At 55.5% G+C, this 46,080-nt stretch carries 48 protein-coding genes and 2 pseudogenes; 30 read left to right on the top strand and 20 right to left on the bottom strand.

Annotated features, from left to right (window positions below):
- The coding region (locus Q0802_RS22675) for a hypothetical protein (RefSeq protein ID WP_298922195.1) at window positions 1-220 on the top strand (220 nt) is incomplete at its 5' end.
- Window positions 221-329: 109 nt separating this feature from the next.
- On the opposite strand, the gene Q0802_RS22670 is transcribed toward Q0802_RS22675, so the two are convergent.
- The 3 genes from Q0802_RS22670 to Q0802_RS22660 all read right to left on the bottom strand — a co-directional run bounded on the left by Q0802_RS22670 (window position 330) and on the right by Q0802_RS22660 (window position 2,266).
- Window positions 330-1,310, bottom strand: a complete 981-nt coding sequence (locus Q0802_RS22670; RefSeq protein WP_298922194.1) for an NADPH:quinone reductase — start codon at window positions 1,308-1,310, stop codon at window positions 330-332.
- Window positions 1,311-1,414: 104 nt separating this feature from the next.
- Window positions 1,415-1,816, bottom strand: a complete 402-nt coding sequence (locus Q0802_RS22665; protein WP_298922193.1) for a nuclear transport factor 2 family protein — start codon at window positions 1,814-1,816, stop codon at window positions 1,415-1,417.
- 30 nt (window positions 1,817-1,846) lie between these two features.
- Window positions 1,847-2,266 (bottom strand): nuclear transport factor 2 family protein, encoded by a 420-nt coding sequence (locus Q0802_RS22660; protein WP_298922192.1) that lies wholly within the window; start codon window positions 2,264-2,266, stop codon window positions 1,847-1,849.
- 162 nt (window positions 2,267-2,428) lie between these two features.
- On the opposite strand from Q0802_RS22660, the gene Q0802_RS22655 reads away from it, so the two are divergent.
- The 10 genes from Q0802_RS22655 (at window position 2,429) to Q0802_RS22610 (ending at window position 9,732) form a co-directional block, all read left to right on the top strand.
- A complete protein-coding gene (locus tag Q0802_RS22655; RefSeq protein ID WP_298922191.1) occupies window positions 2,429-2,761 on the top strand; it encodes a helix-turn-helix domain-containing protein in 333 nt (110 codons plus the stop codon).
- Between the two features lie 214 nt (window positions 2,762-2,975).
- Entirely contained in the window at window positions 2,976-4,061 is a 1,086-nt protein-coding gene (locus Q0802_RS22650) for a trifunctional transcriptional activator/DNA repair protein Ada/methylated-DNA--[protein]-cysteine S-methyltransferase (protein ID WP_298922190.1), read from the top strand.
- Window positions 4,048-4,806 (top strand): isocitrate lyase/phosphoenolpyruvate mutase family protein, encoded by a 759-nt coding sequence (locus Q0802_RS22645; protein WP_298922189.1) that lies wholly within the window; start codon window positions 4,048-4,050, stop codon window positions 4,804-4,806. The genes Q0802_RS22650 and Q0802_RS22645 overlap by 14 nt, the downstream gene beginning before the upstream one ends.
- Before the next feature lie 302 nt (window positions 4,807-5,108).
- Window positions 5,109-5,462 carry a hypothetical protein gene (locus tag Q0802_RS22640; protein WP_298922187.1) on the top strand — a complete coding sequence of 118 codons (354 nt, stop codon included), beginning with the start codon at window positions 5,109-5,111 and terminating at the stop codon, window positions 5,460-5,462.
- A 594-nt stretch (window positions 5,463-6,056) separates the two neighbouring features.
- A complete protein-coding gene (locus Q0802_RS22635) occupies window positions 6,057-6,254 on the top strand; it encodes a hypothetical protein (RefSeq protein ID WP_298922186.1) in 198 nt (65 codons plus the stop codon).
- Window positions 6,255-6,282: 28 nt separating this feature from the next.
- Window positions 6,283-7,251, top strand: coding sequence for a ferric reductase-like transmembrane domain-containing protein (locus Q0802_RS22630; RefSeq protein WP_298922185.1), 969 nt, complete (start codon window positions 6,283-6,285; stop codon window positions 7,249-7,251).
- Complete coding sequence (locus Q0802_RS22625) at window positions 7,235-7,543, top strand: hypothetical protein (RefSeq protein WP_298922184.1); 309 nt, start codon at window positions 7,235-7,237, stop codon at window positions 7,541-7,543. The genes Q0802_RS22630 and Q0802_RS22625 overlap by 17 nt, the downstream gene beginning before the upstream one ends.
- A gap of 148 nt (window positions 7,544-7,691) precedes the next feature.
- Window positions 7,692-7,976, top strand: a complete 285-nt coding sequence (locus Q0802_RS24770; RefSeq protein ID WP_366523352.1) for a hypothetical protein — start codon at window positions 7,692-7,694, stop codon at window positions 7,974-7,976.
- Window positions 7,948-8,436, top strand: a complete 489-nt coding sequence (locus Q0802_RS22615) for a hypothetical protein (RefSeq protein ID WP_298922182.1) — start codon at window positions 7,948-7,950, stop codon at window positions 8,434-8,436. The genes Q0802_RS24770 and Q0802_RS22615 overlap by 29 nt, the downstream gene beginning before the upstream one ends.
- Before the next feature lie 297 nt (window positions 8,437-8,733).
- Window positions 8,734-9,732, top strand: a complete 999-nt coding sequence (locus tag Q0802_RS22610; RefSeq protein ID WP_298922181.1) for a hypothetical protein — start codon at window positions 8,734-8,736, stop codon at window positions 9,730-9,732.
- A gap of 349 nt (window positions 9,733-10,081) precedes the next feature.
- Here Q0802_RS22610 and Q0802_RS22605 read toward each other — a convergent pair whose 3' ends face one another.
- The gene (locus Q0802_RS22605; RefSeq protein ID WP_298922180.1) at window positions 10,082-11,002 is read right to left on the bottom strand and encodes a LysR family transcriptional regulator; all 921 of its coding nucleotides are present in this window, start codon (window positions 11,000-11,002) and stop codon (window positions 10,082-10,084) included.
- A gap of 103 nt (window positions 11,003-11,105) precedes the next feature.
- Here Q0802_RS22605 and Q0802_RS22600 point away from each other — a divergent pair, with 103 nt between their 5' ends.
- The 12 genes and pseudogenes from Q0802_RS22600 to Q0802_RS22545 all read left to right on the top strand — a co-directional run bounded on the left by Q0802_RS22600 (window position 11,106) and on the right by Q0802_RS22545 (window position 21,010).
- Window positions 11,106-12,065: a tripartite tricarboxylate transporter substrate binding protein gene (locus Q0802_RS22600; protein WP_298922179.1), complete on the top strand. Its 960-nt coding sequence runs from the start codon at window positions 11,106-11,108 to the stop codon at window positions 12,063-12,065.
- A gap of 77 nt (window positions 12,066-12,142) precedes the next feature.
- Complete coding sequence (locus tag Q0802_RS22595; RefSeq protein ID WP_298922178.1) at window positions 12,143-12,613, top strand: tripartite tricarboxylate transporter TctB family protein; 471 nt, start codon at window positions 12,143-12,145, stop codon at window positions 12,611-12,613.
- Window positions 12,614-12,618: 5 nt separating this feature from the next.
- Window positions 12,619-14,133 (top strand): tripartite tricarboxylate transporter permease, encoded by a 1,515-nt coding sequence (locus Q0802_RS22590; RefSeq protein WP_298922177.1) that lies wholly within the window; start codon window positions 12,619-12,621, stop codon window positions 14,131-14,133.
- The gene (locus Q0802_RS22585) at window positions 14,126-15,253 is read left to right on the top strand and encodes a lyase family protein (protein ID WP_298922176.1); all 1,128 of its coding nucleotides are present in this window, start codon (window positions 14,126-14,128) and stop codon (window positions 15,251-15,253) included. Before Q0802_RS22590 ends, Q0802_RS22585 begins: the two co-directional genes overlap by 8 nt.
- Before the next feature lie 100 nt (window positions 15,254-15,353).
- Window positions 15,354-15,947: a TetR/AcrR family transcriptional regulator gene (locus Q0802_RS22580; protein WP_298922175.1), complete on the top strand. Its 594-nt coding sequence runs from the start codon at window positions 15,354-15,356 to the stop codon at window positions 15,945-15,947.
- The gene (locus tag Q0802_RS22575; RefSeq protein ID WP_298922174.1) at window positions 15,944-16,195 is read left to right on the top strand and encodes a hypothetical protein; all 252 of its coding nucleotides are present in this window, start codon (window positions 15,944-15,946) and stop codon (window positions 16,193-16,195) included. The genes Q0802_RS22580 and Q0802_RS22575 overlap by 4 nt, the downstream gene beginning before the upstream one ends.
- 3 nt (window positions 16,196-16,198) lie before the next feature.
- Window positions 16,199-17,353 (top strand): aromatic ring-hydroxylating dioxygenase subunit alpha, encoded by a 1,155-nt coding sequence (locus Q0802_RS22570; protein WP_298922173.1) that lies wholly within the window; start codon window positions 16,199-16,201, stop codon window positions 17,351-17,353.
- Entirely contained in the window at window positions 17,350-18,423 is a 1,074-nt protein-coding gene (locus tag Q0802_RS22565) for a ferredoxin--NADP reductase (RefSeq protein ID WP_298922171.1), read from the top strand. Before Q0802_RS22570 ends, Q0802_RS22565 begins: the two co-directional genes overlap by 4 nt.
- Entirely contained in the window at window positions 18,407-18,598 is a 192-nt protein-coding gene (locus Q0802_RS22560) for a hypothetical protein (RefSeq protein WP_298922170.1), read from the top strand. The genes Q0802_RS22565 and Q0802_RS22560 overlap by 17 nt, the downstream gene beginning before the upstream one ends.
- 159 nt (window positions 18,599-18,757) lie before the next feature.
- Complete coding sequence (locus tag Q0802_RS22555) at window positions 18,758-19,168, top strand: hypothetical protein (RefSeq protein ID WP_298922198.1); 411 nt, start codon at window positions 18,758-18,760, stop codon at window positions 19,166-19,168.
- Between the two features lie 612 nt (window positions 19,169-19,780).
- Window positions 19,781-19,864: pseudogene (locus Q0802_RS24765) on the top strand (hypothetical protein); the annotation flags it as partial.
- 135 nt (window positions 19,865-19,999) lie between these two features.
- On the top strand, window positions 20,000-21,010 hold the full coding sequence (locus tag Q0802_RS22545) for a calcium-binding protein (protein WP_298922168.1): 1,011 nt from the start codon (window positions 20,000-20,002) through the stop codon (window positions 21,008-21,010).
- Between the two features lie 798 nt (window positions 21,011-21,808).
- Here Q0802_RS22545 and Q0802_RS22540 read toward each other — a convergent pair.
- From Q0802_RS22540 to tcuA, 5 genes are all read right to left on the bottom strand, one after another.
- Entirely contained in the window at window positions 21,809-23,086 is a 1,278-nt protein-coding gene (locus Q0802_RS22540) for a multicopper oxidase family protein (protein WP_366523351.1), read from the bottom strand.
- A gap of 36 nt (window positions 23,087-23,122) precedes the next feature.
- Complete coding sequence (locus tag Q0802_RS22535; protein ID WP_298922167.1) at window positions 23,123-23,566, bottom strand: cytochrome c; 444 nt, start codon at window positions 23,564-23,566, stop codon at window positions 23,123-23,125.
- A gap of 18 nt (window positions 23,567-23,584) precedes the next feature.
- Window positions 23,585-23,995, bottom strand: coding sequence for a cytochrome c (locus Q0802_RS22530; RefSeq protein ID WP_298922166.1), 411 nt, complete (start codon window positions 23,993-23,995; stop codon window positions 23,585-23,587).
- A gap of 983 nt (window positions 23,996-24,978) precedes the next feature.
- Window positions 24,979-25,164, bottom strand: a complete 186-nt coding sequence (locus tag Q0802_RS22525; protein ID WP_298922165.1) for a hypothetical protein — start codon at window positions 25,162-25,164, stop codon at window positions 24,979-24,981.
- 504 nt (window positions 25,165-25,668) lie between these two features.
- A complete protein-coding gene (gene tcuA / locus Q0802_RS22520) occupies window positions 25,669-27,147 on the bottom strand; it encodes an FAD-dependent tricarballylate dehydrogenase TcuA (protein ID WP_298922164.1) in 1,479 nt (492 codons plus the stop codon).
- A 77-nt stretch (window positions 27,148-27,224) separates the two neighbouring features.
- Here tcuA and Q0802_RS22515 point away from each other — a divergent pair, with 77 nt between their 5' ends.
- Both Q0802_RS22515 and Q0802_RS22510 read left to right on the top strand, forming a co-directional pair.
- Window positions 27,225-27,860 (top strand): GntR family transcriptional regulator, encoded by a 636-nt coding sequence (locus Q0802_RS22515; protein WP_298922163.1) that lies wholly within the window; start codon window positions 27,225-27,227, stop codon window positions 27,858-27,860.
- Window positions 27,857-28,885 carry an AbrB family transcriptional regulator gene (locus Q0802_RS22510; RefSeq protein ID WP_298922162.1) on the top strand — a complete coding sequence of 343 codons (1,029 nt, stop codon included), beginning with the start codon at window positions 27,857-27,859 and terminating at the stop codon, window positions 28,883-28,885. Before Q0802_RS22515 ends, Q0802_RS22510 begins: the two co-directional genes overlap by 4 nt.
- On the opposite strand, the gene Q0802_RS22505 is transcribed toward Q0802_RS22510, so the two are convergent.
- The 5 genes from Q0802_RS22505 to Q0802_RS22485 all read right to left on the bottom strand — a co-directional run bounded on the left by Q0802_RS22505 (window position 28,854) and on the right by Q0802_RS22485 (window position 34,400).
- Window positions 28,854-29,831 carry a D-2-hydroxyacid dehydrogenase family protein gene (locus tag Q0802_RS22505; protein ID WP_298922161.1) on the bottom strand — a complete coding sequence of 326 codons (978 nt, stop codon included), beginning with the start codon at window positions 29,829-29,831 and terminating at the stop codon, window positions 28,854-28,856. The two genes, Q0802_RS22510 and Q0802_RS22505, sit on opposite strands and share 32 nt — an antisense overlap.
- Window positions 29,828-30,061 carry a hypothetical protein gene (locus tag Q0802_RS22500; protein WP_298922160.1) on the bottom strand — a complete coding sequence of 78 codons (234 nt, stop codon included), beginning with the start codon at window positions 30,059-30,061 and terminating at the stop codon, window positions 29,828-29,830. Before Q0802_RS22500 ends, Q0802_RS22505 begins: the two co-directional genes overlap by 4 nt.
- 52 nt (window positions 30,062-30,113) lie before the next feature.
- A complete protein-coding gene (locus Q0802_RS22495) occupies window positions 30,114-31,205 on the bottom strand; it encodes a 4-oxalomesaconate tautomerase (protein ID WP_298922158.1) in 1,092 nt (363 codons plus the stop codon).
- The gene (locus Q0802_RS22490; protein WP_298922157.1) at window positions 31,202-33,229 is read right to left on the bottom strand and encodes a tripartite tricarboxylate transporter permease; all 2,028 of its coding nucleotides are present in this window, start codon (window positions 33,227-33,229) and stop codon (window positions 31,202-31,204) included. The genes Q0802_RS22495 and Q0802_RS22490 overlap by 4 nt, the downstream gene beginning before the upstream one ends.
- Before the next feature lie 64 nt (window positions 33,230-33,293).
- Window positions 33,294-34,400 (bottom strand): tricarboxylate transporter, encoded by a 1,107-nt coding sequence (locus Q0802_RS22485; protein ID WP_298922156.1) that lies wholly within the window; start codon window positions 34,398-34,400, stop codon window positions 33,294-33,296.
- A 129-nt stretch (window positions 34,401-34,529) separates the two neighbouring features.
- Here Q0802_RS22485 and Q0802_RS22480 point away from each other — a divergent pair, with 129 nt between their 5' ends.
- The 4 genes from Q0802_RS22480 (at window position 34,530) to Q0802_RS22465 (ending at window position 38,391) form a co-directional block, all read left to right on the top strand.
- On the top strand, window positions 34,530-35,198 hold the full coding sequence (locus Q0802_RS22480) for a response regulator transcription factor (RefSeq protein ID WP_298922155.1): 669 nt from the start codon (window positions 34,530-34,532) through the stop codon (window positions 35,196-35,198).
- Complete coding sequence (locus tag Q0802_RS22475) at window positions 35,198-36,565, top strand: sensor histidine kinase (protein WP_298922154.1); 1,368 nt, start codon at window positions 35,198-35,200, stop codon at window positions 36,563-36,565. The genes Q0802_RS22480 and Q0802_RS22475 overlap by 1 nt, the downstream gene beginning before the upstream one ends.
- Before the next feature lie 574 nt (window positions 36,566-37,139).
- The gene (locus Q0802_RS22470) at window positions 37,140-37,706 is read left to right on the top strand and encodes an ABC transporter permease subunit (protein ID WP_298922153.1); all 567 of its coding nucleotides are present in this window, start codon (window positions 37,140-37,142) and stop codon (window positions 37,704-37,706) included.
- A gap of 295 nt (window positions 37,707-38,001) precedes the next feature.
- On the top strand, window positions 38,002-38,391 hold the full coding sequence (locus Q0802_RS22465) for a hypothetical protein (RefSeq protein WP_298922152.1): 390 nt from the start codon (window positions 38,002-38,004) through the stop codon (window positions 38,389-38,391).
- Between the two features lie 260 nt (window positions 38,392-38,651).
- On the opposite strand, the gene Q0802_RS22460 is transcribed toward Q0802_RS22465, so the two are convergent.
- The 5 genes from Q0802_RS22460 to Q0802_RS22440 are packed head-to-tail and all read right to left on the bottom strand — an operon-like array spanning window position 38,652 to window position 44,934.
- Window positions 38,652-41,729, bottom strand: coding sequence for an efflux RND transporter permease subunit (locus Q0802_RS22460; protein ID WP_298922151.1), 3,078 nt, complete (start codon window positions 41,727-41,729; stop codon window positions 38,652-38,654).
- Window positions 41,730-41,733: 4 nt separating this feature from the next.
- Window positions 41,734-42,852, bottom strand: coding sequence for an efflux RND transporter periplasmic adaptor subunit (locus tag Q0802_RS22455; RefSeq protein ID WP_298922149.1), 1,119 nt, complete (start codon window positions 42,850-42,852; stop codon window positions 41,734-41,736).
- 33 nt (window positions 42,853-42,885) lie between these two features.
- A complete protein-coding gene (locus Q0802_RS22450; protein ID WP_298922148.1) occupies window positions 42,886-43,419 on the bottom strand; it encodes a cytochrome b/b6 domain-containing protein in 534 nt (177 codons plus the stop codon).
- 27 nt (window positions 43,420-43,446) lie between these two features.
- A complete protein-coding gene (locus Q0802_RS22445; RefSeq protein WP_298922147.1) occupies window positions 43,447-44,526 on the bottom strand; it encodes a CDGSH iron-sulfur domain-containing protein in 1,080 nt (359 codons plus the stop codon).
- 39 nt (window positions 44,527-44,565) lie between these two features.
- Complete coding sequence (locus Q0802_RS22440) at window positions 44,566-44,934, bottom strand: antibiotic biosynthesis monooxygenase family protein (RefSeq protein ID WP_298922145.1); 369 nt, start codon at window positions 44,932-44,934, stop codon at window positions 44,566-44,568.
- Between the two features lie 98 nt (window positions 44,935-45,032).
- Between Q0802_RS22440 and Q0802_RS22435 the strand changes: the two genes are divergently transcribed.
- Complete coding sequence (locus Q0802_RS22435; RefSeq protein WP_298922144.1) at window positions 45,033-45,491, top strand: MarR family transcriptional regulator; 459 nt, start codon at window positions 45,033-45,035, stop codon at window positions 45,489-45,491.
- An 81-nt stretch (window positions 45,492-45,572) separates the two neighbouring features.
- On the opposite strand, the pseudogene Q0802_RS22430 reads toward Q0802_RS22435, so the two are convergent.
- Window positions 45,573-46,080: pseudogene (locus Q0802_RS22430) on the bottom strand (IS5/IS1182 family transposase); the annotation flags it as partial.

Here is a 46,080-nt window from a genome sequence, read left to right as displayed (position 1 = left end):
TCCTCTCATTGCAGTCGATAACAACTGCACTTTGGCACGTTCGATGCCGGTGGAGCAGGAGCCATCCACATCATCCGGTATGGGCCAGCCCTTCCGAGCCGGTCAGAAACAGGGACTAGACGCTGCGCCTGCTCCAATGACATCAGTAAGCCCGAAAGTTACCGCTGCTGCTCGACGCAGGAATCCCCGCTGGGTCAAACAAGCAAAAACAGAATTGTAATAGATATCTTTAACCCGCCAGTCCGTCGATACGTGGTCAAACCGATTTACCTGTCGCCGCGCCCTGAACGCGCGACCGTGGGCCCAACGTGAGTTGCAGTCAGCACGCTCTAAAATCTGACCACGACATTTCCGATGGTTGATTTGGTGTCGACCGCGTCATGCGCCTCGGCGATTTGATCTGGAGAATAACAGGCATGGATCCGTGCGCGAATGGTGCGCGCAGCGAGCATCCCGCTGACGTCCGCGATGGTACGGTCCAGAACATCGGGGCGCAGCATGAACACGATGAAAAACGCCATGCGCATTTGCTGGACCACCGCTTCGACCATGGGAAAGTCGCCTGTGAAAGCCTCTGAGCCATAGGCTGCCACAAATCCGCCGTTGCGCAGCAGGCGCGGCAGCGAGGTCGCGTTCGCCCCGAGATTGACCTCTATGATGTGATCGACGCCGGTGCCGTCGGTGATCTCGTGTACGCGGGCGACGACATCCTCACGCTTGTAGTTGATGACGTGGTGAGCCCCGTTTTGCGCGGCCGCGCGCGCCTTGTCGTCCGAACTGACCGTTGCAATCACCGTGGCCCCTTTGGCCAGAGCGATCTGGATCGCGTAGGCGCCGACAGCTCCCGCCCCGCCTTGCACGAGGATCGTCCTGCCCTCGACAGAGCCGTCCATCGTGACCGCGTGGTAGGCCGTCAGTAGAGGCACACCGAAGGTTGCCGCCTCTTCAAATGAGACATTGTCAGGCAGGGGAACGGCCTGTGTTTCCGCAGTCACCGCGTATTCCGCAGCCGTGCCATCCGCGCCACCCCAATGCGTGGCATACAGCCATACCCGTTGGCCAAGCCGTCCTTGAGACACGCCTTCTCCGACCTCTTCAATGACGCCCGCCCCATCGTGGTGTGGCAGGATGCGTGACCATTCCCCTTGGATCGGAAAGATGCCGGCCCGGGTTTTTGTGTCTGTCGGATTGACCCCCGAGGCCCTTATCCTGACCAGAACCTCACCGGGTTTGGGCTGCGGTTTGTCGATGTCGACGGTCTCCAGCACCTCGGATGCTGGGCCTGTTTTCCGGTAGATGACGGCTTTCATGGTCATGGCTCCTGACGTGAATCTTATGGAGGCAAAGCGGGCCCGTTCCGATCAGCACGAATTATGCTGACCCGGTCAGGCCGGTGCGAGTTTTGGGGCGTTGGTTAGCGCGCCGGGGCGGGCACGCGGATCGGGCAATCGATGAAGTAGGTCCAGCCGCCATGATCCATCTGTTTGACGACCTCGGTCGAGACGCCGCCGCCCAAAGCATTGCCGTCACGGTCCTCCACGGTCCATGCGCCTTGCAGGATCGCGGTGTCGCCATTGATCATTTCGCCGGAGACGGTGCCTTTGAGATGGACACGGTTGGCGACGAAATCGCGGAAAATTTCCCGCACGCCGGCATGGCCCTCCATCGGTTGTCCATCAGGGTCCATCGCCACCCGGCACTGCGGATGGAACATCGAGACAACGCCCTCCAGATCACCCTCTTTGATAAACTCTGCCACGCGCTCGACAATCTGGTGTGGGCGCTTGGCAATTTTGCGTTTGGCTGTCACGGTCATGTGTTTGGTCCTTGGATCAGTGTTTGGGGGTCAGGCGAAGAGTGCAGGCGTAACGTCGGGTGGCGTGTTGTCGATGTCGAAGAGCAGTTTCCACTCGCCGGCCGCATTGCGCCCATAAGCCAGCAGGACGCGGCCGGTCAGATGGGCATCCTCGGGCGGGGTAACGCCCTGGGGCGGCTCGAAATAGTAAGCCCCCAGAAGCAGTGCCATGTCACCTTCGATGAACGCCGCCTCTTCCTTGTGGTGCAGAGTGCCGTCGATGGCCTCGAAGGCCTGCATGTACCACGGCTTGATCTGGTCGACGCCGCGCATCAGGGGCGCGCCGGCATTGGCGTAGATGCATTCGGGATCGTAGAGCGTAAAGAGCGCGTCAATGTCCTTGGCGTTGAATGCCGCCAGCCAGGTGCTGAGGTTCTCGCGAACCCGGTCAATCTCTTTTGTGTCCAGCATGGGACCCCTTTCTATACTGCGATGCGACCCGTACGGGCCGTCGGTTGAGCGACTCATTTCGATGTGTCAGGGTGACAGGTAGCAATCGACCAATCTGTGTTCTACATGCAGGATTGTGCGTTACTTACACCCATGTAAGTGCGACAATGGGAGGCGATGGATATGCCATTTGAGTTTGATCTCGATACCAGTGTCGGTGACTGCCCGGTCGAGCTTGCCGTCTCGATGATTGGCGGCAAATGGAAGCCGGTTCTGCTGTTTCATCTGATGATGGGAGCCAAGCGGTATTCTGAGCTGCAAAGGCTCGTGCCACGGGCGTCAGACCGTATGCTGACCCGGTCGCTGCGCGAATTAGAAAATGTGGGCCTAGTGAACCGCGAGGTCTTCGCGGAAGTGCCGGTGCGGGTCGAGTACTCGCTCACCCATGACGGCGAAACGCTCTATCCCATTCTGGCCGAGATGAGCAAATGGGGGACGAACAGACAAAAGGTCTGAGACAGGACGGCAAAGTCGAACCAGACGTAGATCAACAGTCAGCAGGTGAGGCTGCACCGTAGCACCAATCAAAGTCCGATAACTTTCGGTTTTGAGTCCATAGTTCCGAATGCAGCATTTTACGACAAGGTCGGCATGTGCGCCGATCATAATAATTTGAATAGACGCCTGATCTTCGGCGGCACCGGATTTTTCCTGTGCTATCTATGCGAGCATGCTGTTCGATCTTCCTAATCACAATACGCTCTACAAAGCACTCTTGGCCCGCGATGCCTCCTATGATGGGCAGGTTTATGTTTGCGTCTCGTCAACCGGCGTCTTTTGTCGCCTGACTTGTCCGGCCCGCAAACCCAAGCAAGAGAATTGCACGTTTTTCGGAACTGTCGGGGAATGTATCGAGGCGGGCTACCGGGCGTGCAAGCGTTGCCATCCTCTTGAACCTATGGCCTTGGCTGACCCCGCAATTGCCGCGCTGCTCGCGGCTTTGGATGAGCGACCTGACTATCGTTGGCGGGAAAGCGATATCGAACGGATGGGATTTGATCTTTCGACCATCAGAAGAAGTTTCAAGCGCCAGTTTGGAATGACGTTTCTGGAAATGGCTCGACAGAGGCGACTTAGGGATGGATTCGAGACACTCGTCCATGGTGGTGCGGTGATCGACGGTCAGCTTGACGCTGGTTTTGACTCAGCCAGTGCATTTCGGGCGGCGTTCCTGAAATTGCTTGGTAAAGCGCCTGGCAACTTGTCGGCCGACCCGATGCTCTTTGCTGATTGGGTCCAAACGCCTTTGGGCGACATGGTCTCGGTCACCAGCAAATCCCAACTCCACTTGCTTGAATTCATTGACCGTAAGGCCCTGCCAAAAGAGCTTGAACGACTGAACAGCTTCACGAAGGGCCGCCTTGGCATTGGGCGGACAGAACCCGCCGCGCAGATCAAGGATGAGCTCGCCATGTTTTTCAACGGATCATTATTGGGGTTCCAGACGCCATTGGCCTATCATGGATCGGAGTTCAGCAGCGCGGTCTGGGATGCGTTGCGCGAAATCCCAGCAGGCACAACGTGCAGCTACAGCGACATTGCTGCCCTCATCGGTCGTCCTTTGGCTGTTCGGGCCGTCGCTCGGGCGAATGGCGCGAACCAGATCGCTCTGGTCATCCCCTGTCATCGCGTCATTGGCGCAGACGGTTCGCTGACCGGATACGGAGGGGGTCTTTGGCGCAAACAAAAGCTTTTGGAAATTGAGCGACAATACCTGCCTGAGAGGGCGAAAGGAAATCATCATGTCGCAGGCTGAAAAGGCAAAGCACTTTGCGGAACTGCATCAAAAGGGCAATCCGTTGGTACTCTACAACATTTGGGATGCCGGAGGAGCGAAAGCAGTACAGGAGGCAGGCGCGGCTGCCGTTGCGACGGGCAGCTGGTCCATGGCGGCAGCGCATGGCTACGACGATGGAGAGTCTATCCCGCTGGATTTCGTCCTTAGAATTGTCGAACGCATCTGCGACAGCGTTAATGTCCCGGTGACAGTCGACTTTGAAGGGGGCTATGCGACCGATCCCGATGAGGTTGCTGAGAATGTTCGCGAAGTCATCCGCGCGGGCGCGGTCGGCATCAATTTCGAGGACCGGATCGTAAAGGGTGAAGGGCTGCATTCGATATCCGCACAAGCCGCGCGCATTCGCGCGATCAAAGCCGCCGCCGCTGATGAAAGTATCCCCCTGGTTTTGAATGCAAGAACCGACCTCTTCCTTGGAACCGACCCGGCCAGCCATGAAGCGCACCTGGCAGAGGCCATGGAACGTGCAGCCGCTTATGCAGAGGCGGGTGCCGACTGCTTCTTTGTACCGGGTCTCACAGACACCGCGATGATCTCGCGCGTCACAGCGAATGCGGGATTGCCCGTAAATGTCATGATGATGGGCGAACTGAAGTCGATCAAAGATGTCGCCTCCGCGGGCGTGTCTAGAGCAAGCTATGGCCCCGGTCCGTTCTTTGAGTTCCTTGCCAACCTGAAGACGGCTTGCACTTCTATCGAATAGATCGACGCGGTCATTTTTGCAGCCGCAGCGAATTGGTGTTTTGTCCGGCAGATTGTTAGTTCATCCGCATCGAGATCTCGCAAGTGCCGCGAAGGTCCGCAATGCGGACTGCGACCGCAGCATCTCAACTAGCGCTGAACGTCTCTTATGGGCCGTCCTCGACGTCGGGAGCAGTGTCAGTCGCTGAGACGCTGCACCGCATCCGATGGCCGCAGAGAGCCCCAATCGGAAAATTTTTGCGTCGCAGAAACTGACAGGCTAGGTTCGCCATCGGAAGTCGACAGCAAGATCTGGACCTAGCATTGAAATTCAAACTCATTGGCATTGCAGTAGGTCTGGCAGGCTTGGTTTTTCTGGGGTTGCGTTTGCTCTATGGGACTCACGAATGGGGCGAAAGGCTGACGCTTCACTTTGAAACCCCCAGCGGCTCAGTTGCAGTTTCTGGTGTGTTTCTTCGTAGGCATTGGATGCATTGGGTACCAATGGGCAATGAACGCTCTGTCGACACACATGGCGAGGCCATCGTGGCGGAATTTGGTGATGGAAAGACCGTGTTTGCCTTGGTGGACAATTCACAAGGCACTATTTCCTACCGTGCATATGAAGAGCTCTACACATCTTTCATTGCCAACAAGAAAATTCACAAGGCGCTGTAAATCTACAGAATTTCGCGGCAAGTGGGCACGCCGCCGCGCGACATAGACCCCAAGCACTTCCCGCTCTTGTTCGCTTTTGCGAACATCACTGATCCGACATCCGGCTATCTGGTTAATCGCCGTGATCTATTCGGGCCAGAGGCGTCGGGATACTCGCTTGAGAGCGTCACAATCCAGATCACGGATGACCTGCCGAACGACGGTAATATTGCGGAAGTCTTACCTTGGTTAGCGGATTGGAAGGGTCACATACGACCGTTTGCTGAAACCGCGCCGGACTATCTGCCCCCGATTGACAAGGTAGCACCGATCGGGACTTCGCACTTCGCTCAAACCTTTCTCCGCTGATCACACCAGACGACCAACCGCAATATGGAGGGTTTTGGGCTCCGCTCGAACCAGTGTTTCATTGGCTCCTTGGATGTCCGCTTTGTCCCGCACTTGGTGAGTTGGCCGGTCCAACAGTTTTGCCTGTGCAGCGAACGGCCGGAAAGCGGGCTGCCACCGCAGCATCTTGGGTGACGGGTGAACGGCAGGAACGGGCCGGCGGCGAACACTCGCTTCGGTCGACGCCTAGACGCTCATGAGACGGCAATGCGGGTTGTCTTCGCGTTCTGGGATCGTGATGGCGACGGGCTTGTATCCAAATCCGAGCATAACCGCTCACTCAGCTATGATTTCCAACGCGCCGATCTCAACGATGATGCGCGTCTCGACCTTCAGGAATTCAAGACCGGCTTCGCGGTGATGGTTGCTCCTCGCGCTGCCATCAATCCGGCTCCAGCCGAATAACGTCAGTTAACCTTGGGAGGGGAGAGCTATGCTTCAGAAAAAGGGCGTCTACGCAATTATCGGACTGATATTGGTCTTTGCTATTGTTCATCTGGCTTTGCCGCCTGAACAACACGAGCCACGCGCGACTGGTACGGTTATGTTAGGTGGGATTGCGTTTCTGCTGATGACCTGCTCGATTTTCCTGTCTACCCGGCTTGAGGTGTTTGAAGACTGGTTTGGTGGTCTTGATCGCATGTACCAGGTCCACCGCGTTGCAGGTGTCTTTGCCGCGCTGACAGCCTTGGTTCATTTCTTTGGCGTACCAAAAGAATTACCAGAAGGGGTGGACCCCGTAGCAAATGCGATCTTCCCGTCTGGTCCTCTTGGGATGCTCGGCCTGAGATTCCTTGTGATTGACCTCTTCATCGCCCTGAACCGGAAAATTCGCTACTCTCGTTGGCGCCCCACGCATAAAGTCATGGGCCTAGTTTACTTCCTGATCATCGGCCATTTCATGACAGCGCCGGGGATCTTCTTCGAGCGGTTCAGCGGTTCGGGGATCATCCTCATCCTAGCAGCAGCGGTGGGCGTGGCCGCCCTGCTGTATTCCGTCTTTGGAATGAACAAGCGCACGGCGCTACCGTTCGAGATCGAAGCGGTCAATGCGCTCGAACGCGCCACAGATGTGGTTCTGAAGCCGATCGATAAGATGCTCGACTTCAAGCCCGGCCGGTTCGCCTTCGTCGAGATCGAAGGCAAGGGCTGGAACGAGTCGCATCCATTTACAATTTCCAGCGCGCCTGGAGAGGACAAGCTGCGCTTTACCATGAAGGTGCTGGGAGACTGGACCCGGAAGTTCCGCGAAGAGTCGCAGCCGGGTGGTAAGGTACAAGTGCGCGGTCCATACGGTCGTTTCGACACGACCAAGGCAGGCAAGAAGCAAAATCTGGCTTGCTGGTGGGATCGGCCTCACGCCATTCCTATCGAAAGTCCGTGCGATGGAGGAAGGCGATGACCGTCAGATTCACCTCGGCTACGCCGCCCGCGAAGAACAGGACGCCATTTTCCTTGATGAGTTGAAGGATCACGCGGCACGGCTCGGCAATGTTACTCTAGTGCCGCTCTTTTCGGATGAAGGTAACTTCGCCCGTGTCGATATGATGAAGCAAAAGCTGCCCGATCCGCTCAACACCTACGACTATTTCATGTGTGGGCCGTCACCGATGATGAACGGCATCATGGCGGACCTCAAGCAAGAGGGTGTCAGCCGGAACAAGATCCACACTGAAGCCTTTGAGTTCCGGTAAGCGGTTATGAAGCGGTTTGAACCCTCCCTGCAACTGATCGCCCTGCTTGGCGGCGCGGTCACTTTTGTGACGGCCTATTATCTAATGTTTCTGGCTCATCGCCGTCGCGCTGCTCCTCGTGAGCTTGCCAGTCACGATCTACCTGCTCATGCCAATCAACTTTCAGTTCATCGAGGCCACTGATCCGGACCTCGCAAGAAAGGCCCCGGAGCTGCTGAAAAGCTGGGGCCAATATCAAATCATCCGCACAATCGCTGACGGTCTCGCCTTCGTTGCGATGTTCAAGCCGGTCAAGCGCCGTGCCAAGACACAGACGCCATGCTGGCTGCGGCATAGCGCTTCCTTCAGCAAGCCAAACGCGGACTACAGGAAGAAACCGCCTCCGACTAAGAAAGACCGATATCATGAGAAAACTGATCTCCTTCCTGCATGAAATAGGCGCGATCATGTATGTGGGAGGCATCCTGTCTCACATCGTGATCGGTATCCTCTTTAGCCACAGCGACCCACAGGACATTTTGGAAGTGTCCTTTGCATCCGGAACCCAACTTCAGGGCCTGTCATTCCAATTGTCGAATTCGTTTCCCTTCGTGGCAATGTTTGCCATGGAGTTCACGTATTCGAGTTCTGTGGAAAGTGTCACGTTTTCCGGGTTGCTGGCCGGAAGCTATGGGCCTTTGGGTATCACATCAGTGCGTGATCCAATCACGCTGGTTTTCGCCGGAGACACGGCTCTGCCGAATGTGGCGAACTACACTGCAGACTGGTCACTTACTCTAGACGTTGCTGCCGTTCCTTTACCCAGAGGATTGGGCTTTTTGGCTGGGTCGCTCATGTGTTTCGCCATAGCACGACGAAACAGCGCAAAACGATTAGACCAACGGAGAGTGTGAACTCTTCGCCGCGATGATCCCAATGTCCTTTTCAGTCAAGAAGTCCAAAATGGTTTTTAGTGATAACTACTGTCACCTCTCATATCAGAAGTGAGCGTTAACGAACCTAAGTGCTTGCCCAATCCAACGACAAAGAAAATGAAAGCCAGACCCGCAAACTCTCGTAATGAATGAGGGCTCCTCGGGAGGCAGGACATCTAGAAAACGCCGGCTGCGCAGAGCGGCTGATATCATTGCCAAACTAGTGCCCAAATTCATTTATAGGTTGAGGAAAATCTTAATTCGGATTCTCTTTGGATGACCTTTGACCGAGGCTCTAAATACCTCCTGATTATTGGCGTGACCTCTTTCCTGTGGTGGCTTGAAGTCATCGATGAAACAGCGCTTGGTCTGAAGCCAAGCGACCTTAATGGCTTCGTACCTCCCTTCTTTCTTATCTACTTCATCTTTGGAACCCTTTTCTTCTTTCTGAGCAAATACCTCCCCTACCTAATTCTTGCCGGTGCTCTCGCCACGTTGATTGCATGGTGGAAAGCGGGGCGAAAATGGAAGTGGACCGCATATCTGGTATCCCTTGTTCTCGCCGGTGTAGCCTCGGCGTTCAGCTTGTTTACCGGCACAGGCAACCCGCTTCATTTGGCTATCGCTGCAATTCTGATCGTGGTTTTCGTCATAAGGATCAGGGGTCATCGTATGTCCTGCTGGATCGACCGATTTGGAAAACTTGAGGTTCTCTTCCTCACAATCGCTGTCATAGGGCTCTTACCTGATTGGGATTGGTCCAGGGTTGACCAAAGAAACCGATCACCTCGACCCACGGTTGAAATCCCGCCATATGCGACCCGATATGCCCGCGAAATGAGCGACAACGCACTAGACGCGGCAGCAAGATTCACCGACCCGCAATCCTGTCTCGTAGCCGGAACAGAGAACCTGCAATCGCCAGAGCCGCTAATGATAGATTGGGCACGGATCAGCTGGACCGCCGAAGCTGAAGTGTGCATTTTCCGGCTTTTATCTGCTTTGGGAGGGATCGAAGCGTCCCGCTCCTTTATGGAAGCGCAGGGGTTTAGGATGCCGCCAGATAATTTCAGCCCTGAAAACCCTTATGTACACGACGATGCACTGCGCATCACAGCATATTGGTCAATCCGCAACAATGGGCCGAAGTTTCCCACGCGCGGTGTTATGGATCGCCTAAGAGCGGCGGCTCCCTATTCGATGGTTGTGAATGTCTATTTCAGCCAAGACGGGAGCAGGGTGCTGGCGGTACAGATCGGGTACAATACGGTTTGAACTACCAATTTGACCTTCTGAGGCGCTTCTCGAAAGCGGAGGATGAACCAAAGCATTCATCCACTCCGCAAAAAAAATAGCCCATTGTGTGGCGCCCCAAGATGGCAAACGCTTTTCCCCTTCACCAGAGCAGACATTAGTGGGTGATGCAGCATTGGTGGGTCTGGACTCATGCGTACCGAGATTGCGCGCAGCTCTAATGTCTGCTGTCTGAGCAAAAGCAGTCGTTCGCCGCAAGAGCATTGTACCGCTCGCTGCAATGCAAGATAGTGGCAAGCGAGGCCCGCTTGAGCGATACGCTGCAGTGGTCTTCTCGATGTGAACGTCGTCGTCCGTCCGTGTAAGTGATCTACTGGCGCGAGACTAGGTGCATCGTTAGGCTTGAGCGACAAACATGAGCAATGTGTTCCGCGAGTTTTTCCTGAAATTGCTCGGCTGTTTTTTGTATTTTTCTGTTCCTCGGAAGAAGCAGCCCAAACGTCATCCATCTTTCGGGGTCGAAGGGAATGGCCGCAAGGCGGTCGCCGAATGCACTGGCCACCATTTCGTCAGCGATCGTTATGCCTGCGCCCTCGGCCACAAGGGCACAAGCGAGTTGGGAGGATGAGACTTCATGTGTTGCGTCAGGTGTAACGCCAGCCGAATTGAAGGCATCGTCCAGTTGATCGCGTAGCAACAATCCCTGCATCAGTCGGATAACCGTATCTGACGCAAGCTGATCGGCGGTGACAGATGCCTCTTGGGCCAATGGATGTGCCGCCGGTAAGATCGCTAAAGCGCGGACGCGCACCAGAGGCACAGTCTTTATGTCCGGATGGCTGACGGGCAAAGCCGCAATACCGATATCATATTCTCGCCCTGCAAGCCATTTGCCAGCTTCTCGCCTTGCGCGCACATCCAGGGTGACGCTGACGTCTGGATGCTCTTGCGTAAACATCGCAACCGCAGGGGCCGACAAGAACTGTGCAATACGTGGCATCGTCACGATACGAAGACTTTCGGTACGTCCGGCACGAATATCCGATGCGATGCGGGGCACTTCGTCAAGATTGTCGAGTATGCGCCCGGCTTCTCGGTAAAATGCTACTCCTTCTTCTGTTGGAGTTAGGCTCCTCCCTGATCGATCAAAGAGTTGAAGTTTGATCTCTGCCTCAAGGCCGCTGATCAACCGGCTGATGGCGGGTTGGCTAAGATGCATGACCTCGGATGCCGCTGCCACAGAACCCTCGGAGAAAGCCAACCTAAACGCGCGAAGGGCTTTGATGTTCATAGTTTATCGCTTTAGTTTTTTGCATCAGTAGATGCCATATTTGCAAATTTGGCAATCAATACCTCTGCTATGCATTAACCATCGAACAAACGGAGGAGCCAAAATGAAACGCAGAACATTCATAGGGAGTATGGCCGCGAGTGCTGCGCTCGCCGCCAGCACAACCGCAACTTTTGCAGCAGAATGGCCGAGGCGCCCAATCAACTTGGTGGTACCCTACAAGGCAGGTGGTGGCACGGACGCTTACGCACGGGCGATCTCTGCGGCGGCAGAAGGCATTCTGGACGTGCCGGTGGTGGTCGTGAACAAGCCAGGTTCTGGTGGTTTGAACGGCGCAAACTCAGTGGTCGGCGCGCGGCCCGACGGCTACACTATGATGATGACATCAGGTGGGTCGTTCCTACTTTCCACGATGACGCGGGACACGGATATCGACGCGCTTGAGAGCTTTGAGGTTGTCGCCCAGGTAGGTCAACTTCGCACGTCTCTGATGGTACCAAAAAACAGCCCCTACCAATCAGTTCAGGATGTGATCGATGCAGCCAAGGCGAACCCTGGTTCGCTTCGGTGGGCGCATTCTGGTCGCGGGGGTTTCCACCATGTCGGTGGCTTGGGCTTTCTGGCCAACAATGGCATCGAAGCACAGGATGTTCCGTTCAAGGGTGGCGGTCCGACCCGCGCAGCCCTGATTGGAGAACAGGCAGATTTTGGGTTCTTGGGCGTTCAACAGCTGCGCGGCTTTGAAGAGCAACTGCGCGCGTTGGCGGTGAACAGTGCCGATCGCGACACGATCATGTCTGACGTGCCAGCCTTTGGCGAATTGGGTGTCCCCTTTGCAGCTGTCTCCTCTCCGGTGATCGTCTTTGCCCCAAAGGGCACCCCGGCCGAAGTAATATCTGCCATGGAAGCCGCACTCGCTGAGATTGCGGCAAAGCCACAGTTCGCCGAACTGCTTGCTGAGCGCGGCACTGGCCCCGTTTATGCAAGCGGTACGGACGCCAAGGCGGGCCTTGCTGCTATGAAGGCTGACGCGGCCCCGTTGGTCCAGAGCTTGACCAACTAGTTGCACCAAACGCACCTCGGGCGAGTGGATCGAACTGGCCCGACGAACCCACAACGTAATCGGACGAGGAGGTTGCCATGCAAAACATGGCTGAAGGGATCGGCTTGGCCATCCTAGCGCTATTGGCGATCTGGGGTGCTTGGCAAGTGCCGGGTGCCAGCCCCGGAGACACCTGGGCGGGTATTGTACCGTTTGCAGCATCTCTGGCGCTGCTGGTACTTTCGGGCGTCATGATTGCGACCGCCGCACGGGCAAACGCGACCGGCCCTATTGATCACAGCCAAAGCGAAAGCGGAACGCTCGACATTCTTGTCCTGTTCGCTGTGGCTTTGATCTATCAACAATCTTTCCGCTGGTTCGGCTATGTCCTTTCGACGGCGATTGTGGCTCCTGTCGTGATGTACATCTTCGGGGCTCGCAGTTGGGTGGGGCTTGCGGCCTCGGTCGTGGTCTGCCCGCTTGTCTTCCACATTCTCTTCTTCGTCTTGCTTGGTGTGTTCCCTCCCTACGGCGAGGTGTTCGACTTGCTTGACTGGCTTCGGGAGTAACTCAAATGGAAATCTTTCCCGCCTTGTTCTCGGTCATCACTGACCCAACGCTTCTCTTCGCGATTGTCCTTGCAGCTGCAGTTGGCATGATCGTCGGTGCCACGCCCGGGCTGACCGCCTCGGCAGCGATTGCGATGCTTCTGCCAATTACCTTTTACATGCCGCCATTGTTCGCTCTGGCCTTCCTTTACGTCATCGGAAAGTCTGGACGCTACGGCGGTTCTGTTGCGGCGATCCTGTTCAACACCCCAGGCACCGCAGCCAGCGCGGCGACGCAGATCGATGGGTATCCTCTGGCGCGCGCTGGCAAAGCGGGAAAAGCCATGAAGGTGGCGACGATTTCCTCAGTCATTGGTGACCTGATGGGCGACATCATGCTCGTGGTCGGTGTCGGCTTCATCGCCGCCATCGCGCTAAAGCTTGGCCCACCCGAGACTTTTGCGATCTATTTCGCCGCCTTCGTGGTGATCGGCTCGGTGATTGGAAAGTCCATCGTCAAGGGCCTTGCATCGGCCTTGCTTGGGATTCTCGTCGCAATGGTCGGCCTTGATCCGATCTCAAGCGAGGAACGTTACACCTTCGGCTCTTTCGATCTGTCCAACGGTATCGGTTTGGTCCCATTGATGATCGGTGTCTTTGTGTTGGGAGAGGTCTTTTCCCAGCTCGAAGAGCGCAAGAAGGCGAAAGGCGACATCAAGGAAAACGAAAGCGATCCCACTGGACACACTCTGACTTACGAAGAATACAAACCCTGTATCCCGCATGCCGTCCGGGGCGGGTTCATCGGTGCAGGCATTGGTGTTCTGCCCGGTTTGGGCTCGGCCATTGCGGCCTTCATTTCCTATGGCGAAGGTAAACGCCGCGCCAAAAACTCTGAACAATGGGGCAAGGGTGCATTGGAAGGTGTCGCCGCCCCAGAGGCTGCAAACAACGCCGTGTCCGGCCCCTCGATGGCTCCCCTTCTTACACTTGGCATACCGGGATCGACTATCGGTGCCATTCTCCTCGGTGTCTTTCTAATCCACGGAATTCAGGTTGGGCCGACCCTGTTTCTGACCGACAAGGAACTGGTCTATCAGCTGTTTGCCTGTGGTATGCTCGGCATTCTTGCCTATGGCATCATTGGATATTTCGGGGCCACACAGGTTGCCCGTCTGATCCTCAAAGTGCCGGTCAACGTGCTCTATCCGTTGATTTTCATGACAGCTTTTGTTGCTTCTTATTCAGCGCGCGGATCGATGTTTGATGTCACCGTGATGACCATCGCCGGGTTCGTCGGCTGGTTGATGCGAAAGTATGATTTCAATGTCGCGGCTTTCGTCATCTCCTTCGTACTTGCAAAAGGGGCGGAAGAAACCTTCAGGCAATCCCTGCTCATGTCTGACGGGGGCGCTCTAATCTTCGTGGAACGTCCCATCGCCGCCGCGTTCCTGCTACTTGGGCTGGCCGCAATGGGGTTCCGCATCCGCTCGATCCTAAAAGAACGGCAAGTCGCGGACGGAGGGTTGGGCGATGCTTGACTCACGCATCTATCGTGACTGCTTTTCGTCCTCCGAGATGCGCGACATCTGGTCAGAGCATGCGACGATCTCGACGTGGCTCAAAGCGGAGCAAGTTCTCGCCCGATGTCAGGCAGACCTGGGCGTGATTCCGAACGACGCGGCAACAGCGATGGAGGCGATCAGCGTATCCGAACTGGACGTGGAAGATCTGGCAGCCGAAATGGCCCTGGTTGGTCGCCCAATTATCGGCCTCGTGAAACAGCTTCGCGTGCTTGTCCCGACGCATGCAAACCACGTGCATTTCAACTCTACCACGCAAGACATCATGGACACCGCCATGGTGATACAGATGAAATTGGGGCTGGAGGGCATCCGGAGCAGTACAATCCGGGTGACTGGTCTGCTTGATGCCCATATCGCCGCGCATTCCTCGACGGTGCTGATCGGGCGGACCAATGGCCAACACGCTTTGCCAATCGCGTTGTCGGCAAAGTTGCGGGTCTGGCGATCGGAATTGCTGCGAAGGTTGGAGGCGATGGAATTTGCGGCTTCCCGTGGTCTGAACGTTCAGGTCGGTGGACCAGTCGGTGACCTTCGTGGATATGAAAGCGGCATGGGGGAAAGCGTCAAGTCGGCCATGGCCGAGAAACTGAGCTTGGGAATGGTTGACCCTCATTGGCAAAGCGCACGCGACGGCGTGGCCGAAATTCTGGCGACGCTTGGCCTTCTTTGTGGGTCGCTGTGCAAGATTGGCCACAATATCAACCTTATGTCTTCCTCCGACATCGCCGAAGTGTCCGAAGGTCATGTGAACGGCAAGGGCGCGTCATCCTCGATGCACCACAAACGTAACCAGAGAGCCTCAGAATTCTTGGAAGCTGTTGCACGGCTTGGCCGGCAACGCGCCGAGCAGATTGGCGAGTTCACTCTGCACCAACATGAAAGATCCGGAGGTGCCTGGATCGGCGAATGGACTCTTGTTCCCGAAGTCTTCTTGCTGACGTCCGGCGCGGTGTCCTGGGCTGAAACCCTACTTTCGGATGTCACTTTTCACGCCGAACGAATGGGAGATCGGGCTGAGGCCGTGACCGCATCGAACCGGGAAAATGCCACGCAACTTGATGCGTCTGGCTCTTAGCTGAGTTAATTTATTGTCACTATTGACAGTTAATATAATCCATCTTACGTGCAACCCAATGCGGCACCATGTTGGTGAGCCCAATTGGAACGGATGGAACATGGCCGGACGCCCGACAAATCGAGATGAACGCTATATCCAAGTGATGAAGGCCCTCGTGCGCTGCGTCGCACGCTACGGGCTGGATGGCGCATCCTTGTCGCATATTGCCAAGGAAGCCCGCCTTACCCGCCCCCTGATCCGGCATCATGTTGGGAACCGCGAAGACATGATCACGGGTTTGACCGATTTCGTTCTCAAGAGCTTTGACGATCAGACCGCAGCTATGGTTTCTTGCCTGCCGAACGAAAGGCCTTCAAGCGCTCTTATCGACTTGCTGTTTTCAGAAGATGCCGTGTCCGAGCCAGATATGGTGCTGGCCTTCGCAGCACTTACTGCCCGGTCGTTAGATGATGCAAAGCTGCGACGACGATGTCGAGAGACACTTCTGGATTTTGAAGCGGCCATCGCGGACACCCTTCGACACGACCATGGTGACGCGGATGATGCCGCACTGGGTGCCGCGGCCCACGGGATCATGGCGCTTTACTTCAACCTAACGTCGCTGGCCCCCCTGGATATGCCGAAAAGCTGGCAAAACCACGCCAGAGGTCTAGCCCATGAGCTTCTAGAAAAACTGGATCAGCCATCATGACACAAGCCCGCCTGTTCAACTACGTCACCTTTGCCGCGCTGATGATAGCCACGGCGCTTGGCTATCAATCGTTATGGGGGCTCTTGTTCCTCTATTGGACAATCCCGAACTTCTATTCTGGGCACGCATTCTTTCTGTCTGACGTGATCCGCGACGACGACCCGATCTTGTTCTGGTTGATCCAGATCGCCTGGGTGGTTCTGGGCCTGATGCTGGTGGTTCTTGATTTCTTTCCTGTCGGAGGTTGATCCATGACACGCAAATTGCACCTTTTGCCGGTCGAAGCTTACACATCGCAAGACTGGTTCGATCGCGAAATGCGCGACATCTTTTCGAAAACCTGGCGCTACGCGGGGTTCATGGAGGATGTCGGCGAACCGGGCCAATACATCACCGTGCAGGCCGGGCTGAACAACATCTTTGTCGTGATGGGCCGCGACCGCCGCCTGCGCGCTTTCCACAACATCTGCCGCCACCGCGGCACTCAGTTGATCCGCGCGGTTGGCAAGACACAAAAGGCGCTGACGTGCCCCTATCACGACTGGACCTATGATCTTGAGGGTAACCTGATTTCGGTGCCTGAAGAGCAGGAAGAGTTCGGCCAGGTCGACAAATCCTGCCTCGGATTGAAACCTGCAAAGGTTGATATCTGGAAGTCGATGATTTTTGTGCATCCCGACCCGGAGGCACCGTCGATTGCCGAGTGGTTTGGCCCGGTCGAGCCACATATCGGCCCGCATGTACCCGAGGAGCTGGTGGAATATGAAGAGTTGAACAACAGCTACGAGATCAAGGCCAACTGGAAGGTGGTCGTTGAAAACTACATCGACGTCTACCACCTAAGCCACCTGCATTCGAACACGCTGAAGATGTACGACCACAAGGCAGCCAAATATCACTGGGAAGGTCCTCACTACATGTTCTGGGAACCACCAGTGGGCGACTACCTGAAAGATCAGGAGAAAAAACTGATTGCACCAAGGGTGATCCCAAAAGACATGAACGGCGCTTGGGTCCCCATGCTGTTCCCTGGGATAGGACTGGCAGGCTCTGAGGAAGGCTGGAATATCTTCATCATAGAGCCTCTTGGACCTGAACTGACGCGGGTCAGCAATCGCGGACGGGTGTCGGGCAGTTCCGACTGGGAGTTTGCTAAGCAATCAATGAGGTCTTCGATGTTCTGGACCAAATTCGGCCTGAGCGGCAAATACGAAGCCCATGACGCCATGAGCGAGGACGACCCTATGGTCGCAGGCGACTTCACTGGCGAGGATATATACGCCTGTGAGCAGCAGCAGAAATCACTGAAATCTCCGTACTTTGAAACGGGCCCAGCCGCGGTTGGTGAAAGCCCGGTGACCCAACACCAGAAAGTTGTTCTGGAATGGCTGGGAGAAACCAAATGAGCCAGCGCGAATTCCATTCCCTGACCGTTCTAGACACCCGCGAGGAAGTCGGCGGCATGGCCAAGACGGTCATGTTCGGCGTGCCCGACGCCGTGCAAGATGCTTTCAAGTGGCGCGCGGGTCAGCACCTGTCGTTCCGCTTTCACATCAATGGTGTGGAACAGCGCCGCAGCTACTCTATCTCCTCCTCACCTTTCACTGGCGATCCCCTGCGGATCACGGTGAAGCGAGTCAAAGACGGCGTGGTCAGCAACTACATCAATGATACCTTGAAGACGGGTAACGTGATCGAAGTTATGTCCCCATTCGGAGGCTTCTGTCTCGATCCCGGCGCTACAGCGCGGCGCACGCATTACTTCTTTGGGGCTGGTTCAGGCATCACGCCGCTTTATGCGATGCTGAGTTCCGTCATGACAGCAGAGCCCAATTCGTTTGCGCATCTTGTTTACGGCAACAACAATGAAAACAGTATCCTGCTCGAAGACGAATTGAACGCCCTTTGGGAGGCACATCCCAATCGCATGTCGATCCACCATGTTTTCTCCAAACCCCGCTGGTGGTCCAGCGCAGAATATTGGCGTAAGGGCATCGTGGACAAGGAGGCGATCGGCGCACTGATCACCGAGAACCCGCCTTATGCGCAGGATTCTCAGTACTACGTCTGCGGTCCCGGCGGGATGAACAAGGCCGTGAAAGATGCGCTGATGTCTTTCGACGTGCCCGCGGGCCGCATCCACATGGAAAGCTATGGCGGCACGGCTGAACTGGACACAAGCATCGAGGGTATGGCCGCAAAGGCAGAAGTGACATTGGGCGGAAAAACCCATTCAATTGACATCTCCAAAGGGCAAACCGTGCTGGAGGCGGTCAAAGCGGCGGGCCTGAAACCGCCGTTTTCTTGCCAATCCGGTGTCTGTGGTGCCTGTCAGGCCAGTTTGGCCAGTGGTGAAGTCCAGATGCGCGCGCGAATGGCGTTGGAAGATGGAGATATTGCCAAAGGGGCAATCTTGACCTGCCAATCCCTGCCCGCAACTGGAGAGATTTCACTCAGTTATGACGAGGCGGTTTGACGGCAACGAAGCCAGTGTATTTTTCACGGCGAAGATCGTGTTAGCATCGGCATCCTGGCCGGTAAGCTTTACTCTCGGGGTCTATGGCGAAGTGTTCTACAGCAACGTCCTGACGATCTGGATCGCTTCCTTGGCGGCTCTGTTTGCAGGCACAATCATCGGGAAAACCGACTAAGGCGAAATATACCTCACCTAGTGGGCCTGCATCCTGCTGCTGATCCCAACAGTGTCATTGACCGGTGTCTTTTTGGAGCTAGGCAGTGCCGTTTTTTGTTGCCGGTTCTCGATCGGGGGCATTCTTTTGTCATTGCCCTATATCGCCTGCATCTTGTTGATGGTGTCCGCCCAAGAAGCGTTAGAGCTGAATGGCGATCGACAGAAACTTCGCGGTTGTGACTTAGTGAAAATGAAAGTCGTTGACATCATGGCTTCTAGCCAGATCAAGGAGCGGACGTCAGTACTGCAGAGTAAGACGCAGAAACCTTTGCGTTTTGAGATTTCCGAAGGGACACGTGCTTCTATCCAGAAATGGGTGGAAGACGAATTGATGGTTGGGTCAGAATACCTGTGGCCTGGTCGACTTCATGAGCGCCTGCACATCTCGACGCACCAATGGGTCGTTTCAAAAACGTTAATCTGCCTGAACGCATCCAGACGCAGCCTGCCTTGCCCCATCAGAACTTCAACTTCTCGTAGCTTCGAGACAATCTTTTCAGGCTTCGGTTGCTTGCTTACCATTCTCTGATCCTCCGTTTCCTAAACATAATGACGGACCCATTAAAATAGGGAGGCTCGGCGAGGCGCACGACACGACCGTGGCTTCCGAATCATGCGCGCCTTATGGCTTTGGAAGAGCGACTCTTGTTTGGCTTGTGGCATCGAGTTTTCCACAATCACCATTTTATGGTCGATTTTTGCCAAGGATACGTCAAGCCGAAGTCTGCGATGCAACTAAGGCGAGAATTTTGAAATCAAAGAGAAAAAGCCTGGAAAGAGTGATTGAAGTTAACTTACGTTAAGGTTGTTCAGCGATGTGTCCTTTTATGCGAAGCGAAAAAAAAATAAAAAAAACCACAAATTGATGACTTCGATAACAGAACCCTCTTCACACCTTGAAAAACTCGATCTGAAAGATGGTGAAAAGAGCTGGGTTCCACGGCCACTTCATTGTGTGGGTGTCTCGCAGAATAATCCGAGTTATTCAGTCAGGTTTGAACTGCGGCACCTGTGAGTGTTCGGCAGATTAGGGATAGCACGGTGAATATGTCGGTTACAGACGATGAATACTGGAATGGGATGTAATGATTAACGGAACCGAAAACGACGATATTCTGGAAGGTACGGCAGCGGATGGGTCCTGAACGGACTGGGCGGGAATGATACGCTCCGCGGCGATGACGGTGGAGACGGCGACGACAAGCTGTATGGATTTAACGACAACGATATCCTGATCGGCGGCTCGGGGAATGACACTCTCAGCTTCTATCAGGGCTTTCAGGCGAGCGGCACAGATGTCATTGAGTTCGGCGCAGGCATCTTTGCTGAGGACATCATCGCCAGCCAAGCAGGCCGGGGCTTGGATCTTCTGCTTCAGCATTCGAACGGCGACAGCATCACGATCGAAAATTTCTTTTTAACAAGCGATTACCAGCGTGGCGAAGCACACTTTGCAGATGGCACGGTACTTACAGCCAGTGACCTCATTTTTACGCAAACAGGTACTGGGAGTGACGATACCCTTTCCGGCATTTCCGGAACAGGTGGTGATACGTGGCGTGACGTACTGTTCGGAGAAGAAGGCAACGACCGTCTTTTTGGTGCTGCCGGAGACGACATTCTCTGGGGCGATGATGGCGATGATGAACTGAATGGAAGCATCGGGCGGGACCAGTTGATCGGCGAGGCCGGCAATGATCGTTTAATCGGCGGTGAGCGCGAGGATATCTATTGGTTCGGAGCCGATTCATGGGGTCATGACACCATCGACAATTTCGACACCGCCTATGACACCGGCGATGGCTTTCTCAGACCATGGGACACTGTTGTTCTCGAGGCAGGTATCACGCCCGACGATATTTCGGCGCACCGCGACGGCAACGACCTGATTTTGACCTACACCAACGGCAGCACAATCACCGTTGAAAATCAGTACCTGAGCTTTGACCACGAAATTTCTATTATTGACTTCGTGGACGGACCGATCTGGAGCTTTGAATTGCTCGACTATGTCGCGGCCCCTGACCCCGAAGCGGTTTCTATTGAGAACGAAGGGATCGGTCTTCAGGTCACCGGTGAGGGCGTCTATCAGGTAACGAACGAAATTGCGTCTATCCAACTCAGCTACCTCGGCGCGACCGTGGTCCCGCAGAGCTTTGACGGCTGGCAGGCGCTGCACGCGGGCTCCAACGGCGCGGACGGCTACAGTGTTCTGTGGCAGGGCGGCGGGCTGTATTCGATCTGGAACGCCGATGCCTCCGGCGCATGGGTGTCGAACGAGGTCATCTCTGATCAGGACTTCGCGGCTCTGATCGACTATGAGGACCGCTTCCAGTTCGACTTCAACGGGGATGGGCTGATATGGATATAACCCGTTAAAATAGTGGCAATTCCAATCCTGTGTTAGGTCTATGGAGGATGCCTGTCGTTATCATCATGTACATACTGACCGGTGGCGCGGTTGAACTATGTTGATGGCAGTTCTGGTGGGACTGACCGGCAACGTTGATGAGATTGTCATGGCAATTGGAAGAGAATGTACGATTGATCCTCCGGAACGTTTAGGGAAACGCACGATAGAGATGGTGAACAAACGACCCAATCCGCAGTCTAGCTACCGTCGCTCAAAAGCTTGACGCGCTGCTTTCAGAACATGTTAAATCCTTGAAAAGGCCACGGTGAGACAGTCGCGTCCGAGCTGTCTGCCAGCTCTGGGGCGCTTACCGAAAATTGTCGCGATGACGAATCTAGTGCGGCGGATTTCGCCCGTGATGAATGTCCTGAGCGACTCAAACCAGGTCGATTGGATGAACAAGAGAATCTCCCAAATCTCGTTGTCGCTGATCACGCCCTAGAATACTGATATTTCGCTGCTGAGGTTAGTTATACCAAACGCCGTCAAATCCTCGGCTCCGCCAAGCTTCGTGTATTCGAAGAGCAACTCATGGTCGTGGTGCTTGGTATGTCCGGTCTCGTCATGCGGTGTGTGTGCAGGACGTTGTTTTCATCCGCTATGTCCAGTTCGGTTGACATTCAAGAGTGGGACCGTGGCAGAACCCACCTTGTTCGATTTATAAGGACTGCCCATTGACGATGTCTCTTCCGTCCAACTCATGGCCTGCGCTGGCAGACAAAGCCGCTGAGAAAAGACGGCGAATGACCGCAAGCTTCATGTCACTTCGATCCATGTCTTCATGCCTGAGGCCTGATGCCCGAGCATATGGCAATGCAGCAACCACTTGCCTGGATTGTCGAGAACCACGGCGATCTTCCGCGAGATTCCTCGTTCAACCAGTGACGTATCGCGCAGATCACCAAGCGAACCGTCTTGTCTGAGTTCATAGAAGTGGTGCCCGTGGAGATGGATGCCGTGCGGGAAGCGCGTGTCGTTGATCAGTTCAATGACCGCTGTTTCACCCCGTTTGAATGTCGCAAAGGGTTCGTCTTTCAGCCCGGATACACCATTGAGTGCCCAGATATCATCACCTGCATGACGGCCGCCCATGGCACCGCCTTCCATCCTAAGCGACAGGGTTTGGTTCGGCGTCGTTTTCGGTATCGAGACGCTGGGTGCAGGTAAGGCCGCGATATTGGGTGCCACCGGGTTAGTATTCTGGCCATCGATTTTGAGCGACCCCATGTCATAGAGCGCATCCCGCGCAACAAAACGGAAGTCCACTTGTGCTGTGACATCGCCGATGACGTCGACGCGCTGAGCCGGAGCAAGTTGGATGTCCGACAGATCGCGTGGTTCTGCAAGCGACATGCCATCCAACGCGACCACCTTGGCGTCTAGGCCATCGATTCGAATTGGGAAGATCCGAGCTGTTGTTGTGTTGATCAGTCTCAGTCGAAGCCGGTCGCCAAGCCGGACAGTGTCTTGCGATAGCAGGATCATGGCGAAGTTTCCCAGACGCCCGGCATGAGAGAAGTCGTGCGTGTCGCCAAAGCCAGCCATAAGCGCGCCGCTTTCGTCCAGCCGCCAGTCGTCCAGTATCGCCGTGATGTCGCTATCGACCTTCGGCGCGTCAGCCTCATCGACGATCAATGGTCCGTAGAGCCCCCGTGCCACTTGCTCCCAGGACTGATGGTGTGAGTGATACCAGTACGTGCCTGCATCAGGCAGTTGAAACACGTAATCGAAAGTCTCGCCGGGCTGGACAAGCGGCTGCGTCAACCCAGGTACACCGTCCATGGCGTTCTCTATTCGGATACCGTGCCAATGGATGGACGATGGTTGCTCTGTGTGGTTTTCAAAGCGAAGGGACAAGGTATCACCTTTACGGACCCGCAACTCGGGCCCTGGTGAGAAACCGTTGAAGCCCCAGAGAGCCGTTTTGCCCTGGCCTTCTGGCAGCACTTGCAAGCTGACGGGTTCCGCACGCAACACACTTGGAGCGGCAAAAGACGGCCTCGGTACCACAAGTGCCGCAGCGGCAGAGCTCATTAAAATTCGACGTGTGAGCTTCATCATTCCTAGGTTCTACTTTTCTTCGCGATAAACTTTATGGCAGGCTTGGCAGGCCGCGCCGAGAGATTTTATGGCCGGGACCAGATCACTACCGGCTGCTATGCTTGCGGATAATTCTAGTGCGAGCGCTTCCAGACTCTTGGACTTCGCTGTGAAATCAGCAAAGTCATCCCAAATCTCGGCCTTGGCTTCCGACTTTGGATCATCCTCGTCTGCCTCAAACAGGGCCGGCGTATCGGCGGCATGTTTTGCGATTGAAGCCGCAGCCGACCTTGCCATCTCGCGATCGAAAGCTGTAACACCTTTTGCCATCTGCCCCAACGTCTTCATATCTGCCCCGATGGCGCTCATTGCATCCATCCGCGCCTTTACGACCATGTTTTTGACGCCGGTATGCGCGAAGGCGGTTCCGGCCAAACCCAGCACTGTCAGGGCGATTAATGGGGCTCGCATCATTTAATCGTTCTCCTTAGTTCAACTGATGCCGTTGGCACCTTGAAGGTCGCGGACGTAGGCTAGGATCATCTGTACATCGCTACGCTTGCAACCTTCGACCGGCGGCATGCTTCTAATTGGCCTCTGGCGCCCCCGCATGCCGACAGCCGAGGCGCTTTGGGAAACCTCGTCACCGTGGTGCGAAGGCTGATGAATTGCGTGGATTGGAGAAGGGGCGATTTCCAGTTGGTTAACCGTATTGGAGCTATGACAGTTCGCGTCGAAGGTTACCTTCCCGACTTGAGCGTTCCCGGAGAGGGTTGCTGGTACTGAAACAGTCACCGCGGCAGTTTCAGCTGAATATTTGGGTTCGCTGACGGTAATCGCTTTTGGACTGCACTGCATCCAAACAAGACCGGCAACCACATCTGCAAGAACGGCAATTTTCAAAACCAACCTCCATGTCTTGAGGCTTTGTAGGGTCTCCACCGACCGGAAGGTCAAGCGTAAAATCCAAGACAGAATATCGTAAACTGTTCTCCAAGCGGACATTTGGAGGTGCGTATAAATGGCGGCTTATTCCTGCATTTTGCGAGCTTGCCGACCATTTGCATTTGGGATTGCAGCGAAAAATCGGGCTAACGTCCGGCGGCCTCGATGGCACTCTGACCTGGCAGGTTCGGGCCGCTTTTGAATCCAAATAGTGAGCTGACTACGGTATGCTGCAGGTTCTCTGAAATCAGATTCGAGCCCAATTCGACAGGTTCAGTTAGCTGAAAGAACGGCAGTTCTCAGTTGCAGTAAATCTACAGTCAATTCCTAGGCTGACATCTGTTCGAGTTATTGCTCGGCTAAGATGGAAACCTGGGCCCCTTAGCCAACCTTTTTCCAATTCTAAAAAGACAGCGAAACGTCGGCGGGCCTTCACGGTATGCAAAGTGGCGAAGCTAAGAAACCGAATCTCGCAGGCGCCCAACTGTGCCGAGATGCTGCAAAGACTGAGATACTGCTATCAAGCCCGCTGATCGCGATTTGGCGATGCTCATCGAAACGCACTGACGCATCTGCTTTCTTTAAGTTGATTGATCAATCAGAATTTACGTGCCTGAGTTCCGTGCATTTGGATTCAAACCCCGCGGCAAGGTCTACAACATCTCCCTACACCTTGAAGGATTGCCTTGCGCTATTGCCAATGACGTCTGTTACAAGGTCACCACTTGCCAGCCCCAATCGGATACCAAACCCATGCGCCTTGGTGATATCGAGTAATGCAATGGTTGCGTTTACGGTTTTCTCTTCGGGTCTGTCCAAAGCCAAGGGCGCACTGAGGGTTGCAAAAAGCCGTCGCCGATGCATGAGATACCGATCCCGCCGTTGTCGGAAACGCGAAGCGCAGTATCCGCGAGGAATTTGTCCGGCGTTTCAATCACGGCTTACGGTTCACGCTTGGCTGAGAGCACTGTGAAACCTGCGATATCCACAACGGAGATCGTCCCGTATCCACGCCGTGGTTTGAGGTGTTCATGGCACCATTCAAAATCCGACGCGACTTGAACAAAGATCACAGGACGGACCCAATAGACGGCTACTGCAAGAGCAAGAGTGATAAAGAGGATCATGCCCGTCTATTCAATCCGGTTTCCGCGCCCGATAAAGTCGATGGATAGAAAGACGTCCTGATAATGCGCGCGTGGTGAGTGAAGGAATGTCCGATCAGGACAGATAGCTGTCCATGCGTGCAACAGCCCACTAGCCAAAACCATGGCACGGCCCGTCCAGAGGGCAAGGCGCCATGACCGGCTGAGACAAGACATCGCGAGCAACGGAAACGGGAAGTAAATGCGGTAGGATCGAAACGTGTCGATTTGCGAGGTATCATCGGTGCGGCTGACGGGAACCAGAGCAAAGCTGGCACAGATGGCAAAGCTGTTGAGCGCGTAGATCGGGGACTTGCCTGACGTCGCTAAGCTTTACGCGGGTGCATTAGAGATAATCCGTGTATCGGGACAAACTTCGTACCATTGGACTATTGAGAGCACGCGTTGGAACGGCATTGAGGTACGCTGAAGCAAACGAAGTTTTGGACGACGACTGATTTTCGTCTATGAAAGTCTCATACGTTATCACGATTTCGAAGATGCACAACCGGTTCCCGCGCGGCGACCGAAGACGGTTCCCGACGTCAGTCCAGACCCTCCGGGATAGCCGCCGTAGAACACGCCGCCCACAAGTTCACCACAGGCAAACAACCCCGGGATTTGCGATCCGCCTTCGGCGAGCACCGCGCCGTTTTCATCCACTTTCAGCCCGCCATAGGTGAACGTTATCCCGCCTGTCACCGGGAAGGCCTTGAAGGGTGGAGTGTCCAGTGCTTGTGCCCAGTTTGTCTTGTCGAGTTGGAGGCCGTTGGTGCGCTTGCCGTCGAGGATTGTTGGGTCAAATGCTGCATCGGTATCGACGGCTATGTTGAACTCTGTCAGCGTCTTGAGCGCGGATGCCGCATCAACACCGGCGAGTTTGGAGACCAGGTCTTCCAGCGTGTCTGCCTCGATAAAGCTGGCATCGTGAAAATGGTATTCGCCGTACAGCAATTCCGAGACCTTGTCGTCGAAAACCTGCCAGGCGAAGTGTTGGGGCTGTTCGAGGACCGCACGACCAAATTGTGCATAGGTGTAGTTTCGAAAGTTGACCCCCTCATCGACGAAGCGTTCACCTTTGGCGTTGAGCATCACGCCGAGGAAGTAGCAGATTTTCCGGTAATTTTTGCGCTCCTTAGGTGGCAGATTCAGATTGCCGAAGTCTTTCATGTGCAGGTCCATCGGAGTTGCGTGGCAGCCTTCAAAGCTACCATACCGCATGGCACCCAGATCGAACGCCATTTTCAGCCCGTCGCCAGTGTTGTGGGGTGTGCCGCGCACCTTGGCGGCCGCCCAATGGGAACCGATCTGCGAAACACGCATTTCCTCGTTCGCTTCGAAACCACCGCAGGCGAGGATGACGGCATCCGCATCGATACTTGCATCGCCCACCATAACGCCCGTGACCTTGTTATCGTTCGTCAACAGCCCCGTAACGGCGGAGTTGCAGCGAATACGTCCCCCCAGACGTTTGAAAGCAGCAAGCTCCATCTCGAAAAGCCCGACACCTTCGTTTTCGGCGGCCAGCGTCAAGCCCCCCCAGAAGATGTGCTTGCCGTCCCTCTCGAAACTCTGTCGCGCGTAGATCGGTTCATAGGTGACACCATGCCCTGCCAGCCAATTCACGGCGTCATAGGATTCCGAGATAAGAACCTGCTGCTCCGGGGATAAGAGCCGGCCTTCGTTGAATCCCAAAAGATCATTCGCGAATTTCTGCGCCGTGTAGGTTCCGAAATCGGTGTTGGGAATGCGTGGATCGTGCGGGTTGGCCAGCAGCGGCAAAAGCGCGTCCGAACTTTCATAGGCGATCCGCATCGCACCTGCCGTGTATTTCGTATTGCCGCCAGCAAGGTCCGGGCCAGCCTTTTCCAGCATAAGCACATCCGCTCCGCTTTCGAGTGCGGCGATACCGGCGGACATGGCGGCGTTTCCGGAGCCGACAACGATGACTTTTGTCTTGGACATGCTGGTTTCCTTTTCAGCTAGATATTTAGTATCCGATCGGATACAATTTGCAATGATAAATCTATAGAGTTTTCGAAATGACCAAAAAATCGAGTGGTGAGATGGCCTATGACGCTCTCATGGCAGCGATCCGTGAAGGCATTTACCTGCCTGGAGATCGCCTGCGCGAGGAGGATGTCGGCGAAAAGCTCGGGCTGTCACGAACCCCCGTCCGTGAAGCGCTTCGCCGGTTGGAATCAGACCGGATAGTTGAACATCGGCCGCGTATGGGCGCTGTCGTTCGGCGACTGGGTCATGCCGAAGTTGTGGAGCTTTATGAAATGCGGGTCGTTCTTGAGCGTACTGCGGCAGAGCTGGCGGCGCAGCATGGAACAGAAGCTGAGTTCGATACGCTTGACGACCTCAATACCGAGATTGCGGCAGAGCGCAACAACCCGAACCGCGCCGCCGCGATCAATCAGGCGTTCCACAGAGGCCTCTATCTTGCCTGCCGCAATCGCTTTCTGCTGGAGGCCGCGCGTGCGCTGAACAATGCGCTTTTGCTGCTTGGCCCCACGACTTTTACCGATGAAGCGCGGATCGACACGGTTGCGAGCCAACACCAGATGATTGTCGATGCCCTGAGATCAGGCGACATCGAGGGCGCAGGTGCGGCCGCAGAAGCACATCTTCAGACTTCCCTGCGTCAGAGACTGAAGGCGCTGGCGGGATGAGGCAGATTGGCCAGACCTTTCTGGTCGCGCTGTTGGGTGTCGGCGCGTTCCGCCTGCTGAATATTCCGCTGCCTTGGCTACTTGGTCCAATTGCCGCCTGCCTGGCGGCTGCACTGATAGGCATTCAACTTAAGGGTCTGAAGCCACTTAACGACGGGATGCGGACGATCCTGGGAGTTGCAGTTGGTGCAACGCTGACGCCGCCCGTGCTGGCGACGTTTCCTGCAATGTGGCCAACACTTCTGCTTATTCCACTCACTGTCATGGTGATTGGCCTGATTGGCGTGCCGTACTTTCAGAGGGTTTGGAACTACGACTTCCCGACAGCCTATTACGCCACCATGCCCGGTGGGCTTCAGGACATGCTGGCCTTTGGCGAGGAGGCGGGTGGCAATGTCCGCACCCTGTCCCTGATCCATGCGACTCGGGTCTTGATCATCGTCGTCGCCTTGCCGTTTCTGCTAAGCGGCATTTGGGAGGCCGATCTCAGCAATCCCCCAGGCGTGCCGTTGAAAAGCGTGCCGGTCCACGAATTATTGCTGATGGTCGCCTGCGCCCTGCTTGGTTGGTGGGGTGCGAAACGGATCGGGCTATTTGGCGCTTCGATCCTTGGACCGCTGCTTTTGACCGCGGCGATCACGCTCGTGGGTTTGTTGCACTTTCGACCGCCCGCTGAAGCGATCTGGGCCGCACAATTCTTCATCGGCATGACGATCGGCGCAAAATACGCAGGTATCACCATGCAGGAGGTGCGGCGCGACCTCTTAGCCGGTGTCGGCTTTTGCGTGATCCTGATTGTTCTGACGGTGGTGGTTGTCGAGCTGGTCATCTTCGCCAACCTAGCCCCGGGGATGGAAGCCCTGCTGGCCTTCGCGCCGGGCGGGCAGGCGGAGCTAACCGTGTTGGCATTGATCGTCGGAGCGGATGTCGCCTTCGTTGTTGCGCATCATATCTTGCGCATTTTCGTCGTAATCCTTGGGGCGCCGGTGGCCGTCAGGTTGTTTTCGCCCAAACCTGAGGATTGATCATGTGGATTGGCATGCCTTTGTCATAGGCATTTATCTGATCGAAGATATCAGTGAATTGCAGATTGAATTCATCCTCAGTGACATAACCGACATGGGGGGTCGGCAAAACATTTGGATGGGTCAGAAGTGGATTCGCGGTGTCGCGGAGCGGTTCTTCATCAAACACGTCGACAGCGGCATGGAGTCGCCCCTTGGCCAGTTCCGTCTCAAGGGCTCCTGGCACAACCAGACCAGATCGCGAGGTATTCACAAACAAGGCACGGTCCTGCATCTGAGCGAGGTCGGTCGCCGTGATGATCCCTCTTGTTTCCGGTTTCAGACGTACATGGAGGCTGATGATGTCAGAGCCCGCGAAAAAAGCCTCGCGGCTCTCGGGAACGTGTTCGCCATCTGCCTTTGCACGGGCGCGTCCGGCTTCTGAGCCCCACCACTGAACATTCAGTCCAATTGCATGTGCATAACCTGCGACGGCGCGTCCTATGCGACCATAGCCGTAGAGGCCCAATATCCGGCCCCTTAGGGTCCGCCCGACGCCAGCCTGCCAATTTCCCGCCCGGATCGAAGCCACTTGCTGCGGTATCTGACGGTAACTTGCGAGGATCAGCGCCAGCGTGTGCTCGGCTGCGGCAAAGGATGGTGTGTCCGAATGCATGTTTGAACAGAGGAGAACATCATTGCGGCTGCATGCCTCCACATCGACATGCGGATAGACGCTGCGCTGCGAGATCAGGCGCAAGTTGGTAAGATGGTTGAGGAGTTCTGCTCCGATCTTCGTGCGCTCTCGGAAGAGAACAAGTGCCTCGGCCTCCAATATTCTTGTCGCCAGCTTACCCGGGTCCGGCTCGTGGTCGGTCCAGACTGTAACGTCGTGATCTTGCAAACGGGCAAAGCACGGCAGCCGACGCAGCGTATCGAACCAGTCGTCTAGGATGTGGACTTTCACCGGCTTTCCACGCCAGCGTTAGGGGAGGGTGTGCGTGGCGTCGCGACAAAACGAGGGGCTTCCAGAGCGCTTAAAGCGTCCGAGATCGAACTGCGCAAACCAATCAGATAATTGTATTGCGCATCACATCCTGAGATCGGTGTCGGATAGTCGCGGATTTCATCCTGGATCAATTGTCGCGCCATCTTCAGTTCGGCTTTGGCAACGATCACGCAATCATCAGAGGTCATCAGTCGTCTCCAAATTATTGGTATACTATGGTATACAATTGGGAAATCGAAGTCAATGCCCCCGCCAAATGGATTTCGGGACGAAGACCTCTCCTGCTGCCAGTTTGCGCGCCGTACGCGTCAAGCCGACGGATTGCACATCAAAGCGGTCCCCCTTGATGTCGAAAGCGATCGTCACCTCCATCTTTCCCATCGGATGTTCAAGTTGGAGACGGGCAGGAGAAGGCCCGACCCCGGACGCCATCCCGTCCCCAACGGTCCCGGGGCACAGCAGGCAAGCGCCCAGACATTGCGATCCTGTGACGGCCAGCGTGGGGTGGGTTTTCCATGGCATGAAATAGCGTACCGCCGCAGTTCCACCGTCCTTCGCTGGCGCGAGGAGGCCGAACTTTGGTGTTACGGATTTGGAAACATCCCCCATCCCCATCAGAACGGCCGCCCTCATGCGCACCGCCTCCATGCGCTCGAAGAAGCCTCTGTTCTCGTCAAGCTCGGCAGCGCTTTCGTGCCCTGTGAGACCGAAATCAGAGGCCTGCGCGATGACCATGGGCATTGCAACATCCATGCAACTGACCTCGATCTCATCGATTGTGTCAATCCGATTGCCGGTCGGAAACAGGGTGCCCGTGGCACCTCCCACCACATCGTGGAACATGAGTTTGATGGGGGCTGCCGTACCAGGCACACCGTCGATTTGCGCAGCCCCCTCATAAACGACGGCGCCGTTTTCGGTTTGTACTTGGGAGGCAACCCGCGCCCCGGTATTCACCGCGCGAATCCGTACTTCTGTCGTTTCCCCAGTCGCAGCGACCAGCCCCATCTCAATGGCTGCGGGACCAACACCAACAAGGATATTGCCGCAGGTTGGTTTGAAATCCACAAGCCCGTCTTCGACGCTTACCTGAGCGAAGAAATAGTCGACATCGGCCCAGTCATCCTCTGATTCAGACAGCATCGCAACCTTGGTCGTCACGGCGGCCCCGCCTCCGATCCCGTCAATATTCAGGGGATGACCTGAGCCCACGATTGCGACCAGTACGCGGGCCAGTTCCTCGCGGTCTTGAGGCAAGTCCCCGCGCCGCAGATACGGGCCTCGTGACGAACCGCCCCGCATGAACAGAAAGGAGATGGCAGTCTGTGTCATGTTAGCGGCCAGGGCAGGTCCATGAAGGATTGCAAGAGACCCTGTGGGAAATCGCGGTTCAAAAGCCCCGCCATAGCGCACATGAAAGCGATCCCCGTAGCGGTGTAGACTAGAGCAAAGCCTAAGCTGCGTCCTGCGCGATACTTGATGAAACAGAACAGGAAGATCGCCAGCGCTAAGATGAACCCAAGCAGTGAGGTCAGTATCAATAGCCCGGCAAACCATGCCAGTGTTGACCAGAGGCCATGTGCATTGGCATCTACATCACTGGCTTCGCGATCTGCAAAGAGCGCGTGTGTCTCCGGTCGGATCATCATTTGAACCAGCAGGATCACACAAGCCACAATGGCGACGCCTGATACGAAGCGCGGGAAGACCCGGTCCGCAGCAGCGTAGTCAGGGATCATAGCGGCATTGGTGAAGGCCACGGCCAAATACCCCAACGCAACCAGCAGGAAGATAAGCGGAGCGCGTTTTGCGCCGCTTTCAACGGCACCTTCCGCCATGATTGTCTTGGCCTGACGCAAGCCCAGAACAACCGAGATCAACGTGATGATGATCAACACGATCACAATGGGCGAAAAGATGTAGTCGATACCTTCTTCGAAGCTCTTGCGGAATCGAGACTGGGCGATCTGCACCGCTTGGTTTGCATAGGTTTCTGCGGGGTTGGAGAGTACGAAGCCAATAAGAAACGCAGGTCGTGACCAATCGAACCGCCGCATCATGATCCCGAGAAAGCCAATGGCGAAAAGCGCGACAAGATCCATGATATCCTGGCCCGACTGAAAGGCCGCAAAGCTGATGATCATGAACAGGAATGGCGCCAGTAGCGCAAAGGGAATGGTCGTCAGCCGCGCGATGCCGCCAGACGCGGCAATGCAGATTAACGTGCCTACGACATTAGCCAAAGCCAGCAGCCAGACGATGGCATAGGTGATGTCGAGATTGTTCTTCAGCATCGAAGGGCCGACCTCGATATTACCCGAACCAAGCAAAGCAATAGCACCGATGAAAATCGCCATTGAACCGGATCCCGGGATCCCGAAGAGCAGCGTGGGCACGAGCCCACCCCCTTCCTTGGCGTTGTTTGAGCTTTCGGGTCCGATCACCCCACGAATTTCGCCGGAGCCGAATTTCGATTTGTCTTTCGTGGTTTGCACCGAGTGCCCGTAGGCGATCCAGTCCACCACCGACCCACCCAATCCCGGGATCACGCCGACAATCACGCCGATGATGGAACAGCGGACCGACAGCCAGATATTGGCAAACCAGTCACGCACACCGCTGAGCCAACCGCCGCCCAAAGGTGAGCGGTCCGAGATGGATTTGTCGCGTCGCAAGAGCGCGACAATTTCCGGGATCGCGAAAATGCCAAGACCAACGATGACCAGTTTCAACCCGTCGACAAGATAGGGCATGTCATAGGTGGCCATGCGCAATTCGCCCGCGCTGTCGCCCTCCCCGATTGTGCCGATCATCATGCCGAGGCCCGCCGCCGCAATACCTTTCAGCGCGACGCGCCCGGCGAGGATGCCAACCATGGAGAGGCCAAATATCGTGATCATCAATAGTTCAGGCGTGCGGAACTCCAGAACAATGGGACGCGCCACTAGTATGAAGACCGTCAGGAACATCGCCCCAACCAGACCGCCGAACAATGAAGATGCGAAGGCGGCAGAGAGCGCACGCGCGGCCTCTCCCTTTTTGGCTAGTGGGAATCCGTCCAGCACCGTGGCCTGTGACGCAGATGAGCCGGGAATGCCCATCAATACGCTGGCGAAGGTGTCCGATGTCGGCACCACCGCGACCATGCCGATCATCAGCGCCAAACCCAAGACAGGGTCCATCCCGAACATGAAGGGCAACAGAAGCGACAGGCCAGCGATTCCGCCAAGGCCGGGGAACACCCCAACGCAAAGCCCCATTACAACGCCAAGCACGAGATATCCAAGAACGATTGGTTGTAGGATCAGACCTGCCGCATCCCCAAGGGCGGGCAGCGCCACCGAAATTATATCCATCGGGCAATCTCCGGTTGAAAGGAGAAGGCCCCGGGGCAGATTGCACCGGGGCCAATCAGTTGGCTTAGTTCAGTGTTACGCCGTAGCGTTCGCTCAACCAGTTGACCACGAAGGTTTTTGCAGCCTCCGGCACTTGGGTCGCGCTGGACAAAGCGCCCTTGGCTTCGTCTCCGGTCATCTGTGGGTATTTACCCAGGCGACCCGAAGAGATCTCTGCGAAATCGGCGCGCGCTTTGACGGCCTCGAAGGCAGCAGTATAGGTCACCATCGCATCATTTGAGGCTCCGGCTGGCAGAAAGACCATCTTCTGTGCGGGGAAACCGGCCACGAAGAACGCTTTCCACGCATCCCATTGCTCACCGCTGGTTTCGCACATTTCTGTTGCTTCACAGACTTCCTTGAATGTCGGCATGTCCGGGAATGTCGGGTCACGGACGATATTTCCTTCAGCGTCCAGGGCACCCCAGGACATCATCGGAACAGCCGTTCCGGCTTCGACCAAGGGCGTCACTCCTTTCAGGAAAGAGGAAGACGTCTGATAGTCGATATTCGCTTCACCGCGTTCAAACATCAGGCGACCATCGCCGCGGCCCTTGATGCCAAAGACCGGCTCTACGTTCAGCCCGAGCATCTCCCAGGCCAGAAGCGGCACAAGGTCGAGGCGTGTGGCCCCTTGAGAGCCGTAAATGAAATCGGTGTCTTTCAGGCCTGAGGCGTCGAAGCCATCCATTTTTTCGGCCAGATCAGGTGGCAGATAGGCCACGCCGCCGGTACCGGACGCCAGTACGACGTTCCAGTCATTGTATTCATAACGCACGCGCGGATCACCCAGCAGATAGGGGAACTGTGTGGACCCGGAAGAGCCGAAGATCAGTGTACCATCTTCATACGTCTGCTCTTGGAACCAGTTGGCCCCTTTGGTTGAACCTGCACCTGGCATAAATTTGACCACGACCGTTGGATTGCCGGGCAAAGCTTCGCTGAGGAGCGGTGCGTAGAAGTTGGCCCATTTGGCCGAACCGCCAGTTTCCGAGAACGGGATCACCCATTCTACGGTCTTCCCCTCCAGATCAATGCCGTGCCCGCCTGCGGTGCCTTGGGTTGCAAAGGTTGCAGCGGCGGCTGCCACAAGGCCCATCGCCACGCGGCGCGTGGATGTAAATGTCGTCATGATTTCCTCCCTAGACCGGCACGACCGTCGCACCGAAATCCTTCTTGAGCCGAGCGATTCCCCGACCTCACGCTGCATTGATGACGCATTAACCTTGCACTAACCCTTCATAGGGATGAAAAGTTGGGCATGCGCATCGTGCTGGTAGAAGACAATCAGAGCCTTCGGAAGGGCATCGCCTATCGTCTCAGCGATGATGGCCATGCGGTGAACTCGCTCGATAATGGTGATGATGCGGATCGTTTCCTGCGGCAGGAAGAATGCGATCTGGTAATTCTCGACATTAACCTGCCCGGGCGCGACGGTCTGGAAATACTGGCCGGAATGCGCCGCCGAAACGATCCGCGCCCTGTCATCCTTTTGACCGCGCGATCTGCTACCCAGGATCGCGTGGAAGGGCTCGACGCCGGTGCGGATGACTATCTGGTCAAGCCGTTCGAAATGGACGAACTGGCCGCGCGTATCCGTGCCTTGGCCCGTCGCAAGGACGTCGCCCCCCGGCGCACGATCGAGATCGGATCGCTGACACTTGATCTGGAAACTCCGCAGCTTCTTGCGGGGCAGGAACTCATCGACGTGCCACGCCGCGAGTTGTCGGTTCTGGTTGCTCTTGCGGAGGCAGGCGGCATGCCGGTTTCCAAGGAAACGCTGCTCGACAAGACCTATGGCGTGGGCAGCGGCACGGACGACAAGGTGGTCGAAGTCTATGTGTCGCGCCTGAGAAAGCGCCTGTCTGTCTTCGATGTTTCGATCCGGGTACATCGTGGTATTGGGTATGCTCTCGTGAAGCCGGAGTGATGGGCAAGGTCTGGTCGCTTCGCGGACGTCTGACGGCCGTTATTTTGGTCCCGCTTCTGCTGGTCGCGGCTTTGGTAGGCATTTGGCAACTTAAAAACGCGCGCCAGACAGCCACCGATGTGTTCGACAAAAGCCTGCTGGCGGCCGCGCTGGCCGTTGCAAATGACGTGGCCATTTCTGGTGGCGACGCACTGTCACCGCGGACAGGGGACATCCTGTCAGACACTTCTGGCGGTCGTGTTTTCTACCACGTCTACGCCCCTGACGGTGTCATCGTGGCCGGCTATGCAACCCCACCGGTAGGCATTCCGCCCCCAAACGAGGAAGCCTCGGCCCCCAACTACTTTGAGGCCACCTATCTGGGCCGTCCGGTTCATGGGGTGCGTCTGCAAAACCGCACTCAGATTGATGGTTTTACGGGTGTTTTCACGACCACGGTCTGGCAAGAGGCGTCCGTGCGGGCGGCCTTTGTGCGGGATCTTCTGCTGCGCTCGCTCTTGGCGATAGCAGGATTGATCCTGGCAGTGGCCATTATCGTCTGGTTCGGCGTGCGCCTCGGTCTGCGACCATTGATCGATTTGGAAACCGCCATCGCCAGCCGCAACAGCGATGAGCTGTCGCCAATCCAACGCCCGGTGCCAGACGAGGTGGGTGGAATCGTCGCCACACTTAATCGCCTGTTTGGCCAGGTCACGCGCAGCATGGCTGCGCAATCGGAGTTCATCTCGAACGCAGCCCATCAGCTCAAAAACCCTATCGCCGGTGTGCTGTCTCTGGCAGAAGCCGTAAAGGCCTCGCCGGATTGGGATGCATCGCAAAGGCGCTCTGCTGATCTTCTGGAAGCTGCCCGGGAAACCGCCAACCTGAGCCAAAAGCTCCTTTTTCTTGAGCGCGCCAAAGCGATCAGTCCAGAAGCCGTAATGCAAAGCGTCGACATGGATGAGGCCTTCCGTGCCTGGCAAGATGAGCTGAGCAGGACCAGCGAAGCGGGTCCATCCGTGACCTTTCAATCCACGGCTTATCTGGGGTCTATGAACGGAGATGAAACAATGATCCACGAAGCGCTCCGCAATCTTGTCGACAATGCGCTACGGCACGGCGGCCCTGAGTTGACAGAGGTGCATGTCAGTGCTGACCGTGGTCCCCGTGAGATGGTGATTGCAGTCTCAGACAACGGCGTTGGACTGACCACAGAACAAATCCTGGAGGCTCGCGAGAGGTTTCGTCCCGTTGCTGCGACATCTGGTTCAGGTCTTGGCGTTTCGATTGCCGAGGCCGTCGCTTATGCTCATAATGGCACACTTGAGTTCTTACCACGCGATCGTGGTTTGAAGGTGCAGCTTCGTCTTTCTCTGGGTGATTCCTGAACTCGCACCCCCCAAACGCGCTTCTTTGAGTTGTCTTTCGTTGAGTGGATTAGAAAGAACGCCTCGCCACATCCAATGCAGGCTACTGCATTGTTCTGAAGACTTGCGCGATGCTTGACTTTGATGTTCAGCGCGGCAGCCGCTGATTAACCTCGCATTTGTAGCTTCCTGACAATTTTGCGTGCAGTTGTATCGGGACAACGTGGGCGCGGCGGATTACCCCGCCTTGTGTGGATATATGTGGACCCCACCTTGTTGCAACAGTCTGCATAATTCCAGTGTCGAGGTCGCGATGACTGATGTATATCCGGCTTTTTTAACGACCCGATAACTCGTTGTCCTGAGCTCCAATGGATTTCCGCTTGCTGCTACCTCATCGCTCCCAAGGCGTCGGTGTTGATCGTGCAGTTCCACGCATCAGGTCCGAGAGGAGGCCGGGCTCAACACACGCTTCTGGCAAGCCTTCTGGGCGTGGCTTGGTCTATTGCTGCGACTTGACCTCGGATATTCGGCGGTGACAGGTTGCCCGGTTTGATCCGACCTGCGGGCGGCAATCTCGTATACGTTCCTGCATGTGTTGGGAGCTCTGGCGGTCTCACTGCCGCTCGCGATCGTCGCGACCAAGCGTCGGGGTGGACCGCTGGATCGGGTGGCCGTTGCCGTCGCTGCGATCCCGGCCTATCGGTTTGGGCTGCTTTTATCCTGCTCTTTATCGTTCAGCTCGGCTGGCTCTCTGCCACGGGCTCTCGCAGGCACGCCCACGCTATTCTACCCGCCATCACGCTCGGGCCATCCGGGCCTGGGCACATTCCTTATCACAGATATAATTGCACGAGATTTCGCCTATGTGCAGGCCGTCGTCGTTCTGACCGAGCTAGTCTTTGTCGTGGTCAATCTGCTGATCGATATCATCTATCGCGTGATCGACCCTCGGATTGGAGCGGAGACGCGTAGCACCTTGATCGTTGTCACCGGCCTTGTTGCGCTCGCGCTTTTCAGCCCAATTGTTGCAGCTTATGACCCAACGGCAATCAATATTCCAAACCGCCTCTCCGCGCCCAGTACAGATTTTCCACTCGGCTCCAATACGCTCGAGCGCGATATCCTACCGCGGTTGCTTCATGGTGCGCGTTGGTCGTAGGGCCTAGCTTTCTTGATTTCCCTGCTCAGCCGTATCATTGGAACGATCATTGCTCTGCTCGCCACTCTTGGTGGAAGGATCGCTGATTGGGCTCTGATGCGCGCAACTGACACGCTTTTGGCTGTCCCCCATATTGATGGCGGTCGGCGCAACTGCCTTGTTGTCAGAGCGCCTCACCAAATGGCGCGCTTGGGGTCTCGCGTTTGGTTTTGCCGGAGTGATCGCGCTTGTCTGGTCCGAGCTGACCACCTGCTCCCTCGAGAGCACGCGGCTCTAGGGTTACGCCAGTGGTCTCGTGGCAACCATTCAATCCGCGCTTGCTCTCATCATGGTGCGCAGCCTCAACAAGACTGAAGGCCCTGGAGCCATCGCCCTCTACCTCGTTTTGGCTTCCAAGATTTGCGGTATAGCGACGTTGTTTTCGGCGGTGACACCAGACTTGTCTACACTTGGCCTCTTGATGCTGTCTGATCTCTTTGGCGGTTTCGGTCACTTCAGAATGACACTGGCCTTTCGCTACGCTGAAGCCTCTCGGCTGGCACCATTCGAATATGTTGCCTTGCTATGGCCGGTCTTGGCCGACGTCTTCATCTTCAGGCTTGAGTTGTTGTCAGCTTTCCTGTTAGCCGCACCTTTGATTTTGATAGGTCTGGCGATCGCTTCAGCAGAAAAGAGCAAAGGGTAGATGAAGCAGCAGCCACCAAAAGAATGCGACAAAGAGAGTATTTTTGTAACGTCGTATTTAGAAAAACCTTTCCGATCGGTGTCTGTTTTGGGAAAGCGGAACCGCAACACCGTCGAGCATGATCAATGTCGGCTCTAGGGCCGAAAGTGGGCTTCCCGCGACTGATAGAGTTCACCTATCGTCTTACAGAGAGCGATGTTGCTACACAGATCAATTTTCAGGCAAAGTTGTCTTCCCACCAGCTAGAGCACTTCGTGACGTCAAACCTCCAATATTGCGCCCGTTTTAGTATTAGCTGTACCCCGCGAACGCATCAGTAGGTAATAAAGGCTGGGCACGAAAAACAGTGACAACGGAGAGGCAGCGATAAGGCCGCCGATCATGATAACAGCCATTGGTTGGAACAGCGACCCGCCAGAAATCACCATTGGGATTAAGCCACAAACAGTCGTCAACGACGTCAAGAGGATCGGTCGCAACCGTTTCTGTGATGCACAAACAATTGCCTCTTTGAGAGGCATTGTTTCCAACTCGATATCGATCTGGTCGATCAACACAATCGCATTGTTGATGATGATCCCCATCAAAGACATAAGACCCAGAATAGCGAAGAATGACAGCGGTTGTCCCATCAACGCCATGGAATACGGGGCTCCAATCACGATCAGCGGGATTGTCATCAGCGTCGCACAGGAGCGGCGCATTGAATTGAACTGAAAGATCAATGCAGCAAACATGATGCCCATTGCGAGCGGCAAATTAGAAAGCAACTGACCGTTGGTATCAGCGCTGTTTTCCAGTTCACCGGCGATGTTGACCGAATATTCAGATCCAAGATCCAGCGCGTCGATAACAGGTTGCAGACGTGTATAGGTTTCAGCGGCAGAATAAAGATCGCTCTTGCCGGAAATCACGATCCGACGAACCTGGTTCTCGCGACGTATCTCCGAGAATTCAAACTTTGGCCTGAAGTTTGCGATCTGATCAATTGAGATCAGTTGACCACCCGCTTCAATCGTTAGGTTGGTCAGGTCTTCGACACTGTCACGGCTTCGCTCATTTGCGCGCAACACTATCGGGATTTGTTCGTCACCCTCGCGGAATGTGGAATACTGTGTGCCCGAAAAATAAGACTCCATAACGTTGGAGATATCCTTGGACGTAACACCAAATTCACGCGCCTTGTCCTGATCCACATCGATGACAACCTTTACAGTTTTGTTGCCCCAATCCGTTTCCTTTTTGACCACGCGGGGAAACTCCGCAATCGCGCGCTCTATTTTTGCGGCCGCTTCCGTCAGTACGTCTGCGTCCGGACCGAAGATTTCAATCTCGACAATACCGGATTCGTTGCCCCCCTGCGCCAATCGGGTCACGCGAAAACGCGCCTCGGGAAATTTCTCGATAAAGTGGTCCCTGGCACGTTCCACCGTGTCGATTGCAGCCTCCAGACTGACGGTATTGACGGCAAAAAATGCACTCGCCGGATCAGGGTCAGCAGGGTCGAGACTAAGGTTGAAGCGCGGACCACCTGTTCCAACATAGACTGTCGTATTCATGACGCCCGGGTTTGAGGTTTCGTCTGACAGCCACGCCTCCGCCCTTAATGCCAAATCCTCCGTGGCCGTGATTGCGGCCCCTTTTGGCATGTCCATGTAGACAAGGAGGTCTGATCTTTCGCTGAGAGGGAATTGTTCTTTCTTCAGTGTAGCCAACTGCATTGCGCTGAAGGCAACCACGGCATAGACGGCTACTGTTATGATTATGCCAAAGGGGAGCAAGCGGCGGATCAATCCACCGTAGAGTTCATAGAGTTTGCCGTCGCTTTCCTTGGCGCCGGTCTCTTTTTGTTTCTTGGGCTTCAGCATGAGCGAGCAAAGAAATGGCAGAATATAGAGTGCCGTGATCCAGGATCCAAACAGCATAATTGCGACAACCGCACCGAGAGAATAGGCAAAGTCGCCTTCCGTTCCGTCAAGGAGCAACATCGGCACAAAGGCCGAAATCGTTGTGGTCGATGCGACCCCAAGCGGCACGACGTATTGCCGACCGGCCTGTAGCGCGGCATCCCGACCAGAAATTCCGTTGTTTATTCGGCCTTGGATATCTTCAACGACGACGAGCCCGTTGTCGACCAACAGACCCAGCGAGATGATGACAGCCGCGATCGAAACCTGCTGGATATCGACGCCGAGCGGCCCCATGCCGACAAGCGCGATCGACAGCGTAAAAGGCACGATACACGCGATGACGATGGCGGGCCGGAGGCCCAGAAACAGAAACATAACCACAAAGACGATCACAAATGTCTGCCCGACATTGGAAAGCGCATTGTTTACCGCGTTGGTGACATTCGCCTCCTGAAAGGTCGAAATATTGTAAGATACACCAATCGGTTGCCGACGCTCAAATTCGGGAATTCTTTGCTTCAGACGGCGGCCCAGTTCCTGAATGTCAGTGGACTCTGACATCTCCAATGCAAGAACAATCGCCGGTTGGCCGTCAAAGAAGACAGGTTCAACTTTTGGATCGACATACCCTCTTCTTACGTCGACCAGATCAGACAGGCGCACGTAACCGGCCAGCCCGGGCACCTTAGTCAAAAGGTTGCGGATGTCTTCAATCGTGCCCAAATCACCATTGGCTTCAAGCACGATGTTTGTGCCTTGGGCATCAATTTCGCCGGCGGGCAATATCACGTTTTGCGCTTCAAGATCTGCTAGGAGCTGATCCATTTGGACACCGATTGCTGCGATTTTGCTGATATCCAGATCAAGCCAGATACGTTGCTCCTGAACACCAAACAGTTCGACCTGGGTGATACCGGCGACGGTATAGAGTTCGCACTGGAGCTGCTTGGCAATGTCTTCCAGAGCCACCAGACTGAAACCATCGCCCGTTACGGCAATGGTCGCGATTGCAACATCGCCATAATCAGTGTTCACAATCGGTGCTGTTGTGCCTTCTGGTAGCTCAGGGATTACCGCCTGCATCTTGTTTCGCAGGTCTTCCCATGGCTCTTCGATGTCCGCCACGGCAACCGTGTCGTACAAATGCACATAGAACAGCGCCTGACCTGAGGTGATAATTGTCTCGATATCCTCGACTTCGCCTATTTCCCGGATTTTTAGCTCAATCGGGTCAGCGATCAGGCTCTCAATGCGTTCGGGCGACATGCCTTCAAATCTGGCAATCACAGCGCCCGTTCTAATCGTGATCGCCGGGTCTTCGCGCTTTGGAATGCTCAGATATGACATCGTCCCGAGCGCAATCAGCAAAACCATCAGAAAGCTGGTGAAACGCGTCTTTTCCAACCCAAACCGTGTCAGGAAATCCATGGGGTCATTCCTTTGGCTCGAGCAGTTTGACCTTCATACCTTCATGCAGAAAGGAAACACCCGCGATGGCAACACGGTCGCCTTCGTTCAAGCCATCCACGATAACAAACTTGTTGTCTTCTAGCCCGGCCATCGTAACCTCTTTGCGTCGTACGGTGCTGTCCGTCGGATCGAAGAGGTAAAAGGATACGGGCGACGGATCGGTAGGTCCGGATGTTTCTGATATCTCCCCTTCCGGGATGGCAGCGGAGATCGGCACAAGGAACCCTTTGCCCCCCAGAACATCCAGTTCAAATGAAACTTCGACCGCCATGCCCGCCCGGATTACACCAAGGGTATCAACGAGTTTTACTGAGACCGGGAAAGACGCGACGGCGTCCGCACGCTCGCCGATTTCACTTACCGTGGCCTCTAACGCAGCATCGGGTCTGTCGGACAATCTGACCTTGGCACGAGCACCCAGATGCAACTGATCGACCGTGGCGTAGTTCACAGAAAACGACACTTCGTAAGATGTCGCCTCATAAACCGAGATGATCAGTGTTCCAGAGCCGACGGTGTCGAATGAGTCGACATCGACAGAGTTTACGATGCCATCGAATGGCGCAACGAGCTTTGTATCTTCCAGATCTTCCCGGGCCGTGACCAGGTTTTCCTCAGCTTGTTTCAACTGTGCTCGGCTGGTGAGGACAGCCGTCCTGTCATTATCCCTGTCGACCCGGGTTACGACGCCCCGCTCCAAAAGTTGCTCAGACCTTTCGAGATCTTCTTCGGCTTGCTGCAGCGTGGCTTCAGCTTCTTCCACCGCAGCCTGCCGATTTTTGATAGCCGCAAGGAATTTCTCACCATCGAGTTCCGCAATTAACTCCCCTTCAGAGACCCGCTGGCCGATCGAAAGATCCAGACGCCCCAGCTTGCCACCGACCTCAAAGGACAGTGACGTGATTTCACTTGGCTCCAGGACACCAGGATAACGGCGGGTGATGGTACTCGCCGCCGAGCTGACGACGGTTGTGACCAAGCCGCGAACGACTTCATCCTCTGATGTGTCTTTGTTATCGTCTTCCTCGAAACAACCTGACAGGAGAGATACAATCACAATGAGCAACGAATAGCGGAGCATTCAGCTCTCCTGCTTTAGGAAGACAATTGGTCCTCAGTTCGCGCCGTACCACATGCGTGCGAGCAGCCCGTCCCGTTTGACAAAATGGTGATAAATGGCCGCCCCTGCGTGAAACACGAATAGGCCAACCATTAAGCGGGCACCGATGCCGTGTGGAACGCGCGGCGCATATTCCGAAAAGTCCGGGAGCGGCGCATCGACTGCGCCAGACAGAATCTGACCCGCGCCCGATGCCACCATTGTCCCAATACCGCTTGCAGCCATGCCGAGAAGCACGATGTAAAACATCACATGTACGGCCTTGGCCGCGAAAGTTTGCCAGACCGGATCGCCAGCGACGGGGGCCGGTTTGTTGTCAACAAACTGCCACCAGAGAATCCGCGCTATCGTCAACACGAGGATGACAAATCCCAAGGGGGCATGCATCGCCAGAATCGCTTCCTTCGCTGCGTCGTCGACCGTGGACGCAGCCCGAAACCCGGACACAAGCTGAACCAGGATCAACGCGGCGCTCACCCAGTGAATGGTGACGGCTCCTGTTCCGTATTTCTGAGGCGTGCTTTTCATCGGACCGTTCCTTTCGGGTTTTCACGTTTACTGGTCAGTCCACCCGATGTCGGAATGAGAACCATCGCAAAACGGTTTGTTTTTGGACGCCCCACAGCGGCAAAGAACATATTTGGCGGGTGATGCGCCTTCCGCTCGAACACCGGAAGCCAGTGGAATTTTCGTGATACGATAGGGCCCGTTGCTTTCAATCGTGATGCCCGGTTTGCCACCGACGATGTGCCGTGTTTGTCCGCCCGGTTCACTTATGGAAAGCGCACCAGATGGGCACATCTCTACAACATCCCTGATCTGACCAAGACTGGCATTGTCGGGTATAATCCAGGGATCACGTCCGGTGTCAAAAACGGCTTTCAGCCGTGTCCCACATTCCCTTGCGTGAGAGCAAAGCAGGCGATTGTAATGGACATCAATCTGCTCACCGCCAAAGACCTTCACGCCATCGGACGTGCGGTTCGGCGAGGGGTTGGACGAAAAACCGATATCGTTATGTGACCCGTCGCAATAAGGTTTCTTTTTCGACTGCCCGCAGCGACACAAGGCGACGGCAGATCGGGTTTCGAGGTTTTCTCCTGCGGAGCTGGTAAGACGAGGAATCGATTTGGCCACCAACGGCCCAGAGGGACGCTCTTCGATCACAGGCTGTTGCGGGTCCTCAGATGAAACTTTTGAGCCACCAATTCGCCCGGTCATGGTCAAGCCATCGCGGATGTTTAGGCCCATCATCGTCAGGTTTGCAGCGCCTGCGACCAATTCGATAGCCTGAACGGTGTAGAACACGGTATCGAATTCTCCGGCGGCTGCCTTACCAGCCAAAAACCACGCCGAGGGCAACAAGATCAGAAGCCCGTTCAGCGCAATAAGAGGCATCCGTTTCTTCTTCGCGAGAGCCTTTGCATCGGTACGACTCTTGCCCATCACGGTGCCGGATCCGCCAGCAATCACCATTGCCGGAATAAGGATGAACATACCCCTCAAAATCATGGTCTTAACCGCGGCAATCGTCTCGTGGCTCGCAAACAGTTCACTGATAGCTGTGGACGTCCAGAAGAGAAGGATCATCAGGAAGCCGACGCCGCCTGCTATTGCATGAATGCGTGTTTTCATTTGTGTGTCCTCCAAATTGATCCTTCGCGGTTGGTTTCGTCAGGCCGTGCAGCAGTTTGGGACTGCGATCTTTTCGAACAGATGCGGAGCTGTGACAGCGCTGGATGGGTAGTGGCTGAGCGCTTCTTGAAACTCGGGATTTGCGAACGCCGCACGGAAGTCTGCGATAGAGTCCCAGATGGCGTAATTTAGGTACATGCCGCCATCGCCGATGGCCTTGTGCATTTGCGTACTGATGTAACCGGGCTGTTTTTTCATCCAGAGGGCATCAGCTTTCCACGCCTCGATGAGAGCGTTGTGATCAGCGGGGTCGATCGTGAACAAATTTACGAGAACAACAGGCCCGGCATCGATGCCCAGTTGTTGTTCGATTGGAAAATCAGGATCGAGGGGCTTGAAGTTGACCATCTGTTTTACTCCATGAGCGGTGTTATTTGGTGCCGTGTTGTCAATTTGCCTTCACTAGTTCATTTGACAATATGTTGTCAATATTATAGCGTACTCACATGTCAAATGAGCAATGGACTGAGGCCGGAAAAGCTGTGACGGCGTTGATTCTGGATGTTTTTCGGCTGAATGGCCGACTACAACTTGCCGGCGATCGGCTCGTTGCAGAACTCGGGTTGACCAGTGCACGCTGGCAAATTCTTGGTGCCATCGCCTATGCTGAACAACCCGAGTCTGTTGCATGGCACGCACGCGCGATGGGGGTTCATCGACAAGGTGTTCAACGCATCGTCAATGAGTTGGAAAGAGAAGGGGTTTTAGAGTTTCAACTCAACCCGAACCATAAACGCGCCCATCTTGTTGCTCTAACTCCAAAAGGTCAAAAGCTGTTCGATGAAGCTATCGCAATACAAATCCCATGGGTGAATGATCTTGCCAGAGGCCTGTCTTCGGATGATATCGCAGCCACGCAAGAGATCGTCGCCCTCTTAAAGAAACGCCTCCAAAAAACTTTGTAGCCTTAAGCGGCCTCTGGCTTGTTCAGCGATTGCTTGCCATACGAAGAAGGATTGCCGGGCTCGTTACCCAGGTGTCGGATTGGACCATGTGCCATCTGACCGGCCCGCCTTGTCGAACACCAGAATGTGCGGCGCGATTTCGCGTTCGACCAACCACCCCAGAAGTGGCCCGGTGCCGTATGCCGTGTCCGCGATCAGTCGTTCGGGATGCAAATCGAATGTCGCCTTCACGCGGTTCAACATCGTCTTTGCCGATCCCACTTCGACCTACCGGATCAAGCGGGTGGCTTCCACATCGACGATGACACCGTGGCCCGTATCGATGATGTAATTATCAGAACAGTTAAAGAGTGCTGGCCCATTCCGCGCTGCTGTTCACTAGCTGGCAGGATCGGAATGCGAAGTGAACTTCGGCTGCACCTCGCTGGCCGCGCCAAATGCGACCTCATCCAGCGTGTCGAGTCACTCACGCACAGCTCGGGGTGCATCTGTCGGGTCGATACTTGGCGCGTCCCAATCTTCCTTCGGCGTCGAATTCTGATTGTTGGCATCCGCCCCGATCGGGCTGGCATGGATTGCCATGCGCTGA

Source organism: uncultured Roseobacter sp. (assembly GCF_947495275.1).
GTDB lineage: Bacteria > Pseudomonadota > Alphaproteobacteria > Rhodobacterales > Rhodobacteraceae > Roseobacter.
Note: the sequence above shows the minus strand (reverse complement) of the source record. Positions and strands in the feature narration are given on the sequence as shown.

What these genes read in the sequence shown, in the direction of transcription:
- Q0802_RS22670 (WP_298922194.1), bottom strand. Translation starts at nt 1,310, where the DNA reads ATGAAAGCCGTCATCTACCGGAAAACAGGCCCAGCATCCGAGGTGCTG.
- Q0802_RS22665 (WP_298922193.1), bottom strand. Translation starts at nt 1,816, where the DNA reads ATGACCGTGACAGCCAAACGCAAAATTGCCAAGCGCCCACACCAGATT.
- Q0802_RS22660 (WP_298922192.1), bottom strand. Translation starts at nt 2,266, where the DNA reads ATGCTGGACACAAAAGAGATTGACCGGGTTCGCGAGAACCTCAGCACC.
- Q0802_RS22655 (WP_298922191.1), top strand. Translation starts at nt 2,429, where the DNA reads ATGCCATTTGAGTTTGATCTCGATACCAGTGTCGGTGACTGCCCGGTC.
- Q0802_RS22650 (WP_298922190.1), top strand. Translation starts at nt 2,976, where the DNA reads ATGCTGTTCGATCTTCCTAATCACAATACGCTCTACAAAGCACTCTTG.
- Q0802_RS22645 (WP_298922189.1), top strand. Translation starts at nt 4,048, where the DNA reads ATGTCGCAGGCTGAAAAGGCAAAGCACTTTGCGGAACTGCATCAAAAG.
- Q0802_RS22635 (WP_298922186.1), top strand. Translation starts at nt 6,057, where the DNA reads ATGCGGGTTGTCTTCGCGTTCTGGGATCGTGATGGCGACGGGCTTGTA.
- Q0802_RS22630 (WP_298922185.1), top strand. Translation starts at nt 6,283, where the DNA reads ATGCTTCAGAAAAAGGGCGTCTACGCAATTATCGGACTGATATTGGTC.
- Q0802_RS22625 (WP_298922184.1), top strand. Translation starts at nt 7,235, where the DNA reads ATGGAGGAAGGCGATGACCGTCAGATTCACCTCGGCTACGCCGCCCGC.
- Q0802_RS24770 (WP_366523352.1), top strand. Translation starts at nt 7,692, where the DNA reads ATGCCAATCAACTTTCAGTTCATCGAGGCCACTGATCCGGACCTCGCA.
- Q0802_RS22615 (WP_298922182.1), top strand. Translation starts at nt 7,948, where the DNA reads ATGAGAAAACTGATCTCCTTCCTGCATGAAATAGGCGCGATCATGTAT.
- Q0802_RS22610 (WP_298922181.1), top strand. Translation starts at nt 8,734, where the DNA reads ATGACCTTTGACCGAGGCTCTAAATACCTCCTGATTATTGGCGTGACC.
- Q0802_RS22605 (WP_298922180.1), bottom strand. Translation starts at nt 11,002, where the DNA reads ATGAACATCAAAGCCCTTCGCGCGTTTAGGTTGGCTTTCTCCGAGGGT.
- Q0802_RS22600 (WP_298922179.1), top strand. Translation starts at nt 11,106, where the DNA reads ATGAAACGCAGAACATTCATAGGGAGTATGGCCGCGAGTGCTGCGCTC.
- Q0802_RS22595 (WP_298922178.1), top strand. Translation starts at nt 12,143, where the DNA reads ATGCAAAACATGGCTGAAGGGATCGGCTTGGCCATCCTAGCGCTATTG.
- Q0802_RS22590 (WP_298922177.1), top strand. Translation starts at nt 12,619, where the DNA reads ATGGAAATCTTTCCCGCCTTGTTCTCGGTCATCACTGACCCAACGCTT.
- Q0802_RS22585 (WP_298922176.1), top strand. Translation starts at nt 14,126, where the DNA reads ATGCTTGACTCACGCATCTATCGTGACTGCTTTTCGTCCTCCGAGATG.
- Q0802_RS22580 (WP_298922175.1), top strand. Translation starts at nt 15,354, where the DNA reads ATGGCCGGACGCCCGACAAATCGAGATGAACGCTATATCCAAGTGATG.
- Q0802_RS22575 (WP_298922174.1), top strand. Translation starts at nt 15,944, where the DNA reads ATGACACAAGCCCGCCTGTTCAACTACGTCACCTTTGCCGCGCTGATG.
- Q0802_RS22570 (WP_298922173.1), top strand. Translation starts at nt 16,199, where the DNA reads ATGACACGCAAATTGCACCTTTTGCCGGTCGAAGCTTACACATCGCAA.
- Q0802_RS22565 (WP_298922171.1), top strand. Translation starts at nt 17,350, where the DNA reads ATGAGCCAGCGCGAATTCCATTCCCTGACCGTTCTAGACACCCGCGAG.
- Q0802_RS22560 (WP_298922170.1), top strand. Translation starts at nt 18,407, where the DNA reads ATGACGAGGCGGTTTGACGGCAACGAAGCCAGTGTATTTTTCACGGCG.
- Q0802_RS22555 (WP_298922198.1), top strand. Translation starts at nt 18,758, where the DNA reads ATGGTGTCCGCCCAAGAAGCGTTAGAGCTGAATGGCGATCGACAGAAA.
- Q0802_RS22540 (WP_366523351.1), bottom strand. Translation starts at nt 23,086, where the DNA reads ATGAGCTCTGCCGCTGCGGCACTTGTGGTACCGAGGCCGTCTTTTGCC.
- Q0802_RS22535 (WP_298922167.1), bottom strand. Translation starts at nt 23,566, where the DNA reads ATGATGCGAGCCCCATTAATCGCCCTGACAGTGCTGGGTTTGGCCGGA.
- Q0802_RS22525 (WP_298922165.1), bottom strand. Translation starts at nt 25,164, where the DNA reads ATGATCCTCTTTATCACTCTTGCTCTTGCAGTAGCCGTCTATTGGGTC.
- tcuA (WP_298922164.1), bottom strand. Translation starts at nt 27,147, where the DNA reads ATGTCCAAGACAAAAGTCATCGTTGTCGGCTCCGGAAACGCCGCCATG.
- Q0802_RS22515 (WP_298922163.1), top strand. Translation starts at nt 27,225, where the DNA reads ATGACCAAAAAATCGAGTGGTGAGATGGCCTATGACGCTCTCATGGCA.
- Q0802_RS22510 (WP_298922162.1), top strand. Translation starts at nt 27,857, where the DNA reads ATGAGGCAGATTGGCCAGACCTTTCTGGTCGCGCTGTTGGGTGTCGGC.
- Q0802_RS22500 (WP_298922160.1), bottom strand. Translation starts at nt 30,061, where the DNA reads ATGACCTCTGATGATTGCGTGATCGTTGCCAAAGCCGAACTGAAGATG.
- Q0802_RS22495 (WP_298922158.1), bottom strand. Translation starts at nt 31,205, where the DNA reads ATGACACAGACTGCCATCTCCTTTCTGTTCATGCGGGGCGGTTCGTCA.
- Q0802_RS22490 (WP_298922157.1), bottom strand. Translation starts at nt 33,229, where the DNA reads ATGGATATAATTTCGGTGGCGCTGCCCGCCCTTGGGGATGCGGCAGGT.
- Q0802_RS22485 (WP_298922156.1), bottom strand. Translation starts at nt 34,400, where the DNA reads ATGACGACATTTACATCCACGCGCCGCGTGGCGATGGGCCTTGTGGCA.
- Q0802_RS22480 (WP_298922155.1), top strand. Translation starts at nt 34,530, where the DNA reads ATGCGCATCGTGCTGGTAGAAGACAATCAGAGCCTTCGGAAGGGCATC.
- Q0802_RS22475 (WP_298922154.1), top strand. Translation starts at nt 35,198, where the DNA reads ATGGGCAAGGTCTGGTCGCTTCGCGGACGTCTGACGGCCGTTATTTTG.
- Q0802_RS22460 (WP_298922151.1), bottom strand. Translation starts at nt 41,729, where the DNA reads ATGGATTTCCTGACACGGTTTGGGTTGGAAAAGACGCGTTTCACCAGC.
- Q0802_RS22455 (WP_298922149.1), bottom strand. Translation starts at nt 42,852, where the DNA reads ATGCTCCGCTATTCGTTGCTCATTGTGATTGTATCTCTCCTGTCAGGT.
- Q0802_RS22450 (WP_298922148.1), bottom strand. Translation starts at nt 43,419, where the DNA reads ATGAAAAGCACGCCTCAGAAATACGGAACAGGAGCCGTCACCATTCAC.
- Q0802_RS22445 (WP_298922147.1), bottom strand. Translation starts at nt 44,526, where the DNA reads ATGAAAACACGCATTCATGCAATAGCAGGCGGCGTCGGCTTCCTGATG.
- Q0802_RS22440 (WP_298922145.1), bottom strand. Translation starts at nt 44,934, where the DNA reads ATGGTCAACTTCAAGCCCCTCGATCCTGATTTTCCAATCGAACAACAA.
- Q0802_RS22435 (WP_298922144.1), top strand. Translation starts at nt 45,033, where the DNA reads ATGTCAAATGAGCAATGGACTGAGGCCGGAAAAGCTGTGACGGCGTTG.